Here is a 56,693-nt window from a genome sequence, read left to right as displayed (position 1 = left end):
CTGGAGCGACGAGCCGGCCGGCTGACCTGCGAAGGGGGCCGGCGGGCGGTAGCGCTCTGCCCCGCCGGGGTGGGCAGAGGGCGAGCGTGCGGGGACCGGGTGGTGGACCGGCCGACCCGCAGGACGACCGGGCCGAAAAAAGTGGTTCCCCGATCGCCGCGGCGGGGGCAGGGTGTTCCCCGCGGGGGCGGTCGGCCCGGCGCGCGGGCCCGGCCGGCACGGGCTCCCTCGTCCCCGGCCGGGGATGCGGGGGAGGCCGCCACCCAGCGGAAGGACCCCCGCCATGACCTCCACCGAATCGGCCACCCAGCCGCCCGCGCCGAGGATCCCCCCGGAACCCGGCGGGGGCACCGCGGACCTCGTCGAGCGGCTGTTCGCGGCGGTGCTGGCCACCCTCGACGTCCAGACCGCGTACCTCGGCGACCGGCTCGGCTACTACCGGGCGCTGGCCGACGGCGGGCCGCAGACCTCGGCCGAGCTGGCCGCCCGGTGCGGGACGGCCGAGCGGTACACCCGCGAGTGGCTCGAGCAGCAGGCCGTGACCGGCTTCCTCACCGCGACCGATCCCGCATCCGATCCTGGCGACCCACGGGCGCGCCGCTTCGCCCTGCCCGCCGCCGCGGTGGAGCCGTTCACCGACGAGCTCAGCCCGAACCACGTCCTCCCGCTGGCCCGGCTCCTGGTGGGCCTCGGCAAGCACGTGGACGCGCTGGCCGAGGCGCACCGCACCGGGGGCGGGGTGAGCTGGGCGGAACTGGGCGACGACGTCCGCGAGGCCCAGGCGGCGGCGAACCGGCCCCTGTTCCTGGGGGCGCTCGGGCGCGAGCACCTGCCCTCGGTGCCCGAGGTGGACCGCGCGCTGCGCGCCGGAGGCCGGGTCGCCGACGTCGGGTGCGGCGAGGGCTGGTCGGCCATCGGCATCGCCCTGGCGTACCCGACGGCGACCGTGGACGGCTACGACGTGGACGCCCCATCCATCGAGGCCGCGCGCCGGCACGCCGCCGAGTCCGGGGTGGGCGACCGGGTCCACTTCGAGGTGGCGGACGCCGCCACGGTCGGCCGGGACGGCACCTACGACCTCGTCACCGCCTTCGAGTGCATCCACGACCTGCCGCGGCCGGTCGACGTCCTCGCCGCCATGCGCCGGCTCGCCGGCGAGGACGGCTACGTGCTGGTCATGGACGAACGGGTGGCGGAGACCTTCGGCGCCCCGGGGGACGACGTCGAACGGCTCATGTACGGCTACAGCGTGCTGTGCTGCCTCGCCGACGGGCTCTCCTCCCAGCCCTCGGTCGGCACCGGCACCGTGATGCGCCCCGACGTGCTGCGCGGGTACGCCCGCCAGGCGGGCTTCGCCGACCTGGAGGTGCTCCCGATCGCCGACGACTTCTTCCGCTTCTACCGCCTCGTCGGCTGAGCGGACGACCGGGGAGGTCAGCCGTCGACGTGGCGGGGCACCGGCCGGCCGGCGCCGGTGGGTGCCCCCCGCCGGGCGGCCTCGTCCTCGGGCACGAGGCGCACGACGGCACCCTCGGTGATCACCGCCCGGCCGAAGACGGCCGCGTTGATGCCGCCGCGGTGCACCATCGCCTTGACCAGCTTGAGCCCGGTGAGCCGCTCCAGGTGCGTGCACGGCGGGCAGCGCTTCATCCCGAACAGCAGCGCGTCGCCCACGGCGAACCAGCGCCCCACCAGCGCGGGGAGGTCGATCCCGGTGGTGACGAGGTTGCGCCGGGTGTCCGCAGTGGTGAACGTGCCGCCCACCTGCTCCGCCACCGCCGCGACGTCGTCCCGGTCGATCAGCGTCAGCTGCTTCTCCAGCTCCGGGTACTGCGCCCAGGTCCCACCGCCCAGGGCGTAGCGGTCCCCCTCCAGCCCGGTCCCGGGCAGCAGCCGTGCCGAGGGGAGCCGGCGCAGCGGGGCCGCGGCCTCGGGCGTCGACCAGATCTCCAGCAGGGAACCAGCGTCCATCGCGGACCTCCGGGCTCAGGCGGCGGCGGGGGTGCGGCGCCCCCGGGCCGGGGGGACGTCGTCGGCGCCGCGGGCGTCGAGGGCCTCGCTCACCGTGTGCGCCATCTGCAGCAGCTGCACCAGCAGCGGGGTCACCGTGGTCCGGATGCCGCGGATCCCGCGCGCCGAGCCGCCCCGCGCGGCCTGGGCCTCCCGGATCCGCTCGGCCCGCTCGGCCAGCACGGGGATGAACCGCAGCGCCATCGAGACGACCAGCCCGATCCGCGCGGGCCGCACCCCGAGCACGCGCAGGGGCGCGCACAACCGCTCGATGACGGCCACCATCTCCGTCACCCGCGTCGTCGCCGTCACCACCGCGGCGGCCAGCACGAGGGCGAGCAGGCGCAGCACGGTCAGGGCCGCTGTCGGCAGGTCGCTGAACAGGGTGTGGAAGACGAGGAGGCCCGCCAGCCACCACCGCACCGTGCGGGCCTGCCGGCCCAGCACGGCTGCGGGCAGCCGGGCGACGCCGAGGCCGACCGCGACCACCCCGAGCAGGGCGGCGCCGACCACGGGCAGCGTGGGCACCGCGAACAGCAGCACGGCCAGCGCCGCGAGCGCCAGCAGCTTGCCCCCGGCGGGCACGCGGTGGACCGGGCTGCGCCGCGGCACGTAGAGGGCGAGGGTCATCGCCCCTCCATCAACGTGCGGTAGGCGGCGATCGCCGTGCGGGGCGCGGCGTCCTCGACGATCCGGCCGCCGTCGACGACGAGCACCCGGTCGAAGCCGTCGAGCAGGTCGAGCTGGTGGGTGACCACGACGACCTGCTGCTCCAACCCCTCGATGACCCGGGCGACCCGCCGCGCGTTGACCAGGTCCAGCAGTGTCGTCGGCTCGTCGAAGACGACGCGGGCGGGGCGCATCACCAGCACGCCGGCGATCGCCAGCAGCTGCTTCTGGCCGCCGGAGAGCAGGTGCGCGGGGTGGTCGGCGTGCCCGGCGAGCCCGTACCGCGCCAGCACCTCGGCCACCCGTTCGGCCCGCTCGGCCGCCGGGACCCGCTGGTTCTCCAGCCCGTACGCCGCGTCCTCGGCGACGGTGGGGTGCACGATCTGGGCGTCGGGGTCCTGGAACACGAAGCCGACGCGGCGGCGGACCTCGCGCACGGAGGTTCGGGTGTCGAGGCCGTCGACCAGCACCTCCCCGGACGTCGGGACGACCAACCCGTTGAGCAGCCGGGCGAAGGTGCTCTTCCCCGAGCCGTTCGCGCCGACGACGCCGACGCGGGCCTCGGTCAGTTGCAGGTCGACGTCGGTGAGAACCGGGCGGTCGCCGTAGCGGTGGGAGACCCCGCGCAGCTCGATCCCGCGGGCGGGATCGGCGACGGCGTCGGGCCGCGGCTCCGGCCGGCGGAACCTCACCGGGCGGCGACCTCCCGCTGCGGTCGCTCGATGACCGGGTAGCTGCGGCGCACCTGAGCGGCGATCGCCGCGGCGATGAAGGCCTTGACGGCGTCGCCGGGGAGGAACGGGAGGGCGCCGGACACGATCGCCTCGCCCAGCGACAGGTTGGCCACGGCGGCGAGCACGGGCACACCGATCAGGTAGACGACGACCATCCCGCCGACGACGTTGAACAGCACGCCCCAGGCGACGTTGTATCGGGCCCAGAAGCGCTCGGTGAGCCAGCCGGTGACGAACGCGGCCAGCGGCCAGCTGAACAGGTAGCCGGCGGTCGGGCCGGCGAACACGGCGAGGCCCCCCGTGCCGCTGGCCAGCAGCGGCAGGCCGATCGCCACCAGGACCAGGAACAGCAGGACGGCGAGGAAGCCGCGACGGGCGCCCAGCACGCTCCCGGCCAGCATCACGCCCAGGGTCTGCGCGGTGATGGGCACCGGTCCGATGGTGACCGCCGGCAAGGTCCCCAGCACGGCGATAACGGCCGCGAAGAGGGCGGTGTAGGCCAGGTCCCGGGTCTTCATGTCAGCTCCTGCGGTGCGCCGGTGGGGAGGCGTCGCCGGCCCGGCGTCACCTGCGGCAAGGTACCCGAGCGCCCGTGGGCGCCCGGAGGCCCGTCCGTCAGGCCTGCAGCCAGACCGCGGCGTCGTCGGGCACCTTCCCGTCGTCGACCGGGGTGCTGCTGAGCAGCACGCGGCCCTCGGGCAGCGGCACGGGCGCCCCGGACATGTTGACGAAGCAGGTCAGCCCGCCGGAGCGGCGGAAGGCGACGCAACGGTCGGGTGACTGCACCCATTCCAGGTCCTCGCCCCGGAACAGCGGGGACGAGGCGCGCAGGGCCAGCGCAGCTCGGTACAGCGACAGCATCGAACCGTCGTCCGCGCCCTGCGCCTCCGCGGTGAGTGCGCCCCACCCCTCGGGCATGGGCAGCCACGTCTCGGCCGCCGACGAGAAGCCGTAGGACGGTTCGTCGCCCGACCAGGGGACGGGGATGCGGCAGGCGTCCCTCCCGCGCTCGGCGCCGCCCGAGCGGAACCAGATGGGGTCCTGCAGCACCTCGTCGGGCAGGTCGACGTCCGGCATGCCCAGCTCGTCGCCGTTGTAGAGGTACGCCGCACCGGGCAGCGCCAGCTGCAGCAGCGCGGCTGCGCGGGCCCGCTGCGTGCCGAGCTCGCCGTCGCCGTAGCGGGTCACGTGCCGCGGTCGGTCGTGGTTGGACAGCACCCAGCAGGCCGGCGCCGGGGTGCCCTCCACCGCGGCGAGGGAGTGGGTGATCGCGTCGCGCAGGCCCTCGGGGGTCCAGTCGGCGGTGAGGAGCTTGAAGTTGAAGGCCAGCTGGAGCTCGTCCTCCCGCAGGTACTGGGCGAGCCGGTCGTCGTCGGAGACCCACACCTCCCCGACCGCCATCGTGCCGGGGTACTGGTCCAGCACCGCCCGGATCCGGCGGTGGACGACGTGCACGCCGTCCTGGTCGAACCGGTGGTCACCGGGACCGTGGTCGTCCAGCAGCCCGGTGTCGTCCATCGGCACCATGTCGGGCAGCCCGTCCGGCTTGGCCATGCCGTGCGCGACGTCGATGCGGAAGCCGTCCACCCCGCGGTCGAGCCAGAACCGGATCGTCTCCTCGAGGTCGGCGACGACCTCGGGGTTGGCGAAGTCCAGGTCCGGCTGCTCGGGGGCGAAGATGTGCAGGTACCACTGCCCGTCGGGCACGCGGGTCCACGCCGGGCCGCCGAACACCGACGGCCAGTTGTTCGGCGGCTCGCTGCCGTCCGGTCCGCGCCCGTCGCGGAACAGGTAGCGCGCCCGCTCCGCGGAGCCGGGGCCGGCGGCCAGCGCCGCCTGGAACCACTCGTGGTCGTGCGAGCTGTGGTTGGGCACCAGGTCCACGGTGACCCGGAGGCCGAGCGCGTGCGCCTCGGCCAGCATCGCGTCGAACTCCGCCAGGTCGCCGAAGACGGGCTCCACGTCCCGCGGATCGGCGACGTCGTAGCCGTGATCCGCCATGGGGGAGGGGTAGAACGGCGTGATCCAGAGGGCGTCGACGCCGAGGTCGCGCAGGTACGGCAGCCGCGACCGGATGCCGGCCAGGTCGCCGACGCCGTCACCGTTCCCGTCGGCGAAGCTGCGGATGTAGACCTGGTAGAAGACCGCCTCGCGCCACCAGTCGGCGCCGGACGTGCGGAAGGGGGACGGCTCGGTGCTCACCGGGCTCCTCTGGACGGGTACGTGCGGGGGTGAGGTGCGCGCCCGGGTCCCGGCGAGGGGACCGGCGCGGCGGGGGGCCGGCTCGTGCGTCGTCGCTCCGAGCGGCGCTGCAAGCCTACGGTGACGTGCTCACCGGTTCTGCATGCTCCGGGCCGCCATCTCCAGGTAACCCCACAGCGTCGCGTCCTGCTCGGGCGGCAGCCCGAGGGAGTCCACGGCGTCGCGCATGTGGGTGAGCCAGGCGTCGCGCTCGACCGGGCCGATGGCGAACGGCGCATGGCGCATCCGCAGGCGGGGGTGGCCGCGCTGCTCGGAGTAGGTGGTCGGCCCGCCCCAGTACTGCTCGAGGAAGCCGCGCAGGCGCGCCTCGGCGCCCTCCCAGTCGTCCTGGGGGTACATCGGCTGCAGCACGGGGTCGGTGCGGACGGCGGCGTAGAACCGCTCCACCAACCGGCGGAAGGTCTCCGCGCCCCCGACCTCGTCGTAGAAGGTCCGCGCCGACGGCAGGGACCGCCTCGACTCGCTCATGCCCCGGATGCCCCCTCGGCCTCGATCGCGGCGTCCGCCCGGTTACGCGTCCGCCGATAGGCCCTCAGCGCCGGGGCGACCGCGATCATTCCGAGCGCGCCCGACAGCGCGACCACGACGGCGGGCCGGAGCCCCTCGGCGGCCAGGCCCGCGGCGAGGGCACCGATGCCCTGCACGCCGGCCAGCCCGCTGGCGGCGACGCCGAACGCGCGCCCGCGGTAGGCGCTGGGCACCGCCTGCACGAAGGCCACGTTGAGCGGGATCGACCAGGCCGCGCCGAGCCCGGAGAGGAACAGCATCCCGACCAGGACCCAGAACGGCACTGCGCCCGGCCCCATCGCCGCGGCGACCACGCCGCCGACGAGCACCGGCCCGAGGGAGAAGGCCACCAGCGGGACGACGAGCCGCTCGCGCCGCGCCGGCGGGACGAGGCGGGCGATCACCAGCCCGCCGATCGTGACGCCCAGCGGGTTGGCCGCCAGCAACACGCCGACCGCCGTCGCACCCTGGCCGAGGGAGTCCACCAGCGGCGCGGCGATGCCCTCGGAGGCGTAGACGAAGCCGGTCGTCACCCACAGCACGCCGACGATCGCGAGCAGGCGGGGGCTGCGCCGGATGAAGCGCAGGCCCTCCGCGGTGTCCCGCCACAGCGATCCGGGGCTGCTACCTCCCTCGGACACCGGGGCGGGCCGCGGCTGGAGCCGGGCCCAGAGCCAGATCGCGGAGACGATGAAGGTGGCGGAGTCGATGAGCAGGGCGGCGGACGGGTTGAGGACGGCGACCAGCGCACCACCTGCCAGGAAGCCGCCCACCTGGGCCAGCTGCAGCGTGATGCCGGTGAGCGAGGTCGCGACGGCGTACCGGTCGCCGTCGAGGACGTCGGCCATGAGCGCCGAGCGCGCCGATTCGAACGGTGGCGCGCACAACCCCACGACGAAGAGCAGGGCCAGCAGGACCGGCAGCGGCATGCCCGGGATCGCCATCAGGGCTACCAGCACCGCTCGTGCGACGTCGGTGGCGATGAGCACCCGGTGGCGGGGCAGCCGGTCGGCGAACGCGGAGAGCAGCGGGCCGCCGAGCAGCCAGGGCAGGTGGCTGATCGCGAAGGTGAGCGCGGCGAGCAGGGGCGAGGAGGTGCGGTCGTAGACCAGCACCGTCAACGCCACCCGGGCGAGCTCGTCGCCGGCGGCGGAGAGCAGGTAGGTGCCGAACAGCGGCCGGAACTCCCCGACGGCGAAGACCTCGCGGAAGGTGGCCTGGCGGACGGTGCCGCCCTCGTCGCGGCCGTCCGGTGCGGCGGCGGTCACCGTGCTCCCGGCCCGGCGCGGTCGGCGGCGCGCGACGCGCCGTCGGCGGCCAGCACGGTCGGTGATCCGGTCATTACCGGAATCATTTCAGGCGGGAGCGGCGGAGTCTGCACCGCCGACCGCGCGTGTCCTCCCCGTGACACGGTGACCGGTCAACCGGTGAGCCCCGTGTGCGCGGCGAGGAAGGCCAGCTGGTCGGCGGCGAGCCCCACGGTGCGGCTGACCGCGCGGGCGCCGTGCCCGACCGAGGTCTCACGGCGCAGCACCACCGGGGCCTCCGCCGTCGTCGCGTGCTGCAGCGCGGCGGCCAGCTTCCGGCCGTGCAGGGGGTCGACCCGGGTGTCGGACTCGAACGTCGTGAACAGCACCGCCGGGTAGGCGGTCCCCTCCCGCACCGCGTGGTACGGCGAGTAGCCCAGCAGCCAGCCCAGCTCCTCCGGGTCGTCGGCGGTGCCGTACTCGTCGTTCCAGGTGCGCCCCAGGCCGAAGCGCTCGTAGCGGACCATGTCCAGCAGCGGGGCGCTGCAGACGACGGCGGCCGCGAGGTCGGGGCGCTGGGTCAGCGTGGCGCCGACCAGCAGACCGCCGTTCGACCCGCCCATCACGGCGAGCTGCGCGTGCGTCGTCCACCCCTCGGCCACGAGGTGTTCCCCGGCGGCGGCGAAGTCGTCGAACACGTTCTGCTTGCGCCCCCGCATGCCGGCGCGATGCCACTCCTCACCGTGCTCCGAGCCGCCGCGCAGGTTGGCCACCGCCCAGACCCCGCCCGCGGCGACCCAGGCCAGCGCCTGCGCCGTGTAGGCCGGGGTGAGCGAGACGTTGAACCCGCCGTAGCCGTACAGCACGGCCGGGCGGGGCCGGTCGGGCGCGCCGGTGCCGGAGAGGACGAAGAGGTGCACCGGCGTGCCGTCCTGCGACCGCGCGTGCGTCTCGACGACGGTCAGCTGCGGCACGTCCCCGGCGACGTCGGCGGACTCCCACGGCGCCAGGCGCTCCGGCACCGCCGCGTCCCAGCGCAGCACCGACGGCGGTGTCGCGTAGTCGGTGTAACCGACCCAGGCCGCGGTGCCGCCCTCGGGCGGGGCGCTCACCCCGGAGATGCTGCCCGGGCCGGGGGGCGCCACGTCGGAGATCCGGCCACCCCCGTCGCCCGCCCACAGGGAGAGCCGGTCGGTGGCGTCCACGGCGTGCACGGCCAGCACCTGCAGGGCGCCGTCCGGTGCGTCGACGAGCGCCGCGTCGGAGAGCACGGCGCCCTCCTGCTGCGGGACGACGTCGGTCCACGCCTCCGCTGCCCAGGTAGCCGGGTCCTCCGGGTCGGCGACCGCCAGCCGCCAGCGCGGGGCGCCGCGGTCGCTGAGCAGCCAGAGCCGCCCGTCCCGGGCCACCCAGGCCGCGGTCTGGGCGTCGACGCCGCGCTGCAGCTCCTGCAGGGCGCCGTCGCCGGACAGGTCGGCGAGCCAGACGTCGTCGCGGGGGGCGGTGCCGGCCGACGCCGAGACGACCAGCCACCGGCCGTCGGCGCTGGTGCGGACGCCGTAGTAGTTCGTCGGGTCCAGGGCGGGTGGGTCGAAGGTGCCGCCGTGGACCAGCACGTCGTCCTCCACCGGGGCACCGACGCGGTGGCGCCAGACCCGGCGGTGGAACTGCTCCTCGCCCGCGGGCACCTGGTCGGGCGCGAGCCGGCGGACGTAGAACAGCTCCTCGCCGCCCGGCAGCCAGCCGACGGGGGAGTAGCGGCAGCGGTCGACCGGTCCGTCCAGCACCTTCCCCGTGGCGACGTCGAGGACGTACAGCCTCGACTCCTCGTCGCCCCCGGTGCTCACCTGGTAGGCGAGGCGGTCGCCCTCCCACGAGGGCGACCACGCGTCGAGCGTCGTCGTCCCCTCCGGGTCCAGCTCCATCGGGTCGACGAGCACCCGCACGGTCCCGTCTGCCTCGCGCACCCGCAGGACGGCGTGCTCCTGACCGGGGTCGCGCCGGGTGGAGAAGGCCCGCCCGCCGCGCCACACCGGCACCCCGACGGCGCCCGCCCGCACGAGCTCCCCGAGCCGCGCGGCGAACCGGTCGCGGGCGGGAAGGGCGGTGAGCACCTCGCCGGCCAGGCGGTCCTGCTCCTCCGACCACTCCCGCGTGCGGGGGTCGGCCGGGTCCTCCAGCCAGCGGTAGGGATCGGCGACGCGGTGGCCGTGGAGCTCCTCGACCAAGTCCAGGCGCGGGGCGTCCGGGTAGCGCATGCCGGGCACGCTAGTCGCCGCCAGGGACACGACCGGGGCGCCGCGGGAATTCCCAGTGCGCCGCACGGCGGTTCTCGGGTCAGAATGGGGCTGCCCGCGGGTCGTGCAGCACCCGGCGGTCCGGGGCGTCCGGAGGTGATCCGTGCCGCGTTCCGCGCCCGGGTCGACGTCGGCGGGTCACCCAGGCCCGCGGCGCGACCCCGTCCCGCCGCTCGTCCCCGTGCCCGCGCGCGCCACCACGGGCGCCACCCTGCTGCTGAACGCGACGTACGAGCCGCTCTGCGTGGTCTCCAGCCGGCGGGCGATCGTGCTCGTGCTGACGGAGAAGGCGGAGTCGGTCGACGTCGCCGCCGACGTCGTGCACGCCGAGACGCTGAGCCTGTCCGTCCCCGTCGTCGTGCGGCTCACCCGCTACGTCCGCGTGCCGTACCCGGCGTCGGTGCCGCTGTCGCGCCGGGCGGTCTTCACCCGCGACGGGCAGACCTGCGTGTACTGCGGCGGCTCGGCCACGAGCATCGACCACGTGGTGCCGCGCAGCCGCGGCGGCACGCACACCTGGGACAACGTCGTCGCCGCCTGCCGCCGGTGCAACCACACCAAGGCGGACCGGTCGCTCGCCGAGCTCGGCTGGAAGCTGCCCCGCCCGCCGAGCACGCCCAGCGGCGCGGCCTGGCGACTCCTGGGCCACCGCACCGTCGACCCCCGCTGGCGCGAGTGGCTGGGAGTGCCGGAGAGCGTCAGCGCCTGAGAGGACCCCCGTGCCCCCCACCGCTCGCACGCTCGCGGCGGGCCCCTGCACGGGGGCCGCCCCGTGAACCCCGCCGTGGCGCGGCGGCTCTGGGCGCTCGCCGAGCCGTTCCACGCGCTCACCTACTTCGCAGACGAGGCGCGGACCGCCTTCACGGAGGCGGGGCTGCGCGGCTTCTGGTCCGGCTACTTCGCCGGCCGCGCCGCCCCGCTGGGCGCCGTCGGCCCGGAGGTGGTGACGGCGGTCTTCGTCAACTTCGCGCCGGCGTTCGTGGCCCGGCGGGTGCCCGCGGTGTGGGCCGACGCCACCCCGGCGGCGGCGCTCGCGGCCCGCCTGGCCGGGGTGGACGCCGCCGTGCGCCGGGTGCTGGGGGAGGCCTGGATCGGCTCGGCGGTGTCGCTCGAGGCGGCGCACCTGGCGGCGGCGGCCGCGGCCGCCGTCGACCTGCCGGGGCGCCCGCTGGCGGCCGCGAACACGGCGGTGGAGGTGCCCGGCGAGCCCCACCTGGTGCTGTGGCAGGCCCTCACCACGCTGCGCGAGCACCGGGGCGACGGGCACGCGGTCGCGCTGGTGCAGCGCGAGGTCGACGGCGTGCAGGCGCACGTGCTCGCCGCCGCGGCCGGGCGCTCGGACCGCGGGTGGCTGCAGAAGGCGCGCGGCTGGGACGACGCGGCGTGGGACGGCGCCGCCGCGGCGCTGACCGATCGCGGCTGGCTGGCAGGGGGTGAGCTCACCGCGGAGGGGTGGGCCGCGGTCGCGGCCGTCGAGGCCGACACCGACCGGCTGGCGGCCGGGCCGTGGCGGGAGCTCGGGGACGACGGCTGCACCCGGCTGGCCGAGCTGCTGGAGCCGCTCCGCCGCGCTGTCGTCGCCGCCGGGGACTGGCCGGCCGGCAACCCGATCGGCGTCCCCGAGCCCTCCTAGGTGACGCGAGCGCGCTCGGCGGGGAAGGCCTCGTACGAGCGGTCCTCGAGCACGTCCCGGAAGCGGGCCATCGCGTCCCACGCGTCGACGAAGCGCGTGTAGAGCGGCGCCGGTCCCAGGCGCACCCGGTCGGGGGTGCGGAAGTCCGGCACCACGCCCCGGTCCACCAGCGCCTGGGTGAGCTGCCACGCCCGCGGATGCGTGAAGGTGACGTGCGCGCCGCGGCGGGCCGCCTGCCGCGGGGAGGCCAGCGCCACCCCGTGCGGTGCGAGCCAGGCGTCGCCGAGGGCCACGACGAGGTCGGTCATGGCCCGGCCCTTCGCGGCCAGGCGGTCGATCCCGGCCTCGGCGACCAGCGCCGCGCCCACCTCGACGGCGGCCATGCCGAGCACCGGCGGCGTCCCGGTGCCGAAGCGCTCGATGCCGTCGGCCGGCACGTACTCCGGCCCCATCGCGAACTGGTCCCGCTGGCCGAACCAGCCCTGGATCGGCGACCGGAGCCGCTCCTGCAGATCGCGGCGGACGTAGAGGAAGGCCGGCGCCCCCGGACCGCCGTTGAGGTACTTGTAGGTGCAGCCGACGGCGAGGTCCGCGCCCGAGGCGTCCAGGCCGGTGGGGACGGCGCCGGCGGCGTGCGAGAGGTCCCAGAGCACCAGCGCCCCGGCGTCGTGGACCGCGCGGGTGACGGCCGCGACGTCGGCGAGCGCGCCGGAGCGGTAGGCGACCAGCGACAGGACGACGACGGCGACCCGCTCGTCCAGGGCGGCTGCGAGCACCGCCGGGTCCAGCCCCTCGTCGATGTCGGCCGCGACCTCCCGCACCGCCATGCCGCGCGCCGCCGCGACCCCGGCGACGACGTAGCGGTCGGTGGGGAAGTCGTCGGCGGTGCACACGAGCACGTCGCGGCCCGGCCGCGCCTCGGCGCCGGCGACCAGCAGCTCGTAGAGGTTCACCGTGGTGGAGTCGCCGACCAGCACCTGACCGGGGCCGGCCCCGAGGACGCCCGCCCCGAGCTCGTCGCCCAGCCGCGTCGCGGCCCCGATCCACTGCGCCCACGAGCCGACCAGCCCGCGCGCCCACTCCTGCTCCACGACGCGGGCCACCGCCGCCGGCGTCGCCAGCGGCATCCGGCCGAGTGAGTTGCCGTCGAGGTAGAGCAGCCGGTCAGGGCCCTCCTCGTCGGCGCCGGCGAACCGGCCGCGGAAGGAGGCCAGCGGGTCGGCGGCGTCGAGCTGCTCGGCGTGCGCCCGGGTCGGTTCCACCCCGCCACTGTGCACCGCGCCCACCCGGCCGCCGCGGCCCCGTGCCGGATGCGCGGGGGCTAGCGTCGCCCCGTGACCGCGCTGCACGACCTCACCGCCCTCGAGCAGGCCGCCGCCGTCCGCGCGAAGGAGGTCAGCCCGACCGAGCTCGTGCAGCACGCGCTGGCCCGCATCGACGCGCACGACAGCGGGCTCGGTGCCTTCATCACCGTGACCCCCGAGCGGGCGCTGGCCGGTGCGGCGGCCGCGGAGGCCCGGCTGCGGGAGGGCGGGGAGCTGCCGCCCCTGCTCGGCGTCCCCACCGCGATCAAGGACCTGCACAACACCGCCGGGGTGCGGACGACGTTCGGCTCGGCCGCGCTGGCCGACTTCGTGCCCGCCGTCGACGACGCGGTGGTCACCCGGCTCGCGGCCGCGGGCACGATCAGCGTCGGCAAGACGAACACCCCCGAGTTCGGCTTCCCCTGCTACACCGACAACGCTCTCGTCGGGCCGGCGCGCTCCCCGTGGGACACCTCGCGGCTCGCCGGCGGCTCCAGCGGGGGAGCGGGCGTCGCCGTCGCCGCCGGGTTCGTGCCCTTCGCCCAGGGCAGCGACGGCGGGGGCTCCATCCGCATCCCGGCCAGCATCAACGGCCTGTACGGCATCAAGCCGACCCGTGGCCGCATCAGCAACGCGCCCTACGGCAGCGAGGTGACCGGGTTGGGCACCAGCGGCCCGCTGGCCCGCACCGTGCGGGACGCGGCGGTGATGCTCGACGCGATGGCCGGCCCCGAGATCGGCGACCCGTTCTGGGCCCCGCCGCTGCCGCCGGGCGAGACCTTCCTCGGCTGGGCCGACCGGGAGCCCGGCCGACTGCGCATCGGGCGCTACACCGAGTCGGCGATGCCCGGGGTGGAGCTCGAGCCGGAGGTGGCCGAGGCGTTCGAGGACGCCGCCCGGCTGCTGGAGAGCCTCGGGCACGTCGTCGAGGACGTCCCGACCGGGCTGCTGGACCCCGCGGTGCTGCCCTCCTTCGAGCGGGTCTGGGCGCTCAGCGCCACCACGCTGCCGGTCCCGGCCGGGCGGGAGGAGCTGCTCACGCCGCTGACCCGCTGGATGCAGGAGCGGGGACTCGCCCTGTCGGCGCGGGACGCGATGCAGGCGATGTTCGCCCTGCGCGTCTTCTCCCGGCAGTTCCTCCGCGCGACCGCGGGCTACGACGTGCTGCTCGCCCCGGTGCTGACCATGACGCCCCGGCCGATCGGCTGGTTCGGGGAGGACGGCGAGGGCGGACCGGACTTCGAGCGGCAGAAGCGGTACGCCGCCTTCACCGCGCTGTTCAACGTCACCGGGCAGCCGGCGGTCAGCATCCCGCTGCACTGGCCGGCCGACGACCTGCCGGTCGGGACCATGCTCGTGGGCCGTCCTGCCGACGAGGCCACGCTGGTCTCGCTCTCGGCGCAGCTGGAGGAGGCGCGGCCGTGGGCGCACCGGCGCCCCGCCGTCTGGACCGACAGCCGATGAGGACGGCGACGTCCCGGTAGGTTGTCGGGTGTGACCGTCGCCGAGACCCTCCTCGTCTACGCCGGAATTCCGCTCGCCGTCGTGCTGGTGCTGGCGTTGCTGACCCTCAGGCCCGGCGCCGACCGGCGTCCCCGGTACAAGCCCGGCCAGCCGTGGAACCACGCCCCGGTCTGGTACGAGCCGCACCCGGCGCACGTCGGTGGCGGCCACGGCCCGGCGCCCGCGCACGGCCCGGCTGCCGTCCCGGGCAGCGGCACCTCCGCGCTGGGGTCGTCGATGTACCCGGAGCAGCCGGGCGAGCGGGCGCTGGACTCCGAGTCGGGGGCCGGCCTCGCGCTCGGCGACGGTGCCGGCGGCTCGCACAGCCGCGGTGCCACCGCTGCCCGCATCGCGCCGCCGGCGGGCCCGCTGGGCGGCGCCCGCGGGACCTGGTGACGGTGCCCTGATGACTCTCCCCGACGTCCCGACGACCATCCCCGGAGGCCGGCGATGACCCGCGCGCCCGAACTCAACGCCCCCCGCACCGGCACCGATGTCGGCGACACCCTCCACCCGCGCACGGCCGAGGGCCGGCTCGACGAGGTGTTCAGCTTCCGCGAGCTGGCCCGCCTGGACGAGGCGCTGACCATGTCCTCCCGCGAGACCGGGCTGCGCTTCACCCTCTACGTCGGGGAGCTGCGCACGCCGACCCGCGCTCACGCCGAGGAGCTGCACGCCCGCTCGGGCGACCACCCCTCCGACGCGGTGCTCATCGCCGTCTCACCGGGCCAGGGCGTGGTGGAGGTCGTGACCGGCGCCGGCGCCGCGCGCCGGCTGCCCGACCGCGCCTGCGCCCTCGCGGTGCTCTCCATGACCAGCGCGTTCGCCAACGGCGACCTGGTCGGCGGCATCGTCAACGGGCTGCGCCAGCTGTCCGACCAGGCCGGGCACCCCGCCGGGCTCCGCACGCACTGAAGAAGGACCCCCTGCCCCCCAGGGCTCGCCGGCCCGCCGCGGGCGCCTGCAGGGGGCCGGACGGAGGCGCCGCACCTTCGGGGTGTGGCGCCTCCGTCGTCTCTCAGCTGCCGGCGGCGGCGTCCCGCTCCCGGGCGCGCAGGGCGCGGGCGATGCCGTCCCGGCCCTCGAACACCAGCCGGCGCAGCGCGGGCGGCTGCTCGGCGTCGGCGAGCCAGGCGTCGGCCGCCGCGATGGTGCGCGGCTCCACGATCGGCGGGAACAGGTACTGCACGGCGTTCTTGGCGATCTCGCCCGGCCGGCGGTCCCAGAGCGGGCGGATGTCGGCGAAGTAGCGGTCGACGTACCCGGCGGTGAGCTCCCGCTGGGCCGGGTGCCAGAACCCCTGCAGCACCGCCTCGTGGACGGCGTTCGGGATGGACTCGTCGGTGAAGGCCCGCTGCCAGGTCTCCTCCTTCGACTCCGCCGTCGGCCGCAGGGCCCGCGCCGTGGCCGCCCGACGGATGCCGGTGGCGGTGGCGTCGCGCTCGGCCTCGGCGTCGATCTCCGCGTCACCGGCCGCGCCGATGGCGACGAGCCCGTGCAGGAACGCCCAGCGGGCGTCGGCGTCGACGACCAGGCCCTCGGGGACGCGCGAGCCGTCGAGCAGCCCGCGCAGCGCCGCCGCGTGCTGCTCCGTGCGGGCAGCGCTGGCCAGCGTGCGGGACCACAGCAGCTGCTCGTCGCTGCCGGCCGGGGCGGCCTCGAGCGCGGCCAGCGCGTGGTCGGCGAGCTGCGCCCAGCCGGTCGGCGCCCAGGCCGGATCGGCGAACGAGGAGAGCGCGCTCTGCACCCGGGCCAGCAGCGACTGGATGACGCTGCTCTCCGTCTCGGCGCCGATGCCGGCCAGCACGAGCTGGACCCACTCACGGGCCGGCAGCTCGGCGTCGCGGGTCATGTCCCAGGCCGCGGACCAGCACAGCGCGCGGGGCAGCGAATCCGGCAGCGCACCGATCCGGGAACGGAGCGTGGCGAGCGACTTCTCGTCGAGCCGGATCTTGGCGTAGGTGAGGTCGTCGTCGTTGACCAGCACCAGGTCCGCCGCCGGGTGGCCGACCAGCTCGGGCACGTCGGTGCGGGCGCCGGCGACGTCGAGCTCCACGCGGTGGCTGCGGGTCAGCCCGTCGGGGCCCTCGCTGTAGAGCCCCACGGCCAGCCGGTGGTTGCGCAGCACCGGGTGCTCGACGACCGCCGACTGCTCGATGGCGAAGCTCGTGTAGCGGCCGTCGTCGCTGAGCTCGAAGACCGGCCGGAGCGTGTTGACCTGGCTGGTGCGCAGCCACTGGTCGGCCCACTCGGACAGGTCGCGGCCCGAGCTCTCCGACAGCGGGCCCAGGAGGTCGGCCAGCGTGGTGTTGCCGTACTCGTGCCGTCGGAAGTAGCGCTGCACGCCGGCGAGGAACTCGTCGCGGCCGACGTAGGCCACCAGTTGCTTGAGCACCGAGGCGCCCTTGGCGTAGGTGATGCCGTCGAAGTTGACCTCGACCGCGGCGACGTCGGGGATGTCTGCAGCGATCGGGTGGGTCGAGGGCAGCTGGTCCTGCGCGTAGGCCCAGGCCTTCTCGGTGTTCGCGAACGTCGTCCACGCCGTCGTGTACTCGGTCGCCTCGGCCTGGCACAGCGTGCTGATGTAGGTGGCGAAGGACTCGTTGAGCCACAGGTCGTCCCACCACCGCATGGTCACCAGGTCGCCGAACCACATGTGGCCGAGCTCGTGCAGGATCGTCTCCGCGCGGCGCTCGTAGCGGGCCCGGCTCACCTTCGAGCGGAAGACGTAGTCCTCGAGGAACGTCACCGCGCCGGCGTTCTCCATGGCCCCGGCGTTGAACTCGGGCACGAAGAGCTGGTCGTACTTGTCGAACGGGTACGGGTAGTCGAACACCCGGTGGTAGAAGTCGAAGCCCTGCTTGGTCACCCGGAAGATCTCCTCCGGGTCCAGGTACCGGGCCAGCGACGCCCGGCAGTAGAGCCCGAGCGGGATGCCCTCGTGCAGGTCGGTGACCTTGGCGTACGGGCCGGCGATGAGCGCCACCAGGTAGGTGGAGATGCGCTTGGTGGGCGCGAAGTGGGCCAGCTGCGAGCCGGCCTCGCCCGCCTCGATGGTGCGGCCGCCGGTGTTGGAGATGACCTGCCAGTCGAACGGCGCGGTCACGTGCACGGTGAACGTCGCCTTGAGGTCGGGCTGGTCGAAGCAGGTGAACATCCGCTTGGCGTCGGCCGGCTCGAACTGGGTGTAGAGGTAGACCTGCCCGTCCTCGGGGTCGAGGAAGCGGTGCAGGCCCTCGCCGGTGTTCGAGTAGCGGCAGTCCGCCGTCACCACCAGCGTGTTGGTCTCGGCGAGGCCGGGCAGCGGCAGGCCGCCCTCCTCGGTGTAGGTGCTCACGTCGAGCTCGGTGCCGTTCAGGGTCGCCGAGTGCACCGTCTCGGCGACCAGGTCGATGAAGGTCTCCGCGCCCGGGCGGCGGCAGGTGAACTCGACGGTCGTCGTCGACCGGAACGTGTGCTCGCCGGGGTGCCCGGCCCCGTCGGTGACGTCGAGGGAGATGTCGTAGCTCCGGACGTCCAGGAGCTCGGCGCGGGCGGCGGCGTCGGTGCGGGTCAGGTTGGGTACGGCCACGCCGGGAAGCTTGTCATGCGGGGACGACGCCGGCGCCCGCCGTCCACCGGCCGGGAACAACCGGACCGCGCCGGGACTTGCCTGACCGCAGACGGTCCGGGCACTCGGCGACCCGGGCCACCGCAGCGAGGAGCAGAGATGACCGAGGCAGTGCAGAGCGCGCCGGTGAAGGCCCGCGTCGACTTCTGGTTCGACCCGCTGTGCCCGTGGGCCTGGCTGACCAGCCGCTGGGTGCTGGAAGCCGCCAAGGTTCGCGACATCGACCTGCACTGGCACGTCATGTCCCTGGCGGTGCTCAACCGCGGGCGCGACCTGCCCGAGGACTACCAGCAGATGATGGAGCAGGCCTGGGGCCCGGTGCGGGTGGCGATCGCCGCCGCGCAGGAGCACGGCGACGAGGTGCTCGGCGACCTCTACACGGCCATGGGCACGCTCCGCCACCACGAGGGCCGCGAGCTGGGCGAGATCATCGCGCCGGCCCTGGAGCGGGTCGGGCTGCCGGCGTCGCTGGCCGAGGCCGCCACCTCCACCGAGTACGACGAGGCCCTGGAGAAGAGCCACCACGCGGGCATGGACCCGGTCGGCGAGGACGTCGGGACGCCGGTCATGCACATCGACGGCGTGGCGTTCTTCGGCCCGGTCATCAGCAAGGTGCCCACCGGTGAGGACGCCGGCAAGGCCTTCGACGGCGCCGTCCTGCTCGCCAACCTGCCCGACTTCTGGGAGCTCAAGCGCACGCGGCTGAGCGGCCCCGACATGGACTCCGTCCCGGCCGACGCCCTGGAGCTCACCCGGTAAGGACCCCCGACCCCCTCGTCCCTCGCACGCTCGGGACGAGCCCCTGGTTCGGTGGCCGTCCCAGTACGTCACGGGTGGGGTGCGGCATCCTGTCGGGATGCCGCACCCCACCCGCCAGCGCATCTTCATCTCCGGCGCCAGCTCCGGCCTCGGCGAGGGCATGGCCCGCCGGTTCGCCGCCATGGGCCGTGACCTCGCCCTCTGCGCCCGCCGGGTCGACCGGCTGGAGGCGCTGCAGGCCCAGCTCCGCGCAGCGCACCCCGGCATCCGGGTCGAGGTGGCCGCGATGGACGTGGACGACGCGACCTCGGTGCCCACCGTCTTCACCGACCTCGCCGACCGCCTCGGCGGCTTCGACCGCGTGATCGTGAATGCCGGCATCGGCGCCGGGAAGTCCGTCGGGACCGGGGGCGCGGCGGGCAACCGTGCCGTCCTGCACACCAACGTGCTCGGCTCGCACGCGCAGTGCGAGGCGGCGATGGAGCTCTTCCGCCGCCAGGGGATGGGGCACCTGGTGCTGATCTCCTCGGTGGCCTCCGTCCGGGGGATGCCCGGCAGCCGGACCGCCTACGGCGCGAGCAAGGCCGCGCTGAACTCCCTGGCCGAGGGCATCCGCTCCGACGTCTACGGCTCGCGGATCGTCGTCTCCACGATCCTGCCGGGCTACATCGCGACCGACATCAACGTCGGCCGCCGCGGCCCGCTCACCGTCGGCCTCGACAAGGGCGTCAAGGCGCTCGTCGAGGTGATCGAGCGGGAGCCGGTGCGCGGGTACGTGCCGGAGTTCCCGTGGCGCCCGGTCGCCGCGCTGCTGCGCGTCCTGCCGCTGTCGGTCGTCCGCCGCCTCACCGGCTCGTGAGCGGCCGCCCGGCGGCGACCGCCATCGTCGCCGCCGGGTAGGGCCCCGGCCCGCCCTGGCGCAGGGCGGTCAGGACGGCGAGCAGTTCCTCCCGCTGGGCACCGACGAAGCCCGCGTCCACCACCGCGCCGTGCCCGGGCACCACCGGGCCGCGGGCCAGCGCGTGCAGCCGGCCGAGGGTGGCCGGCCAGTCCGCCGGCCAGGAGTCCTCGAAATCCGGCGGCGCCCCCTGCTCGACCAGGTCCCCGGCGAAGAGCACGGTCGCGTCGTCGGCGGTCTCCACCTCGACCACCAGGTCGTGGTCGGTGTGCCCCCGGCCGAGGTGCCGCAGGACCACCTCGCGACCGCCGACGTCCAGCACGGCGACGTCGTCGACGAGGCGGTCCGGCGGGTCGATCGGGGCCGCCCGGAGCAGGGCGGCCTCCTCGGCGCCCAGCGTGGCGACGACGGCGGCCCGCTGTGCCTCGCCGTCGGCACGGAGGGCGGCCGCGCAGCCCCGCGAGCCCCACACCTGCGCCGGGCGGAAGGCCGCGTTGCCGAAGCAGTGGTCGTAGTGGGCGTGGGTGTTCACCACGGTCCACGGGTGCGGCGTGACCGCGCGGACGGCCGCCACCAGGTCCGCCGCCTCGCCGAGGTGCGACCGGGTGTCGACGACGAGGCAGGCGCCCTCGCCCAGCACGAGGCCGCAGTTGAGGTCCAGGGAGCGGTGCCGGCGCACCAGGACGCCCTCGGCCACCTCCTGCCAGCCGGTGCTCACCAGGTGATCCGCATCGGCCGGCCGCGGGCGTCGAGACGGCCGTCGCCGACGTACTCGGCGCGCCCCTCGGCCAGCCGCTGCGCGAGCCCGCGGGCGGTGATCTTCGGGTCGCGCACCCGGTCGTCCAGCGCCCGGAAGGCCAGTTCCGGGTGGACCTCGTGCACCCGCGGGTCCGGCGGCTCGCCGAGGGCGTCGTCGAGCGTGCGGATCGACGGCACGAGGAACCACGCCTGCTTCGACAACGCCTTGCCGGACGCCTCCACCGAGAGCCGGCACGCCTCGGCGTAGTCGGCGGCGTCCAGCACCGGTCGCAGCGGCGCCGGGAAGACCGAGCTGCCGGCCCGGCCCAGCAGCCGCCGCGCCGCGACGTCGCAGCCGCGCGACCCGTCGGCGGAGAGCCCGATCGGCATGTCGACGGCGACGACCTCCACCCCGGGTACCGCGAGCGCCGCCGCCGCGTCGGGGAGGGCGAGGAGGGTCACCCCACCGTCGTCCAGCAGCGCTCCGGCCCAGGCCCCGCGCCAGCCGTCCAGCCCCAGCACCGCCACATCGGGCAGCCTGTCAGACTCCCCGGCATGCGCGTCTTCATCGGCACCGACCACGCGGGCCTGGAGTTCAAGGAGCACCTCAAGCAGGCGCTCTCCGAGGCCGGTCACGAGCCGGTCGACTGCGGCGCGTTCGAGTACGACGCCCAGGACGACTACCCGCCGTTCTGCTTCGAGGTGGGGGAGCGGACGGTCGCCGAGCCCGGCACCCTCGGCGTCGTCATCGGGGGCTCGGGCAACGGCGAGCAGATGGCGGCGAACAAGGTCCCCGGTGTCCGGGCCGCGCTGGTCTGGAACACCGCGACCGCGCGGCTGGCCCGCGAGCACAACGACGCGAACGTGGTCTCCATCGGCGCCCGCCAGCACAGCGACGAGGAGGCCACGGCCCTGGTCCTGGAGTTCCTCGGGACGCCGTTCAGCGGCGACGAGCGGCACGTCCGCCGCATCGGGCTGATCACCGACTACGAGCGCGACCGGCACCGCCCGGCGGGCGGCCTGCCCACCCGCACGCAGCACCCCTGACCCGTCCCGACGGCGGGGCGGCCCGCGCCGCCGTCGGGAAGCTGGACGGCCGGTTGTGAATGACCATGCACGGTCATGCATACTTGTGCCGTGTCCAAGGTGCTCACCTCCCTGCCCGTCGGCGAACGCGTCGGCATCGCCTTCTCCGGTGGTCTCGACACCTCCGTAGCGGTCGCGTGGATGCGCGACCGGGGGGCGGTGCCCTGCACCTACACCGCCGACATCGGGCAGTACGACGAGCCGGACATCGCCTCGGTCCCGGGCCGGGCCACCGCCTACGGTGCGGAGCTCGCCCGCCTGGTCGACGGCAAGGCCGCCCTGGTCGAGGAGGGGCTCGCCGCGCTCACCTGCGGCGCCTTCCACATCCGCTCCGGTGGCCGCAGCTACTTCAACACCACCCCGCTGGGGCGCGCGGTCACGGGCACGCTGCTGGTCCGCGCGATGCTCGAGGACGACGTCCAGATCTGGGGCGACGGCTCGACCTTCAAGGGCAACGACATCGAGCGGTTCTACCGGTACGGCCTGCTGGCCAACCCGGCGCTGCGCATCTACAAGCCGTGGCTGGACGCCGACTTCGTCACCGAGCTCGGCGGGCGCACGGAGATGTCCCAGTGGCTGGTCGCCCACGGCCTGCCCTACCGGGACAGCGCCGAGAAGGCCTACTCCACCGACGCGAACATCTGGGGCGCCACGCACGAGGCGAAGACCCTCGAGCACCTCGACACCGGCATCGAGACCGTCGAGCCGATCATGGGCGTGCGGTTCTGGGACCCCGCGGTCGAGATCGCGCCCGAGGACGTGACGATCGGCTTCGCCCAGGGGCGGCCGGTGACGATCAACGGGGAGGAGTTCGGCTCCGCCGTCGACCTGGTGCTGGCGGCCAACGCCATCGGCGGACGGCACGGTCTGGGCATGTCCGACCAGATCGAGAACCGGATCATCGAGGCCAAGAGCCGCGGCATCTACGAGGCGCCGGGCATGGCGCTGCTGCACATCGCCTACGAGCGGCTGGTCAACGCCATCCACAACGAGGACACCCTCGCCACCTACCACTCCGAGGGTCGGCGGCTGGGCCGGCTCATGTACGAGGGCCGCTGGCTGGACCCCCAGGCGCTCATGCTGCGGGAGTCCCTGCAGCGCTGGGTCGGGATGGCGGTCACCGGCGAGGTGACCCTGCGGCTGCGCCGGGGCGAGGACTACTCGATCCTCGACACCGCCGGCCCGGCGTTCAGCTACCACCCGGACAAGCTGTCGATGGAGCGCACGCAGGACTCGGCCTTCGGGCCGGTCGACCGCATCGGGCAGCTGACCATGCGCAACCTCGACATCGCCGACTCCCGGGCGAAGCTCGAGCAGTACGCGCGGCTGGGCATGGTCGGGGGCGCGCCGTCGCACGTGGCCATCGGCGCGGCCCAGGCCGCGGCGACCGGGCTGATCGACGTCACCGAGGAGGGCGGCGCCGAGACGATCGCCTCCCGCGGTCAGGTGCCGGCCGACGAGGAGCTGCTGGACCGGGCGGCGATGGAGGCCGGGACCGACTGAGGAAGGACCTCCCTACCCCCACACCTCGCAGGCCCGGCGCGGGTCCCTGCAGGGAGGCCGTTCCAGCACGTCACCGGGCTCGGCGCGGGCTCGCTTCAGAAGCTGTCGGGGCACCAGGGCGTGACCGGCCAGCCGAACGCCGTCGACGCGAGCGTCACCGCCCCGGGGCTCACCTCGGTCACCCGCCCCGCCGCCTGCAGCCCGGCCAGCGAGACGCCGCCCAGGTAGGCCGCCGAGAGCTCCTCGATGCCCAGCACGATGTCGGGGTCGCGGTCGGTGCGGCCGCAGTAACCGCCGGCCGGGTGCCCGGAGAGCCGCCAGCGCCCCTCGTTCCAGGGGCAGAACGGGTCCCGCACCTCCAGCACGAGGTCGATGGGCGCGGGGTAGCGGCGGGCGGCGAGGGCGCGGTCGACGTCGACCAGCCGCACCCAGAGCCCGTCGACCGGGGTGCTGTGCAGCGCGCGGGCGTCGGTGACCAGCCAGCGCAGCGGGTCGTCGGGCGAGGCGGCCTGGTACTTCACGGTGCGGACCAGGTCGATCGAGAGCAGCACCTGCCACAGCGCGGCGTAGGCCGGGGTGCTGGTCGCCCGCACCTCCTGGACGATCACCGTGCCCTCGGGCTCGCCGGCGTCGCTCCAGGCGCCCTTCACCCGGTAGGCGGCGTACCCGGTCACCGTGCCGTCGGCCTCCCGGTGCAGCAGGTACCGCCGCGCGGACGCGCCCTCCCGGCCTGAGGGCTCGTCGCGCAGCTGCCGGTCCCACCACCGGTCGTCGCGCACCATGTTGCCGGGCACCCAGCGGTGCACCGCGCCGTGCACGGCGACCGCGGCCGGGCGGTACTCCTCGACCGGCACCTGCTCCACGCGGCCGGTGCCCAGGTCGACGTCCGGGCGCAGCCGCAGCCGCTCCGTGCGGCCGGAGAAGCGGGCCTCCCGGGTCGCCGGCGCGTACCCGAAGCGGCCGTAGATCGGGTACTCGGCCGCCCACAGCGCGGCCACCGGCTCGCGCTCCTGCTCGTGCAGCTCCGTCAGCTGCCGGCGCATGATCGCGGTGAGCACGCCCCGCCGGCGCCGGGTCGGGGTCACGGTCACCCAGGTGACGCCGGCGCAGGGCACCAGCGCCCCGGGGACGGCGAGGGTCCGGCTGTAGATGCCGGCGGTGGCGACCACCCGATCGCCGTCCCACATCGACAGCGACCGCTCCAGCTCGGCGACCGAGGAGGGCCTCTCGGCGAAGGACGGCGGCGCCTCCTCCGCGAAGACGTCGTGCATGGCGTGGGCGAAGGCCGGCCACTCGTCGGGGGTCACCGGGCGCAGCCGGGCGTCGACATCGGTCACGTCGACGTGTCTACCGGGCCGGTCCGACGGACCGCCAACGAGTTCGGCGCCGCCCGCGCAGGCAGCCGGGCAGCCGGCGCCCGCCGCCGCCGGGCCCGTCCCGTCGGGCGGCCGGTCCGTGGCCGGGTCGTCCCGGACGGAGTGCCGTGGTCACCCCGGCGCGGAACGCTCCTCGGCCCGCCGCCAGCGTGTCCGGCGACCCGGCCGCGGCGCGACCCCGTCTAGGGTCGGTGCCGTCACGCCGACGTCGACGTGCCCGTCCGGTCGTCGGCGCCCCGACCGACGGAGGCCCCACGTGCGCTCTCGCACAATCCCGCTCGCGCTCAGCGCCGCCCTGCTCGCCGGCTGCACGTCGTCCGGCGACGAGGAGCAGCCGGAAGAGGCCCCGGTCGCCGAGGCGGTCACGGCGGCACCCGGCGAGTTCCTGACGGTGGTCGCGGACGAGGACCCGGTGGCGACGGCGGTGAGCACCAGCCGCGCCTTGTACGGCTCCTCCGACGTCACCGTTCTCGCGGACGAGGACGACCGCGCCGGTCTGCTGCTGGGGGCGTCGGCCGCGGTCGCGATGGGCGTCCCGCTGCTGGTCACCGGTGGTGCGGAGACCCCGGAGCCGGTGATCGGCGAGCTGGAGCGGCTGGGCACGGGCACGGTGCTCGCCGTCGGCGACGCCACGCTGTCCGGCTCGGGCGTGGACGTGGTGGCGGTGGCGGCCGACGCCGAGGCGGTGGCGGCGGCGACCGGCGTCGACCTCGCGGACGGCGAGCCGGTCCCGGCCGACGGCGACGCCCCGGCCGTGGCCGCGCTCGACCCCGAGCAGCCCACCGCGCTGCAGCCGGAGAGCGGCGGAGGCGCTGCGAGCGAGCCCGCGGAGGAGACAGCGGAGGACGGGTCGCCCGGGGAGCTCCCCGCGACCAGTCGCCCCGAGCCGCTCGAGGACACCGTGGTGCTGGCCTCCGGCGAGCCCGGGTCGCTGGCCGCCATCGCGACGGCCCGCGCGGCCGGCGCACGGGTGCTGCTGACCGGAGGGACCACCGACCCGCGGGCGTCCGCCGACGTGGTCAGCGCGCTCGGCGAGGCGGACCCCGGCTCGGTCGTGGCGATCGGCCCGGGCTTCGCCGCCGAGGAGGGCCTGGACTGGAAGGTGGAGACCGCCGCCACCGGGGTGGAGCTGCCCGGCGGTGGGCAGACGCTCTTCCCGGGGAAGCTGCTCGTCGCCCTCTACGGCCACCCCGGCACCGCCGCGCTCGGCCTCATGGGGGAGCAGCCGGTCGACGCGGCCGTCGAGCGGGCGCGGGCCCACGCGGCGCCCTACGAGCCGCTGGTCGAGGAGACGGTGGTGCCGGCCTTCGAGATCATCTCGACCATCGCCTCCGCGTCGGCGGGGGCGGACGGCGACTACTCCGCCGAGGCCGACATCGAGCTGCTGCGGCCGTGGGTCGAGGCGGCGGGCGAGGCCGGCATGTACGTCGTCCTGGACCTGCAGCCCGGGCGCACCGACTTCGTCACCCAGGCGGAGCTGTACCGGCCGCTGCTCGAGATGCCGCACGTCGGCCTGGCTCTCGACCCCGAGTGGCGGCTGGGCCCGAACGAGGTCCACCTGCGCCAGATCGGCTCGGTGGACGTCGAGGAGGTCAACCGCGTGGTGACCTGGCTCGCCGACCTGACCCGCGAGAACCAGTTGCCGCAGAAGCTGCTGGTGCTCCACCAGTTCCGGCTGGACATGATCCCGGGCCGCGAGCGGGTGGACCTCAGCCGCGACGAGCTCGCCGTGATGGTGCACGCCGACGGTCAGGGCGGGCAGGGCGCCAAGCAGAGCACGTGGGCGGCGCTGCGGCGGGACGCGCCCGAGGGCCTGTGGTGGGGTTGGAAGAACTTCTACGACGAGGACATCCCGATGCTCACGCCGGAGGAGACGATCAGCCAGGTCGAGCCCGACCCCCAGTTGATCAGCTACCAGTAGCGCGGCGGTCACCGGCCGGCCGCCGGGCTGTCGGTCCCCGTCCCTACTCTCCATCGCGGATCCCCTGCACACCGTCACGGGGACCGTTCGATCGAGAGGAACCACCGGATGAGACGGCGGACCACGCTCTCCGTGGCGGCCACGGCCGCGGTGCTGACCATGGCGCCCCTGAGCCCGGCCGCGGCCGCGCCGCCCGCGGCGGACGACCTGACGCTGACCATGCTCGCCACCACCGACCTGCACGGCCGCGTGCAGAACTGGGACTACTTCGCCGACCGGACCTACTCGGAGAAGGCCGGTTTCGAGACCGGGCTGGCGAAGGTGGCCACGGTCGTGGACTCGGTCCGCGCGGAGCGGGGTGAGGAGAGCGTCCTCGTCGTGGACAACGGCGACTTCCTGCAGGGCACGCCGCTGAGCTACTACTACGCCAAGCAGGAGCCGGTCACCGAGACCCGCGTCGAGCACCCGATGGCGGCCGCGTTCGACGCCATCGGCTACGACGCGCAGGTCGTCGGCAACCACGAGTTCAACTACGGCCTGGACCTGCTCCGGGCCTACGAGAAGGACGTCGACCACCCGGTGCTCGGGGCCAACGTGCTCCGTGACGGCACCCCGCGTCCCTACCTGAAGCCGTACACCATCGAGACGATGCGGGTACCCGGCCACGAGCCGGTCCGGGTCGGCATCATCGGCCTGACCACCCCTGGCTCGGCCATCTGGGACAAGGGGAACGTCGAGGGCCGTGTGACGTTCCAGGACATGGTCGAGGCGGCGGAGAAGTGGGTGCCGGTCGTCGACCGCAAGGCCGACGTCGTCGTCGTCCTCTCCCACGCGGGCGTCGGCGGGACGTCGTCCTACGGCCCCGAGATGCCGACCGAGAACCCGTCGGACGTCATCGCCCGCACCGTGCCGGGGATCGACGCGATGGTGGTCGGCCACACCCACCGGAACGCCCTCTCCCAGGTCGTCGTGAACGAGGTCACCGGCGAGGAGGTGCTGCTCACCCAGCCCTACCGCTGGGGCGCCACCGTTTCCCAGGTGGACATCGAGCTCGAGCAGGTGCGTGGCGGGAAGTGGGAGGTCGTCGGCACCTCCGCGCAGGCGCTGAGCACCGCGGGGGTCGAGGAGTCGCCCGAGGTGCTGGCCGCCACGGCGGAGGCGCACGGGAAGACCGTGGCGTACGTCAACCAGGTGGTGGCGACCTCGGCGGAGGAGCTCTCCGCGCGCACCAGCCGGTACGAGGACACCGCGATCCTGGACTTCATCCAGGACGTGCAGGCCGACACCGTGGCCGCCGCCCTGGAGGGCACGGACCGGGCCGACCTGCCGGTGCTGTCGATCGCGGCGCCGTTCAGCCGGGACGCCGTCTTCCCGGCCGGTGACGTCACCATCCGCGACATCGCCGGCCTCTACATCTACGACAACACCCTGGAGGCCGTGGAGCTCACCGGGGCGCAGCTGAAGGAGTACCTGGAGTTCTCCGCCCGGTACTTCCAGCCGGTGCCGGCCACCGGGGACGTCGACCCGGAGACCATCACGAACGCCGGCGGTCAGCCCGACTACAACTACGACATCCTGTCGGGCGTTGAGTACGGCATCGACGTGTCGCAGCCGGCGGGCTCGCGGATCGTCGACCTCACGTACGAGGGGCAGCCGGTCGCGGACGACGCCCGGTTCGTCGTGGCGGTGAACAACTACCGTCGCAGCGGCGGCGGCGGCTTCCCGCACATCGCCACCGCTCCGGTGGTCTACAACGAGCAGCTGGAGATCCGGCAGCTGCTCATCGAGCGGGCGCAGGCGGTCGGCGTGATCGACCCGGCGGAGTTCTTCGTCGAGAACTGGCAGCTCGTGCGCGACGGCGAGCCGCTGCTGCCGTGACGCGCTGACACCGACCCGCCCCACCGGGTGGGAAGGACCGGGGCCCCCGGAGCCACGGCGCTCCGGGGGCTCCCGTCCTGTCGGTGGCCTGTGGTGTGCTGACCGGCACATCGATCCCGAGGGGTGGACTCCTGTGACCAGTGCCGTCATCGGTCCCGCGGAACAGCTCGACCCGCGGCTGCTCGAGCACCGCCGCGAGCTCACCGGGTACTGCTACCGCATGCTCGGCTCGGTCTTCGACGCCGAGGACGCGGTGCAGGAGACCCTGGTCCGGGCCTGGCGCGGCCTCTCCGACTTCGAGGGCCGGTCGGCGCTCCGGTCGTGGCTCTACCGCATCGCCACCAACGTCTGCCTCGACCAGCTCGCCGGCCGGCAGCGCCGCGCGCTGCCCATGGACCTCGCCGGCTCCCCGTACCCGCCGGTCCCCGCGTCGCTGAGCGGGCGCCGGCCGGCGACGGCCTGGATCGAGCCGGTGCTCGACCGCCAGGTCCTCCCCGAGGACGGCGACCCGGCCGACCAAGCGGTGGCCAAGGAGTCGGTGCGCCTGGCGTTCGTCGCCGCGCTGCAGCACCTGCCGCCCAAGCAGCGCGCCGTGCTGATCCTGCGCGAGGTGCTGCGCTGGAAGGCCGACGAGGTCGCCGAGCTGCTCGACACCACCGTCGCCTCGGTCAACAGCGCCCTGCAGCGGGCCCGGGCGACGCTCGCCGACGTGGGCGGCCGCCCGGCGCCGCGCACCCTGGACGACGACGCACGCGCGTTGCTGGCCCGCTACCTGGACGCCTTCGAGCGCTACGACATCGATGCCTTCGTGCAGCTGCTGCACGAGGACGCGACCCAGCACATGCCGCCGTTCGAGATGTGGCTGCGGGGCCGGGAGGACATCGGCGCCTGGATGGTGACGGAGCCGGCCAGCGCGTGCCGGGGGTCCCGGCTGATCCAGACCTCGGCCAACGGGACCCCGGCCTTCGCCCAGTACCGGCCGGCGGAGGGCGGTGGTCACGTGCCCTGGGGCCTGCACGTGCTGGAGATCGAGGACGGCCGCATCGCCCACATCTCCAGCTTCCTGAACCTCGACTGCGAGCTGTTCGCCGCTCTGGGGCTCCCCACGACGCTGTGAGCCCACGGCTCCGCAGCGGACGGGGGCTGACCCGGCCCGCGCCGCGTTGACCGGGTCGGCGGGGGAGTCCTGCGTCGGTACGGCCCGGCTGGAACACCAGCGGCATCCGCTGTGGCGCCGGGCCGCGGACGCCGCAGGTGGCTGGGCCGTGCGGAAGGCGGCGCGCCCGCTTCAGTAGTCAGCGCGTTCCCGCGGGAACGCCGGTGGTCACCTCGCGCCCGGTCCGGCGGCGGGACCCGAGCAGCACCCGCGCGACCAGGTGCGGGCGCATCAGCTCCTGCGGACGGGCGAGCATCCCGATGACCCGGATGAAGGCCGCGGCCACGACGGGATCGCGGTGCGCCGCCGGCACGAGGCGCTGCAAGTAGGCGGTGGTGAGCCGCCACGACGCCGGCCGCGGGCCGTCCACCTCCGGGTGCGCGAGGTCGGAACCCGTGGCGAGGTCCCACGCGTCCTGCACGGCCGGGCGCGCCGCCGAGAGCGTCCGGAGGCCGACGCCGTCCAGGCCGCGCGCGTCGAGGGCACGGCCGAGCTGGACGGCCTCGATGATCGCCACGGTCATGCCCTGCCCGAAGCGGGGATCGAAGGAGCAGACCGCGTCACCCGCGACGAGGAAGCCCTCGGGGAGCCCCCGGAGGCGGTCGTACCGGTGCCGCGAGAACGAGGGGAAGGCGACCCGGGCGGCGTCCCCGACCGGCTCGGCGCCTTCGACGATGCGTGCGAGGTCCCGGTTCCAGAGGCCGGCGGCGTAGTCGGTGAAGCCGGGCAGGTCGGCCGGCGGGCGCTCGCCGAGCATGCCGATGAGGGTGACGATCCACTTCCCGCCCTCGACGGCCAGCGCGGCCCCGCCCCGGCGCCCGTCGGGCGGCACGTCCACGAGCACGTTGCGGTCCCCGTCCAGCACCGCCGGATCGCGGCGGAACACCCGGGTGGTGTAGTGCACGTCGACCTTGAGGCGTTCTTCCGCCGGTGGCGGGTAGCCGAGCTCGGCCAGCCAGCGGGGCGAGGCGGAGCCGCGGCCGGTCGTGTCCACCACCAGGTCGGCGTCCAAGGTCCGCTCCTCCGCGGGATCGGCCTGGGACCGCAGCCGCACACCCGTGACGCGGGTCCGCTCCGCGTCCGCCGCCAGGCCGCGGGCGGCCCATCCGTCGAGCACCTCCACGCCGGCCAGCGCGCGGACCCGGTCGCGGACGACGCCCTCGATCAGCGGCCGGGTCGCCCCGGTGATGCGGAAGTCCGTGCCGGTCAGGTCCAGCCGGCCGCCGCCCATGTGGAAGCGCCACTCCGGCGCCTCGATGACGTGCGCACCGGCGGCGGTCAGGTCGTCCACGATCCCCGGCAGCAGCTCCTCCAGCCGGCTCAGGCCGCCCGGCACCAGCAGGTGGATGTGCTGGCCCTGCGGCACCCCCCGGCGGTCCTCCCGGCCGTCGGGCAGCCGGTCCCGTTCGACCAGCGTGACGCGCCGGAAACGCCGGGCCAGCGGTACGGCGTGCACGAGCCCGGCCATTCCGGCACCCAGCACGATGGCGTGTTCTCCGAGGTGGGGCACGGCTTCCTCCTGGCGGCAGCGGCTGCGGGTCTCCCACGCTAGGAACGGTGGGACCCCACCGGCATCGGCCAGACGGTGCACATCAGCGGGAGCTGACATGCACCGTCCTGTCCAGGACGGCTACACCAGGTGGTGCTCGTAGGCGTACGCCGTCGCGGCCGACCGGTTGGGCAGCGCGAGCTTCGTGAAGATGTTGTGCAGGTGCCGCGCCACGGTCTTGTCGCTGATCACCAGCTGCGCGGCGATCTCGCGGTTGGTGCGGCCGGCCGCCACGAGGCGGACGACGTCGAGCTCGCGGGGCGTCAGCCCGCTCGCGGGCGGAGGGGCGGAGAGGCGCTCCAGCTCCGGCGTCGCGCCGATCGACTCGAAGACGCTCCTCGCCGTGGTCACCTCCATCGCGGCCGTGTCCTCGTCACCCAGTCCGCGCAGCGCACGGGCGACCAGGACGCGGGTCCGCGCGGCCTCGTAGGGGGCCGCCAGCGCCGACCAGCGCGCCAGCGCGTCCGACAGATGCTCCAGCGCCGGTGCGTACCTGCCCTCGGCCAACGACACCCTGCCCCGGGCGCACGCGGCCGTGGCCCGCATGGCGCTGGTGCCGACGACGTCGGCGATACCGTCCAGCTGGTCGCAGGCGCCCCCGGCCGCCCCGACGTCCCCCGCAGTCAGCAGGATCTCCACGGCGGCGGCCAGCAGCTCCGCCCGCGGGCGAGGAGCGCGCACCTCGCCGACCACCCCGGGCCCGCCGAGGGCGGGCCGGTCGACGGCGCAGCGGACGGCGGCCACCGCGGCCTGCGTCCGGCCCTGGGCCAGCCGCAGCAGCGCGAGCCCGGGCTGCGGGTCGTGGCCGAGGGAGACCGCCTGCTGGAAGGCGGCCTCGGCAGCGGCGGGCTCGCCGCGCACGCGGTGCAGCTCGGCCAGCCGGTAGTACGCGGCTCCGGCCGCGAGGTCGGGTGGGTCCGACAGCCAGCGGCAGGCGCGCTGGGCCTCCGCGACCGCCTCCGCCCAGTCGCCGCGCCACTGGGCCAGCTCGGCGCGGTGCACCAGGCACTGCCCCCGGAACGGGACGAGGCCGGGCTGCGCCTCGCACCACCCGGTCAGCGCCGCCGTCCACTCCTGGGCCCGGCGCAGGTCGAGGACCTCTTGGCAGGCGAGGACCACGGCGCAGTAGACGATCCCGGAAGCGATCGGCGAGACCCGGCCGGCCTGGACGGCGATCATCGCCTCGTCGAGCTCCGCCAGCCCGCGGGCCGTCGCGCCGCTCCGCAGCAGCGCCTGGCCCTGCCCGAGGCAGCCGAGCGTCGCCAGGTCGACGTCCCTGAAGTGCCGGCCGGTCCTGGCCGCCTCCTCGAAGGCACGGCGCGCGGCCGCCGGATCACCGCGGTCCATCTCGCGCAGCCCGACCGGGAGCAGCAGGTACCCCCGTTCGGCGCACGCTCGCGGCGCCGTCTCCTCCACCACGCGCTGTGCACGGGCGATCCAGCCACCGCCCCGCTCCTCGGCGCCTCGCGCCATGACCAGCACCAGGCCGAGCCAGAAGGCGCACCGGACGGCGGCCAGGGCGTCGCCGCGGTCGGCGAACGCCTCGTACGCACGCTCCCACGCGCGCTCGGCGACCTCGTCCCGGCGGGTGAGGTGGGCGCTGAGCCCCAGCCGCAGCAGGTCCTCCGCATCCCGCAGCCCGCCCTGGTCGTCGGCGGCGGCCAGGTGCTCGTACGCCTGCTCCCACGCGCGGCGGTCGACCGCGGCGCGACCCACCTGGAGAGGGTCCATGGGTCCTGGCTACACCTCGGCCGGTGCTGCGGACAGGGTCTGCCGCGCGCGGGCAGACGTCGGGCCGCTGGGCGTCAGGACGAGGCGGAGCGGGGCTCGGGGGCCGGCGCCTCGTCCCGAGGGTGCACGGCCGGGCCGGCCACCGGGCAGTGCAGGCACTCCTCGATCCGCATGCGCTCGGCGCCGGACGGCCGCGCCGGGGTCTCCGTTCCGGCGTCGCCGAGCGGGCGGCGCACGTACGCGGCGGCGACCAGCGCGCCGGCCAGCAGCAGCCCGGCGAGGATGAACACCGCGGTCCGGAAGCCGTCGGCGAAGATCTCCGGGTCGGAGTAGTCGGCGCCGCCGAGCCCGGCCGCGACCGGGACGACCGCGACCGCGAGCAGCCCTGCCGCCCGGGCGACGGCGTTGTTGACGCCCGAGGCGACGCCGGCGTAGCGGTCGGCGGCGGAGTCGAGCACGGTCGCCGTCAACGGGGCGACCAGCAGCGTGAGCCCGGCGCCGAAGAGCACCGCGGCGGGCAGCACGTCGACGAGGTAGGAGGCGTCCGGGCCGATGCGGAGCATGAGCAGGACGCCGGCCGCCGACACCAGCGGCCCGCCGGTGAGCAGGGCGCGGGGCCCGATCCGCTGGGCGAGCGCCCCGACGCGGGCGGAGAACAGCAGCATGAGGACGGTGACGGGCAGCAGCGCGGTGCCCGCCAGCAGCGGGCTGAACCCGGACACCACCTGCAGGTGCAGCACCAGCAGCACGAACAACGCGCCCAGCGCGGCGTAGACGAACAGGGTCACGGCGTTGGTGGCGGAGAACTGGCGGTCGGCGAAGAGCGTCGGCGGGACGAGGGGATGCCGCGACCGCAGCTCGACGGCGACGAACACCGCCAGGGCGACCAGCCCCGCGGCGCCCCACAGCCAGGGGCCCGGGCCGGCACCCGCCTCGCCGGCGGCGGTGAGCGCGTAGGTCAGCGCGCCGAGCCCGGCGACGACGAGCACGGTCCCGGTCCAGTCCAGCCGCGGCGCGGCCGCCGGGTCGCGCGACTCAGGCACGTGCCGCACGGCGACGAGGACGACCAGCGCCGCCAGCGGCAGGTTGATCAGGAAGACCGCCCGCCAGCTCCACTCCACCAGCCAACCGCCGACGAACGGCCCGATCGCGGCGGCGACCCCGGACAGCCCGGACCAGGCCCCGACCGCGGCCGCCCGGTCGGGGCCGGAGAAGGACGCCGAGATGATCGCCAGGCTGCCCGGGGTGAGAAGGGCCCCGCCGATGCCCTGCAGGGCGCGCGCGGCCACGAGGGTCTCGATGTCCGGCGCCAGCCCGCACAGCAGCGAGGCGGCGGCGAACCAGCAGACGCCGACGACGAAGATCCGCCGCCGCCCGTAGCGGTCGCTCAGCGAGCCGCCGAGCAGGATGAGCGCGGCCAGCGTCAGCGTGTAGGCGTTGACCGTCCACTGCAGGCCGGCGAAGTCCGCGTTCAGGTCGGAGCCGATCCGCTCCAGAGCCACGTTGACGACGGTGGCGTCCAGCATCGCCACGCCCGAGCCCAGCACGGTCGCGAGGAGGACCCAGCGTCCCCGGGCAGTGCCCATGCGGAGGCCCGTGCCGGCCGGGGATGGCGCAGTCATGGGTCGTCCTCCTCCACCGCCTGCTGGCAGCATCGTCGTCCTGCAACACCCGCGGCGCCCAGTGATTCCCCTCGACCCCGCCGCGCCGGTACGGCCTTGGGGACTGCGGCCGGCGGCGCGCATCATGTCGGCATGTCGCCCCAGGCAGACCTCGTCATCGCCGCCGGCGAGGTGCCCGGCTACCTGGCGCCCACCGCCGCGCTCGTCGTCGCGGCAGCGGTCATCGGCTACCTCACCGCCCGGGCCCGGGTGGTGCCGATCGTCGGGTTCCTGGTGGCGGGCGTCCTCATCGGCCCGGCCCAGTTCGGTGTCGTCGACAGCAGCGAGGCCGTGGAGGCCGCGGCGGACATCGGCGTGATCCTGCTGCTGTTCACCATCGGCATCGAGTTCTCGCTGGAGCGCCTGGCCCGCGTCTGGACGTGGATCGCCGTCGCCGGCGGGCTGCAGCTGGCGCTCGCCACCGGCGCCGGGCTGGGGGTGACCCTCGCCCTCGGCGGCGACTGGCGCGACGGGCTGTTCACCGGTTTCCTGCTCGCCCTGTCGTCGACGGCGATCGTGCTCAAGCTGCTGGGGGAGCGGCGGGAGAGCTCCACCGTCCGTGGCCGGCTGGCGCTTGCCGTGCTGATCGCCCAGGACCTCGCGGTAGTGGCGATGGTGCTGGTCGTGCCGCTGCTCGGCCCGACCGCCGAGGGCGGCGGCTCGGCCGGGGGCGCGCTGCTGTGGGCCGTCCTCACTGCGGTGGGCGTCATCGTCGCCGTCCTGGTGCTGGCCCGCCGGGTCATGCCCGCCCTGCTGGACGTGGTCGCCCGAACCTGCTCGCCCGAGGTGTTCCTGCTCGCGATCGTCGCGGTCTGCTTCGGCACCGCCTACCTGACCGCCCTCGCCGGGGTGAGCGTGTCGCTCGGGGCCTTCCTGGCCGGCCTGGTGGTGAGCGAGAGCCGGGCCAGCACCCAGGCGCTCGCCGAGGTGCTCCCGCTGCAGATCGTGTTCAGCGCGGTCTTCTTCGTCTCCGTCGGCATGCTCCTCGACGTCGGCTTCATGCTCGCCAACCTTCCGCTCGTGCTGGGCGCCGCCGCCGGTGCCCTGGTGCTCAAGACGCTCACCACCGCCGTCGCCGCCACCGCCGTCGGCATCCGCTGGCGCACCGCCGCCGCGACCGGGCTGCTCCTGGCCCAGGTCGGCGAGTTCTCCTTCGTGCTGCTCACCGTGGGCACCGCGGCCGGGCTGGCGCCGCTCGGGCTCGCGGACGACGGCGCGCAGGTCGTCGTCGCCGCCACGGTGCTGCTCATGCTGGGCACCCCGCAGCTGGCCGCGGCGGCCGCGCGGCTCGACCGCGCACCCGTCGCGACCGCGGGAGGGCCCGGGGCGACCGACGAGGACGGCGCGCACCGGGACCACGTGGCGATCATCGGGTGGGGGCCCACCGCGCTGGGCCTGGCGGCCACCCTGCGCGACCGCGGGGTGGCCGTGGTGATGACGACGCTCAACCCCGACGGGGCGGCGCAGGCCGAGGCGGACGGGCACGCGGTGGTGCGCGGGGATCCGACGAAGGCGGAGATCCTGCGGCTGGCCGGGGTGCCCGCCGCCCGCCTCGCCGTCGTCGCCGAGGACGACCCGGAGCAGGCCGTGCGGGTGGTCACGGCGGCGCGGGCGGTCACGACCGCCCCCATCGTCGCGCGCCCGCTGGGTGCCGTCGACGTCGTCGAGCTGGCGGAGGCCGGCGCCGACCACGTCCTCGACCGGGACCGGATCTCCGGCCACGCGCTGGAGCGCGCCGTCCTCTCCGAGCTCGGGCACCAGGTGGCGCACCCGGACGCGCGGCGGACCGCCGTCGACACCACGCGGGTGGTCCGCTACGCCTGGCCGCAGGGCAGCGGCTGCGACCACGGGGACACCTCCCGGCCCGTGGTGCCGTGGGCGCACGGGTGCGTGGGCTGCCTGCGGGAGGGCACCGAGTGGGTGCACCTGCGCGTCTGCCTGGGGTGCGGGTACGTGGGCTGCTGCGACTCCTCGCCGCGCCGGCACGCGCGCGCCCACGCCGCCGCGGACGACCACCCGCTCGTCGCCTCGGCCGAACCGGGGGAGAGCTGGGCCTACTGCTTCGTCGACGACGTGACCGTGCCGGCGCCCGGTGGTGCCGCGCCGGAGGCGGAGGCCCCGGCCGCGCAGCAGTGACGTCGTGTTCTCGTCCCACTCGAACGTATAGCGCACCCCAGGGCTTGCGGCAAGACCCCGGTCGGGCCGCACACTCGCCCGCCGGGGACGGCTGACCGCGCGCGGACGGGCGCGGCGGCGTCCCCGGATCGGAGCCGTTCGTGACCGTGTCCACCCGTGCCTTCGACCTCCCCGGCCACCTCGCCGCCAAGGCCGACCCCGCGCTGATCGCCGCCGACGAGCGGCACTTCGCCCTGATCGCCGCGAGCCTCGCGCGGTCGATCGCCGAGCTCACCGAGCGGCTGGCCTTCGAGCGGGCGGCGCCCGGCGGCGCCGGTCAGGCGGCGCTGGACCGCGACCTGGAGGTGCACCGGCTCGCCACCCGCCTGCGCACCCTGCGCCGGTTCGGCCTGGACCTCTGCCTCGGGCGGGTGGTGCCCGCGGACGGCGGGGAGCCGGTCTACGTCGGGCGGTTGGGCCTCACCGACGGCGTCGGCCGCCGGCTGCTCGTCGACTGGCGTTCGCCGGCGGCCGAGCCGTTCTTCGCCGCCACCCACGCCGACCCGATGGGGCTGGCCAGCCGCCGCCGCTACCGCTGGACCCGCGGCCGGATCACCGACTACTGGGACGAGGTCTTCGCACCGGACGGGCTCGAGGGCCACGCCGCCCTCGACGACCAGTCCGCCTTCCTCGCCAGCCTCGGCGGGAACCGGTCGGCCCGGATGCGTGACGTGCTCGGCACCATCCAGGCCGACCAGGACGCGATCATCCGCGCCGGCTCCCGCGGCGCGCTGGTCGTCGACGGCGGGCCGGGCACCGGGAAGACCGTCGTCGCCCTGCACCGCGCGGCCTACCTGCTCTACTCCGATCCGCGTCTCGGGCACCGCGGCGGTGGCGTGCTGTTCGTCGGCCCGCACCAGCCGTACCTGGCCTACGTCGCCGACGTCCTTCCCGGCCTGGGGGAGGAGGGGGTGCGCACCTGCACGCTGCGCGACCTGGTGCCCGAGGGGGCCGGCGCCGCGCCCGAGGCCGACCCCGAGGTGGCCCGGCTCAAGGCATCGGCGCGGATGGGCGCGGTGATCGAGGCGGCCGTCCGCTTCTACGAGGATCCGCCGGCCCGGGCGACGACGGTGACGACGCCGTGGGACGACCTCCGGCTGACCGCCGCGGACTGGGCGGAGGCGTTCGGGGCGGTCGAGCCGGGCACGCCGCACAACGAGGCACGCGAGCAGGTGCGGGGCGCGCTGCTGGAGATCCTGGTGGATGCGCACGACGCCGACCTCGACCCCGACCAGGTGCGCGCCGCGCTGGAGCAGGACCGCGAGCTGCGGGCGACCTTCGACCGGGCGTGGCCGATGCTGGACGCCGGCGAGGTCGTGGGTGACCTGTGGTCGGTGCCCGCCTACCTGCGCCGGTGCGCGCCCGAGCTGAGCACCGAGGAGATGCGCCTTCTGCAGCGGACCGAGCCGCAGGCGTGGACGGTCGCCGACCTGCCGCTGCTGGACGCGGCGCGGATGCGGCTGGGTGACGCGGGGGCCGTGCGGCGCCGGCAGCGGGAGGCGGCCGTCGCGGCGCGGGAGCGCGAGCGCATGTCGGCGGTCATCGACGAGCTCATCGCGGCCGACGACTCCGATCTCCTGCTGATGACCAGCCTGCGGCACGGCGACCTGCGCGATGCCCTGGTCGACCAGGACGAGCTCCCCGCGGTGGACGCCGATCCGCTGGCCGGCACGTTCGCGCACGTCGTCGTCGACGAGGCCCAGGAGCTGACCGACGCGGAGTGGCAGATGCTGGTGCGGCGCTGCCCGTCGCGGAGCTTCACCGTGGTGGGGGACCGGGCGCAGGCCCGGCACGGGTTCCCCGAGCCGTGGGAGGAGCGGCTGCGCCGGGTCGGGCTCGCCGAGGTGCGCCGGATGTCGCTGACGGTGAACTACCGGACACCGGTGGAGGTCATGGCGGAGGCGGAGCCGGTGATCCGGGCGGTGCTGCCGGACGCCAACGTGCCGACGTCGGTCCGCAGCACCGGGGTGCCGGTCGCGCACGGATCGGTCGCGGAGCTGGGGTCGGTGCTGGACGGGTGGCTGGCCGCCCACGCCGAGGGGGTCGCCTGCGTGATCGGGGCTCCGGCGCTTCCGGAGCGTCCCCGGGTGCGGTCGCTGACGCCGTCGCTGGCGAAGGGGCTGGAGTTCGACCTCGTCGTCCTCGTGGACCCGGATGACTTCGGGACGGGAGTCGGGGGAGCGGTGGACCGCTACGTGGCGATGACCCGGGCGACGCAGCAGCTCGTCGTGCTCACGAGCCGGTGAGGTGGCTCACCCCTCGGTCGCCGCTGCCGGAGGCGGGGGTGCCGCCCGCCGGCGCGACCGGCGCAGCGGCACCAGGACGGCGGCGGCGACCAGGGCGACGACCACCAGCCAGGGCAGGACGACGCCGATCGCGACGACGGCCGCTCCGGTGACCGCCACGAGCGACCGCCACCCGGTGGCCAGCCCGTCGAGGAAGCCGTCCGGCCCGCCGGCGGGCGCGACGCCGAAGGGCTCCAGGTGCACGCGCAGGGTCGACAGCTCGACCTGGTCGGCCAGCGCTGCCCGCCGGGACTGCAGCGACTCCAGCTCCTGCTGCCGTTGGGAGAGCGCCTGCTCCGCCTCCAGCAGCGCCTCGGTGGTGGCGGCGTCGTCCATCAGGGCGAGCAGCCGCGCCACGGAGGACTGCAGCGCCGTGATCCGGGCGTCCAGGTCCATCGCCGCGGCGGTGACGTCGGAGCGGGACACCGAGACGCTGCCGACGTCGCCGAGCTCCTCCAGGTCGGCCAGGACGCCGGTCAGCGCCGCGGCCGGCACGCGCACCACGAGTGCGGCGACCGTGCCCTCGACCCCCTCCTGGACGGAGGTGGCATGCACGGCGCGCTCGTCGACGCGCCCGCCGGCGGACTCCACCAGCTCGCTCACCCGCTGCGCAGCCTCCGCCGGGTCGTCGACGGCGAGCGAGGCGTCCGCGGTGGTGACCACCTCCCGGTCGGGAGCGGCCTCGTCGCTGCCCGGGACGGCCGTCACGGGGGCGACCGCGCCCCCGGCGCCGTCCGCGCTGTCCGATTCCCCGCCGGAGGGACCGGTGCAGCCGACGAGCAGCACCAGGATCAGCGCGGCGGAGGCGAGGAGGCGCGTGGCAGGAACGGTGTCCATGCCCGGTGGACGGGGTGGCGGCGAGGATCGGTTCCCGCCGGTCAGCGGGGGGCGAACTGCGCCCGGCGCTCCGCGGGCACGAGGTCGGCGTAGTCGGGGTGGCGGTGGATCCAGCCGCGGATGAACGGGCAGAACGGGAGGACCGACGCGCCGTCGGCCCGCACGGCGTCGAGCGCTCCCCGGGCGAGCGCCGATCCCACACCGCGGCCCTCGAACGCCGGGTCGACGACGGTGTGGGTGAAGGCGACGGAAGACCCCCGTCGCCGGTACTCGGCGAACCCGGCCACCGTGCCGTCGACCAGCGCCTCGAAGCGGCCGGCCCCCCGGTTGTCCACGACGACGGGTGCACTGGTGGTCACGCCTCTCCCTCCGCCCGGGGCCGGGCACGACGAGCGGCTCCCGCCGGCCGGTCATCAACGGCACAATGCCGACGTCCCCACCTCTCCTGGAAGGGGCCGCCATGTCGGAGCAGCCTGCCGCCGCACGTCCACCGGAGGTCGCACCCCCCGGACGGCTCACCGTGGGCCAGGTGATGCGCCCCCCGGTCACGACCGTGGAGAGCGCCGCCCACCTCGCCGGCGCCGCCTATCTGATGAAACGGGCGCGGGACAGCGCCCTCGTGGTGCTCAGCGACCCCGAGAGCCGCCATCCTGTGGCGCTGCTCTGCGACGCCGACATCGCGCAGGCGGTCGCCGACGGCCGGAACCCGGAGGAGACCCGGATCACCGACCTGCACCGTCCCGTGCCCGCCACCGTCGGCCCGGACGTGACCGTGGTGGACGCCGCGGAGCTGATGCTGTCCGGCGGGCTGCAGCACCTGCCCGTGGTGGAGGAGGGGCGGCTGGTCGGGCTGGTCGACCTCACCCTCGTGTGCCGCGCCCTGCTCGGGCGGCCGGCGGCGTAGCCCGGGGGCGGTCACCGGCCGGTCACCGCCGGCCGTTCTCGACGAGCGCGAGCAGCACGCCGGCGGTCAGCCCGAAGGTGGCGTGCCCGACGACCCCGCGCGCGTGGCTCACCGGCGGGTAGGCCGTGAGCGTGGGCAGCGACGTCCCCTCGTCGACCAGCAGGAACGCCCCCGCACCGACGGCGAGCCCGGCGGCGAGCGGGCTCACCCCCCGCCGGACCAGGGCCGCGGCGGTGATCCCGTAGACCACCCCGAACGTCCGGTGCACGGCCACCCCGATGCGGCCCGCCGCCTCGTCGTCGAGGTCGCGGCCCGCGGCCGCGCCCAGCCGCTTGCCCAGTTGCACCAGCGCCCCGCCCGGGGCGATCTCCTCCTCCCGGGCCCGGGAGGCGTCGTCCTGCCGGCGGTGGAACCACGCCGTCGCGGCGTCCATGGTGCGGCTCGCGGCATAGCCCGCCAGCGCACCGCGCCACAGGTGGGCCCGGCTCACGCCGACCCCGCCGCGACCGGGTACGCCGCATGCAGGCGGCGCAGCGCGTACCCCGCGCTGAGCAGGGTGGAGACCATGAGGGCGACGAACACCCACGTCGCGGGGGAACCCCACCGCACGGCGTCGGGGTAGCGGGCCAGGACGACCAGCTCGAGCGCGCCGAACACCGCGTACGCCACCGCGGCCAGCCGGAGGCGGTCGAGGTCGCGGTCGCGCAGCGCCAGTGCGATGCCGACGCCGAACGCGAGGAGCCACGACCCGACCGCCCGGGCCGTCAGCGGGGTGAGCGCCCACGGCCAGAGCGCGGACCCCGTGCCCGGCGCGGCGAACAGGGCCGCGCCGACGACCAGGAACACCACGCCCTGCACCGCGAGCACCGCGGCCAGACCCGAGGGCAACGCCAGCCGGAGCGGCGGATCGGGGTACGGGAGCCGCTGTTGCCCGACGAGCATCGCGAGCATCCCCAACGGCACCACCAGGTAGACGGCGAGCCAGAACCAGGCGGCCGCGTTCGCCACCAGGCCCGGTGCCCCGAAGTGGAAGCGGTCCAGGTGCAGCAGGGTGGCCGCCAGGGTGAGGACGGTGAAGACCAGCACCGTGGCGAACGGGATGCGGACGTGCGCCCATACCGGGGTGCGCAGCGACAGCACGACGAGCACGCACCCGGCGGCGTACGCGGCGCCGAGGAACGCTGCGGTCGCCGGTGGGTCGATCGTCCAGGCGAAGTAGTCGGTGGTGCGCGACGAGCCGAGGAACAGCGCGACGAACGCCAGCAGGGTGAGAACGGTGAAGGCTTGCAGCATCAGGCGGGTGCCGGGGAGCACGGCGCGGGAGCCGAGCGGATCGGTCATGACCAGGCCTCGGTGCGGTGGAGTACCGGACGGGCGTCGAGCCCTACGTCCCTTGACCCCCGTGCGGTGACGCCCTAGGCATGCTATGTGGCTGCCGACGAGCCCGACAGCGGTTTCGCCCCGCGAGCGGCACTGGTCCTGGTCAGCCGGGACCCGCCGGTGCGCGACCAGGTCGGGACGGAGCTGGACAGACGCTACGGGGCCGATTACGCCGTGGCGGTCTGCGACGCGGAGGACCACGTCGGGCCCCGGGTCGCGCAGTTGCAGGAGGAGGGCATCCCGGTTGCGGCGGTTCTGGCGGGCCTGGGCCCGGCCGACCCCGACGGCCTCGACGTCCTGGCGCGGGCGGGTGGCCTGGCGCCGGGTGCGGTGCGTGCCTGCATCGTGCGGTGGGGCGATCTGGCGACGGCAGCGCCGATCTTCGAGGCGATCACGCTGGGCCGGCTGGACGGGTGGCTCTACCGCCCGGAGCGCCCCGGCGACGAGGACTTCCACCTCTCGGTGACCGAGCTGCTCGCCGAGTGGGACAGCCGGCAGGGCACCGGCTACGAGGCGGTGCAGGTGATCGGCGAGCGGTGGTCGGCCCGCTCGCAGGAGCTCCGCGACATGTTCACCCGCAACCGGGTGCCGGTCGGCTTCTACGACGCCGCCGCGCCGGACGGGCAGGAACTGCTGGCGGGTCTGGGGCTGGAGGAGCCCGCGCTGCCGGTCGTCGTCCTCCGGTTCCGGCCGGAGCTGCCGGCGCTGACCGACCCCAGCGCTATGGACATCGCCGCCGCGTTCGGGGTCCTGGAGGCGGTGGACGAGAGCACGCTCGCCGACGTCGTGGTGGTCGGTGCCGGGCCCGCGGGGCTCAGTGCCGCCGTGTACGCCGCCTCCGAGGGCCTGCGCACGGTGGTCGTGGAGCCGCTGGCGATGGGCGGGCAGGCGGGCACCAGCTCGCTGATCCGCAACTACCTCGGCTTCCCGCGGGGGATCAGCGGCAACCGGCTGGCGGCCAGCGCGTACCAGCAGGCGTGGTCGTTCGGCGCCACCTTCGTCTGGTCGCGCAGCGTGGTCGGGCTGTCGAGCACGGACGGGGAGCACCGGGTGCACCTCTCCGACGGCGCGAGGCTGCGGGCACGCACGGTGGTGGTCGCCACCGGCGCGGAGTGGCGGCGCCTGGAGGTGCCGAGCCTCGAGGCGATGCAGGGCCGCGGCCTCTTCTACGGCGCGGCCGTCAGCGAGTCACGGGCCATGGCGGGCAAGCACGTCCTGGTGGTCGGCGGGGGCAACTCCGCGGGGCAGGCGGCGGTGCACCTGGCCCGGTACGCCGCCCGGGTGACGGTCCTGGTCCGCCGCGGGCTCGCCACGACGATGTCGGAGTACCTGGTGCACGAGATCGACGAGGCACCGAACATCGACGTCCGCTCCCGGGTGCAGTTGGTGGACGGGTCCGGGGAGCAGGTGCTGGAGGAGGTCGTCGTCGAGGACCTCGACACGGGCGAGCGGGAGACGCTCCGGACCGACGCGGTCTTCGTGCTCATCGGGTCGAAGCCGGCGTCGGGGTGCCTGGGGCCGGAGGTGGCGAAGGACCGGGCGGGGTTCGTGCTCACCGGGCCGGACCTCGACGGCGCCTCCCCCGCGTGGCCGCTGGAGCGGCCACCGATGCTGCTGGAGACCAGCGTCCCGGGCGTCTTCGCCGCTGGTGACGTGCGGGCGGGCTCGGTCAAGCGGGTGGCCTCCGGGGTGGGGGCGGGGGCGATCGCCGTCGCGCTGGTGCACCAGTACCTCGCCTGGGCCGCCGCGGCCGCCGTCGGCGGGTGACCCCGGTGCCCGAGTTCGTGTTCCGGGACGAGTGGCGGGTCGCCGCGCCGCCTGCCGCGGTGCGGGAGGTCGTGCGCGCCGTCGAGTCGTGGCCGGAGTGGTGGCCGTCGGTGGAGAGTGTCACGCGGGTGCCGTCCGGCGACGGCGAGGTCTGGCGGTTCGTGTTCCGGACCCGGCTGCCGTACCGGATGGAGTTCGAGGCCCGGGTGCTGCGGGACGACCCGCTGCGCGGCGTGCGGACGACGGTCACCGGCCGGGTCGGGGGCGAGGGCCGGTGGGAGGTCGGGGAGGTCGACGGCGGCTCGGTCGTGGCCTTCGACTGGCAGGTGCGCCCGCAGCTGCTCTGGATGCGGGTGCTCTCGCCACTCGGGCGCCCGGTGTTCGTCTGGAACCACCGTGAGCTGATGGAGGAGGGCGGGGAGGCGCTGGCGCAGCGGCTGGGCACCCGGTTGCTGGCGCCCACGGTCTGCGAGCCCGAGGTGGCGCCGGCGGTGGTCGCGGCCGCCCTCTGGCCGGCCGCCCTGATCGGCATGTACCTGCTGGCCCGGCGGCGCGGTCAGGCCACGCCCGAGCCTGTCGGTCCTGGTTGTACATCCACGTAGGGACTCCCGCCTGGTCACATCGGTTCCCGCCTCACGTCGTGCGGTCCGACGCAGCGTGGCAGGGAAGGCCGCGCCGGTCAGCGACCGCGCTGGGGCCCGACGTTCGGGAACTTGTCGTTCGCCTCGCCCTCGGTCAGCCGGCGCGGGTCGTCTCCGTCGCGCTCGACGATCCACGCGGTGTCCGGGGAGGTGCCTTCGAGGGAGAGCGACCAGTACACGACCTGCCGGCCGTCGGGCGTCCACGCCGGGAACCACTCGTCGACGGCAGGGATCCCCGCGAGTCGGCGAACGTCGCGGCCGTCGGCCCGCATGGTGTAGAGGTCGCGGTCGCCTCCGCGGTTGCTGCTGAACACGATCGTCCGCCCGTCCGGCGAGTACTCCGCCCCGTCGTCGTCGACGCCGTCCGGGGTGTCGGTGAGCCGCCGCACATGCGTGCCGTCCGCCCGCATCCGGTACACCTCGGCGTTGAAGAAGCCGGCCCGGGTCGAGCCGAACAGGATGTGCCGGCCGTCCGGTGACCAGGCAGGGCTGTAGTCGCTGACGGTCGGGTCGGTCTCGGTCAACCGGGTCTGCCGCGTGCCGTCGGCGCGCATCCGGTAGATCTCGGTCTCCCCGCCGTCCCGGTCGGAGGCGAACACGATGTGCCGCCCGTCCGGCGACCACGCGGGGGAGAAGTCGCCGGCGGGGGTGCCCGGGGTCGCGCTGTTCCTCGTCAGCTGGCGGACCTTCCGGCCCTCGGCGTCCATGACGAAGACTTCCAGGTCCCCGTCCCGGTCGCTGACGAACGCCAAGCGCCGGCCGTCGGGCGACCAGACCGCGTCGTCGTCGTGGACGTCGTTGTGGGTCAGCTGCACGGTCCGGCCGTCCGGGAGGAGCCGGTAGATCTCGTTGTCGCCGTCGCGGTCGCTGGTGTAGACGACGTCGGGGAAGTCGTCCCCGGCATGGGCCGGTGCGGTCAGGAAGGGGACGGCGACGAAGGCAGCGGCGATGGCTGCGCGGATGCTCGGCATGCTGGGATCCCTCCTGATCTGCCGTGACCTCCCCGCTGGCCCGGCCCGGGAAGGCGGCCCCGCTGATGTCACCGGGGCGAGGCCCGAGGGTGGCCTTGCCGTGGGCTCAGCGGCAGCACTTCGTCGCGCGTCCAGGTCCTTGTCGGCGCTCCGTGGCGGGACGTCGCCATGTGAGCACTGCGGCGTGGTCGCCACACCTCGACGCGGTCTGGCTGTGTTCCCGCTCGCTGGGGCGGCTCTCGTCGTCGCCGGTCGTGCTGCTGGCCAGCTGGGGCGTGGCGGGCTAGCGTCCGGGGCACCAGGCCGCTGCGACTGCAGACCGGGAGCCCCGCCGTGCCCGCACACCGCATCTTCACCACCCCGTTCGCCAGCGTGTACCCGCACTACGTGGCCAAGGTCGAACGCAAGGGGCGTACCCGGGAGGAGGTCGACGAGGCGATCTGCTGGCTCACCGGCTACGACGCCGCGGGCCTCGCCGCAGCGCTGGAGGACGAGGTCGACTTCGCGACCTTCTTCGACCACGCACCGGCGATGACGGCCCACGCGGCGCTCATCACCGGCAGCGTCTGCGGAGTCCGCGTGGAAGACGTCGAGGACCCCCTCATGCGCAAGATCCGCATCCTCGACAAGCTCGTCGACGAGATCGCCAAGGGGCGGCCGATGACCAAGGTGCTGCGGAGTGGCCACGACAGCCGCCCCACGGTGGAGGCCCGCGCTACCGGGTGAGGCCGACCTCCGGGGACGCGCCCACGCTGTGAGCGGTGTCCGGTGAGCTCTCCAGCAGACCGGCGGCCCGCCACGCCGCGACGGTGTCGTGGACGTAGGTGTCGAAGGACCGCGGCTCCCGGCCGAGCAGCTGCCGGGTCGTCCGGAGCCCCCGGCGCGAGGTGGGCATGGAGATGCGGCGCAGCACGCGGAAGGACGCCGTCCAGTCGGCGAGACGCGGCCCGTCGAGGTAGCGGGCGAAGGTCCGCACCATGACCCCGTCGTCGTCCCCGAGGTAGACCACCGGTCGCCCGAGGGCCTCCGCCCACACCGCTGCGGACTCCCTGCCGCCGACGGAGCGCGGTCCGGCGACGTCGTAGGAACCGGGGGCCACGTCGCCGTCGACCAGCGCCCGGGCGGCGGCCTCACCGACGTCACGCAGATCGACCCGGTTGACGCCCTTGTCGCTGAGCGGCGTCACGAACCGGCCGGCGCGGATCTCCTCGGCGAACACCTCGTCGTTCTGCATGAAGTTGGACGGGGCCAGCATGATCGGGCGCAGCGGCGAGCGGGCGACGTCGCGGGCGAGGGCGATCTTCCCGCGGTAGTGCGGCAGGATCCGACCGAAGACGACGCGCAGCAGAGCCTCCTGCCAGCGCCTGCGGGCGTGGACGTGGACGCCGACGAAGACGATCCGGACGCGCTCGGCCTGGCACGCGGCCACGAAGCCGGCGGCGAGGGCACGCTCGTCGGTCTCGTGCGGCGAGACGTAGAGCGCCGCCCCGGCACCGCGCAGCGCCGCCCGCAGGGACGCGGGGTCGCGGAGGTCGCCGCGGACGCGTTCGACGCCGGCGGGCACGTCGGCGCCCTCGGGATCGCGGAGGAGAGCACGGACCGTGGCGCCGCGCGCGAGCAGGGCGGCGACGACCTGACGGCCGACCTGGCCGGTCGCGCCGACGACGAGGACGGGCGTGCCGGCCGGGAGCGGGCCGGTCAGGGGGGTACGGGACGGTGCCACGGCGGATGCCTCTCGGGTGCAGGGCCGGGTCCGTCCCGGCTGTGTGGACGAGCGTCGGTGGTGCCCCTTGTGGCGGACTTGTCCCTGGCTTGCCCCGGGTGCCGTGACGCGAGCCGACGAGGGCCCGGCCGCCCGATGCGCCGCGGTGCAGCGATGGAGTGCCGAGGGCTCCAGAGGTCGAAGTCCGCGTCCTGCGGTGTCGGCGCGGGCGTACACCCTGTGAACGGCGTGGCTGCCGTCGATGGGGGTAGAAGGCCCGGCATGTCCGACTTCGAGATCACCGCCCTGGTCCTGGCCGAGCACGAGGTCTTCCGGCGGGAGTTCACCGCGCTCGACGACCTGCCCGCCGACGAGCTCGCCGCCGCCTGGGAGGCGTTGCACGCCAAGCTCGAGGTGCACGCGGTGGCCGAGGAGAGGCTCTTCTACCCGCTGCTCGCCCAGGAGGCGGACGACGAGCAGGGGACGGCGGAGGGCGTGCACGACCACAACGAGATCCGGCACGCCGCGGCCGCCGTCGGGGAGCACGTGGTCGGCAGCGAGGGGTGGTGGGCGGCGGTACGGAACGCGCGACAGGTCAACGCCGACCACATGGCCGAGGAGGAGACGGAGTACTTCCCTCCCTTCCGAGAAGCCGTCGACGACGAGCAGCGGGAAGCCCTCGGCATGCAGTGGCTGGCGTTCCACGACGAGCACGAGCAGGCCGAGGGGTTGTCCGGCGAGGACGCGGAGGTGGCCGAGGTGATCGACACCGAGGTGCCCGAAGGGGACCCGTCGCTCTAGGCTGCCCCGCCCCCCGGACGCGGTCCTGGTACGTCGACGCGGCGAGCAGTTCGGCCTCGGACGCGAGAAGCTCCCGACGATCGACACGTGGTGCATCACAGCGGCGGCGGGGACCAGCGGTGGCGCGCCACTCATCCACCCTGCCCTCGCGTGAGGATGGAGCTTCCGGGCGTCAGGAGGCCGTCGTCGCGAGGTAGACGGAGTTCGTCGCCCTGCGGTCCTGCAGGGGGTTGGGGAAGCTGACGACCTCGGCGGAGACGTCCACGAAGACCCGCCGGAGCACGGCCAGGTAGTCGTCGTCGGGCGGGTCGTTCGACCAGAGCGCGAAGACGCCGCCCGGCCGGATGCGCGCGGCCAGGCGGCGGCTCCCGTCCACGTCGTAGAAGCCGGCGTCGCCCTGGGCCAGCCGGTGCCGGGGAGAGTGGTCGATGTCGACGACCACGGCGTCGAACACCCGGTCCGGCGCGTCCGGGTCGAATCCGGTGCCGTCGGTCATCGCGAAGAAGTCGCCGTGCACGAACCGGCAGCGATCGTCGCCGGTGAGCTCCGGGCCCACCGGCACCAGCCCGCGCTCGTGCCAGCGGATCACCGGCTCGAGCGCGTCGACCACCAGCAGCTCTCTCACGCGCTCGTCGGCGAGCACGGCCCGGGCCGTGAAGCCGAGCCCCAGACCTCCCACGACGACGTCGAGGTCGGAGCCGGGCAGGCGGGCGAGGGCCAGCCGCGCGAGCTCGATCTCGGCCACGGTGAAGAGCGAGGACATGAGGAACTCGTCGTCGAGCTTCACCTCGTAGATGTCGACGTCGCTGCCGGGTGCCCGGCGGCGGCGGAGGCTCACCTCACCGATGGGGCTGGGGCTCCAGTCCAGCTCTTCGAACCGCAGGCTCATGGCGGCCCGGTCCGGGAGCGGAGTTGCTGGGCCAGCTCACCGGCGAAGCTCTCCGCCACCTCGAGCTGCTTCCGCAGCGTCGTCACCCGCGCGGTGGCGGCCTCGTGGAAGCTCCGCAACCGGTCGAGCAGCTCGGGGCGGCCGGCGCCGTCGTCCTCGAGGTCGTGCAGCAGCTCGAGCAGTTCCTGCATCTCCTCCAGCGTGAAGCCCAGCGGCTTCATCCGCTTGACCAGGTCGAGCCGGGCGACGTCGGCCGCGCTGTAGAGCCGGAACCCGCCGTCGGAGCGCGCGGTGGGGACGACCAGACCGTTCTCCTCGTAGAAGCGGATCGTCCGCAGGCTCAGGCCGGTGCGCTCGGCGACCTGCCCGATCTGCATCAGGTCGCCTCGAGGAGTTGCTGTCACGTCCCCTTCATAGAGCATGCAACCGGTGCCGGCCCCGCCGGAGGGAGTGCGCGACGCCGATCCGGTGAGGCGGCGGCAGCAGTCGCGCGGTGAGCCGGCCGTGCGGTGGCGTCACCCGACGCGACGGCGGGCACCACGACCGCACCACCCACGTCGTCCTGAGGAGCAGGAGCCAGCATGGACATCACCGCGACAGCCGAGTGGCGTGCGCTCACCGAGCACCACCGGGAGCTCGCCGCCACCCACCTCCGCGACCTCTTCGCCGACGATCCCGGCCGCGGCCGGCGGCTGACCGGCCGCGTCGGCGACCTGCACGTCGACTGGTCCAAGCACCGCGTCACCGACGAGACGCTGCGGCTGCTGATCGCTCTCGGCGAGCGCGCCGGGCTGCCCGAGCGGATCGCGGCCATGTTCCGTGGCGAGCACGTCAACACCACCGAGGACCGCGCCGTGCTGCACGTCGCGCTCCGCATGCCGGCGGACGAGGACCTGGTGGTCGACGGCCAGCACGTCGTGCGGGACGTGCACGAGGTGCTGGCCCGGATGCGCGGGTTCGCCGAGCGCGTGCGCTCGGGGGAGTGGCGCGGGCACACCGGGCGGCCGATCCGGGCGGTGGTCAACATCGGGATCGGCGGCTCCGACCTCGGCCCGGCGATGGCGTACACCGCGCTGCGGGCCTACGCCGACCGGGATCTTGCCGTCCGCTTCGTCTCCAACATCGACCCCACCGACTTCGCCGAGGCCACTCGGGACCTGGACCCCGCGGAGACCCTGGTCGTCGTCAGCTCCAAGACCTTCACGACGCTGGAGACGCTGACCAACGCCACGGTCGCCCGTGACTGGCTGCTCCGCGGGCTGGGCGCAGACGACGCCGCGGTCGCCAAGCACTTCGTGGCCGTGTCGACGAACACCGAGGCCGTGCGGGAGTTCGGCATCGACCCGGCGAACATGTTCGAGTTCTGGGACTGGGTCGGCGGGCGGTACTCCTTCACCTCCGCCATCGGCCTGTCCCTGATGGTGGCGATCGGCCCGCAGGCGTACGACGAGATGCTCGCCGGCTTCCACGCCGTCGACGAGCACTTCCGCACCGCTCCGCTGGAGGCCAACGTCCCGGTGCTGCTGGGCCTGCTCAACGTCTGGTACCGCGACTTCTTCGACGCCCAGAGCCACGCCGTCCTGCCCTACAGCCAGTACCTGTCCCGGCTGCCGGCCTACCTGCAGCAGCTGACGATGGAGAGCAACGGCAAGTCCGTGCGCGCGGACGGGCAGCCGGTCGACACCGCGACCGGTGAGGTCTACTGGGGCGAGCCGGGGACGAACGGCCAGCACGCCTTCCACCAGCTGCTGCACCAGGGGACGACGCTGGTCCCCGCCGACTTCATCGGCTTCGGCGAGCCGAGCCACGACATCGGCGAGATGCACGACCTGCTGATGGCGAACATGTTCGCCCAGTCGGCGGCGCTCGCCTTCGGCCGCACCGCCGAGGAGGTGGCCGCCGACGGCACCCCGTCGGCGCTGGTGCCCCACAAGGTGATGCCCGGCAACCGGCCGAGCACGGTGATCCTCGCCCCGCGGCTGACTCCCTCAGCGCTGGGGCAGCTGGTGGCCCTGTACGAGCACGTCGTCTTCACCCAGGGCGTGGTCTGGCAGATCGACTCCTTCGACCAGTGGGGGGTCGAGCTGGGCAAGGTGATGGCCCGCGAGTTGGCACCCGCGCTGACCAGCCGGGAGCCGGTCGCGGTGGAGCAGGACGCGTCCACGGCTGCGCTGGTGGCGGAGTACCGGCGGATGCGGGGCCGGCCGGCCTGACTCCCTAGTTCGGTGGTGACCCGGGGCGGCCGCGCGCGCAGCAGCGACCGCCCCGGGGCGGGCGATCCTCCGGGTCCCGACCACGGGTGACCGGGCCGACGGACCGCCACCGCCTGCCCGGGTGGGTCCTCCTACGCGTCGATGACGATCGGGATGACCAGCGGGCTGCGCCGGAAGGCCCTGTCCGCCCAGCGGCCCACGGCCCGGGCGATCAGCTGCTCGAGCTGGACGGCTCCTCCGACGCCCTCCTCGGCGGCCTTGGCCAGCGCCTTCTCGATCAGCGGGACGACGCCGTCGAACGTCGTCTCGTCGTGGACGAAGCCGCGGGCCAGGAAGTCGGGCTCCTCGGCGAGGCGGCCCGTGTCGGCGTCGACGATCGCCACGACCGTGATGACGCCTTCCTGGGCCAGGGTGCGCCGGTCGCGGAGGTGCGCCTCGGTGGCGCCACCGACGTCCGTGCCGTCGACGTAGACGTAGCCGGCGGGGACCTTGCCGGCGATCCGCACCCTGCCCTCGTGGAGGTCGACGGCGACGCCGTCCTCGGCGATGACCACACCACGCGGGTGCACGCCGGTGCGGACGGCGATCTCGGCGTTGGCCTTCAGGTGCCGCCACTCGCCGTGCACGGGCATGACGTTGCGCGGCTTGACCAGGTTGTAGACGTAGGAGAGCTCGCCGGCGCTGGCGTGCCCGGAGACGTGCACCTTGGCGTTGCCCTTGTGCACCACGTTGGCGCCCCACCGGGTCAGCTCGTTGATGATCCGGTAGACGGCGTTCTCGTTGCCGGGGATGAGCGAGCTGGCCAGCAGCACGGTGTCACCGTCGGCGATGCGGATGACGTGGTCGCGGTTGGCCATGCGCGACAGGGCCGCCATGGGCTCGCCCTGCGACCCGGTGCAGATCAGGCAGACCTTCTCGGGCGGCAGCTTCTCGAGCTCCTTCATGTCCACCAGCAGGCCGGGCGGCACGGTGAGGTAGCCGAGGTCCTTGGCGATGCCCATGTTGCGGACCATGGAGCGGCCGACGAAGGCGACCTTGCGGCCGTGGGCGTGCGCGGCGTCGAGGACCTGCTGGATGCGGTGCACGTGGCTGGCGAAGCTGGACACGATGACCCGGCGGGGCGCGGTCCGGAACACCGTCTCGATGGCCGGGGTGAGCTCGGCCTCGGACGTGGTGAAGCCGGGGACGTCGGCGTTGGTGGAGTCGGTGAGGAAGAGGTCCACGCCCTCCTCGCCCAGCCGGGCGAACGCGCGCAGGTCGGTGATCCGCCGGTCCAGCGGGAACTGGTCCATCTTGAAGTCGCCGGTGTGCACGACCAGGCCGGCGCCGGTGCGGATCGCGACGGCGAGCCCGTCGGGGATGGAGTGGTTGACGGCGACGAACTCGCAGTCGAAGGGGCCGAACGCGGCCCGGTCGCCCTCGCTCACCTGCCGGGTGACCGGCCGGATCCGGTGCTCCTTGAGCTTGGCCTCGATGAACGCGAGGGTGAGCCGCGAGCCCACCACGGGGATGTCGGGACGCTCCCGCAGGAGGTACGGCACGCCCCCGATGTGGTCCTCGTGCCCGTGGGTCAGCACGAGCGCCTCGACGTCGTCCAGGCGGTCCCGGATGGCGGTGAAGTCCGGGAGGATCACGTCGACCCCGGGCTGGTGCTCCTCGGGGAAGAGCACGCCGCAGTCGACGATCAGCAGGCGATCGGCGTGCTCCAGCACGGTCATGTTCCGGCCGATCTCACCGAGACCACCCAGGGCCACCACCCGCAGCCCTCCGTCGGGTAGCGGCCGAGGCGGGCGCAGCTCAGGGTGTGCGTGGCTCATACCTTCACGCTACGGGAGACCCGTCGGCGGGCGTGCACGGTCGGGCACGAGGTCCCGCGACGGCGCCCCACAACTCTCGCGCCCGCCGCTCGGCTCCCGTCACGCCCTCCAGGCACCGGGCGAGGTGACCTTCCGGCCGACGCCTCCGACGGCGTTCCGGGCTCGCCGGAACATCCGCTGTCACCGCGTCGGTCGGCGCGGGGCGGCGCACCCGGCGTGACCTCCCGTCCCCGCCGGCGCCCCGCCGGGGGACGGCAGCGGTGGGGCACGAGCGTGGTGGTGTCCGTCCCGCCGTCCTCTTCGCGGTGGGCTTTCCTGCCTCCGGCGCATCGGCGATCCTTGTCGGTGCATCCGTAGAGGCGCAGGCGCGGAGCGGCGTTGCTCCCCACCGGTCCGCCGTGACGTCGGAGCGGAGGGTGGCACCCCCGTTCGCCGACGCTGCGGCGGCGGGCCCTCCGGCGCGCCGGCAGGCGAGGAGGTGCGAGGACATGGCGAGGCGGAGCCGGCGGGGTCCCTGCCTCCTGGTGGTGGCGGCGGTCGTCGGCGCCGGCTGCACCGGACCGACCGGCACGCCCGCCGAGGTCGCGGGCGGCGGCGCCACCCCCGTGGCACCCGCCGGTCAGGCCGGCACGCTCGCGGTCGTGCCCGAGGTGGCGGCGCGGGTGCAGCCCAGCGTGGTCACCATCCTGACCGCCACCGGCAACGGGAGCGGGGTCGTGTACGACGAGGACGGGCTGATCGTCACGAACGAGCACGTGGTGCGCGGAGCGACGACGGTGGAGGTCGCGTTCGCCGACGGTCAGCGCGCACCCGGCACGGTGGTGGCCACGGACGTCGTCACCGACCTCGCGCTCGTCCGCTCCGACCGCGGTGACCTCCCCGCGGCCCGGTTCCAGTCAGAGCTGCCCCGGATCGGGGAGCTCGTGATCGCGATCGGCAGCCCGCTCGGCTTCGAGAGCACGGTGACCGCGGGGGTGGTCTCCGGGCTGCAACGGGAGATCCCCGGCAGTGCGGGCCGGACCCAGGCGCTGGTGGACCTCATCCAGACCGACGCCGCGATCAGCCCCGGCAACAGCGGCGGCGCGCTGGTGGACGGCGACGGCGAGGTCATCGGGATCAACGAGGCGTACATCCCTCCGCAAGCCGGGGCGGTGTCCCTCGGGTTCGCGATCCCGTCAGCCACCGTTACCGATGTGGTGGAGCAGTTGAGGGAGGACGGGCAGGCGGAGCACGCCTTCCTGGGGATCGCTCCGGCCCCGCTCACCCCGCAGATCGCCGAGCAGTTCGGTGTCCCGGGAACGGACGCCGTGATCGTCGCGGCCGTGGTGCCGGGCAGTCCCGCAGCGCAGGCGGGGATCGCGCCCGGGGACCTGGTCGTCGCCGTCGACGGATCGCCCACCACCGCCCCCGAGGACGTGCTGGCGGCGCTGCGCGCCCGCGATCCCGGAGACAGGGTCACGGTGACGGTCCGCTCGCCGGACGGACAGGAGCGTGACGTCGACGTGGTCCTCACCGCGCGGCCCGGCCCCGGCGCATAGGGGCGTGCCGCAGTTCCCCGAGAGCTGGTCGCTGCCGCAAAGTGCCCGCAGCCCCCATGGGCGCCGTCGGGGGCGACCGACAGGACCCTGGCCCACGGTCGCCACCTGACCGTGCCCGGCCAGGGCACATGTCTCCTCCGGACGCGCTCGCGCCGGTGCTCCGGAGTTCCCCACCTGACCGGCCCGGTGTTCCACCGCGCGGTCTGCCTTCTGCAGTAGGCCTGCGGGCCGGTTGACCTGCGAGAAGGTGTGGAGCGGGTGACCGGGATCGAACCGGCATGGCCAGCTTGGAAGGCTGGGGCTCTACCATTGAGCTACACCCGCGTGGCGGCGCGAGGGAGTTGCTCCCTCGACATCGGAGCCGCGGGGATCGAGATATACCGGGCTGCCGAGCCGCGACGAGCGTAGCGCGCCCGCTGCCGCTGCCGTCGTAGCGGCCCGATGTGCGCCGCCCCCGCCGCCTCGCTCCGCCGTCGATGAGCGGGCCCGCTGAGCCGTCGGTTGCGATCCGCAACCCTGGATGGCCTCTTGCGAGGAGTTTGCAATAACCTCGGCTGCGGCAGGACGCGCACCCGGCGCGGCTCGCCGTCGGAGCGGGAGGACGTCGCGTGCGCGCACGGCGGGGAGCGGTCCGGAAGGCGGTTGCCGTCGGCGCGTCGGCGGTGCTGCTCGCCGGCTGCGCCGGGGCCGCCGGCGGTACGGGGGCTGCCGGCTTCGCCGCGCCCACCGAGCTGCGGCTGGCGATCGGCGGGGAGCCCGACGACGGCTACGACCCCACGCTCGGCTGGGGCCGGTACGGCTCGCCGCTGTTCCAGTCCACGCTGCTGACCCGCGACGCGGACCTCGACGTCGTCCCCGACCTGGCCACCGGCTGGTCGGTCAGCGACGACGGCCTGGTGTGGACCGTCGACCTCCGCACCGATGCCCGCTTCACCGACGGCGAACCCGTCACCGCCGACGACGTCGCCTACACCTTCACCACCGCGAGCGAGAGCGGCGGCCTGACCGACGTCACCGCGCTGGCCGAGGCCGTCGCCGTGGACGAGGACACCGTCGAGCTCCGCCTGGAGCGGCCGCAGAGCACCTTCGTCAACCGGCTGGTCTCGCTGGGCATCGTGCCCGAGCACGCGCACGGCCCGGACTACGCGCGCAACCCGGTCGGCTCGGGCCCCTACACCCTCGTGCAGTGGGACGAGGGCCAGCAGCTCATCGTCGAGCGCAACGACGACTACTACGGGGAGCAGCCGGCCTTCGAGCGCCTCGTCTTCCAGTTCACCGGCGAGGACACCTCGCTGGCCGCCGCGACCGCGGGGCAGGTCGACATGGCCGCCGTCCCCGCGCAGCTGGCCACCACCCAGGTCCCCGGCATGGAGCTGGTCGCCGTCCAGTCGGTCGACAACCGCGGCATCATGTTCCCGTTTCCGCCCGACGAGGGCCGGACCACCGACGACGGCCGGCCGATCGGCGACGACGTCACCTCCGACCGGGCCGTGCGCCAGGCCGTCAACCACGCGGTCGACCGGGCGGCCCTCGTCGACGGCGTGCTGGAGGGCTACGGCTCGCCGGCGACCGGACCGGTGGACGGGCTGCCCTGGGACGAGCCCGCGGCGGCGATCACCGACGCCGACCCGGCGCGCGCCGCGCAGCTGCTCGAGGAGGCCGGCTGGGTGGACGGCGACGGCGACGGCGTCCGCGAGCGCGACGGCGTCCCGGCCGCGTTCACCCTGCTCTACCCGGCCGGCGACACGCTGCGGCAGGCGCTCGCCCTCGCCGTCGTCGACATGCTCGCCCCGGTCGGTGTCGACGTCACCGCCGACGGTGCCAGCTGGGACGTCATCGACCAGCGGCTGCACGCCGACGCCGTCCTCTTCGGGTGGGGCAGCCTCGACCCGACCGAGATGTACAACCTCTACTCGTCGACGCAGGCCGGCGTCGAGTACTGGAACCCGGGCTACTACGCCAACCCCGAGGTCGACGCAGACCTGGAAGCGGCGATGACCGCGCCCGACCAGGACGCCGCGATCCCGCACTGGAAGGCCGCCCAGTACGACGGCGAGGGCACCGGCTTCGGGCCGACCGGGGACGCCGCCTGGGCGTGGCTGGTCAACCTCGACCACACCTACTTCGTCGACGAGTGCCTCGACCTGGGCACCCCGCGGATCGAGCCGCACGGGCACGGCTGGCCGATCACCGCGGGCATCGCGGACTGGCAGTGGAGCTGCTGAGCCGGGCCGTGCGCGGGGTGGCCGGCCGGCTGGTGCGGCTGGCCCTGCTGCTCGCCGCGGTCGCCACCGCCTCCTTCGCGCTCATGGTCAACTCGCCGGTCGACCCGGTGGACGCCTACGTCGGCGGGGACATCGCTGCCGTCGGGCCCGAGCAGCGGGCGCTGATCGCCGAGCGCTGGGGGCTGGACGAGCCGCCCCTGGAGCGGTTCGGCGCGTGGCTGGGCAACCTCGTCCAGGGCGACCTGGGCCGCTCGCTCACCTTCAACCAGCCGGTCGCGGAGGTCATCGGAGAGCGCTTCCTCGCCAGCCTGGCGCTGATGGCGACCGCGTGGCTGCTCTCCGGGCTGTTCGGGTTCGCGCTCGGCGTGCTCGCCGGCGTCCGCCAGGGGCGGGTCACCGACCGGGCGATCTGCTGGTGGGCCTACACGCTGGCCTCCGCGCCCACGTTCTGGGTGGGGCTGCTGCTGCTCTACGTCTTCTCCGTGCAGCTGGGCTGGACACCGGTGTGCTGCGCGG

Annotated in this window: 50 protein-coding genes and 1 tRNA gene (2 of these 51 running past the window's edge); 25 read left to right on the top strand and 26 right to left on the bottom strand. The window is 74.9% G+C overall.

From position 1 onward, the window contains the following. Together ACI792_RS02985 and ACI792_RS02980 are read left to right on the top strand one after the other, a co-directional pair. On the top strand, positions 1 to 25 hold the end of the coding sequence (locus tag ACI792_RS02985) for an acyl-CoA thioesterase (RefSeq protein WP_456601259.1). Its footprint begins 389 nt before the window's first position; 25 of the gene's 414 nt are visible here — the last part of the coding sequence; its start codon lies off the left edge, out of view; its stop codon occupies positions 23 to 25. Positions 26 to 283: 258 nt separating this feature from the next. Further along, positions 284 to 1,417 (top strand): class I SAM-dependent methyltransferase, encoded by a 1,134-nt coding sequence (locus ACI792_RS02980; RefSeq protein ID WP_456601258.1) that lies wholly within the window; start codon positions 284 to 286, stop codon positions 1,415 to 1,417. Between the two features lie 17 nt (positions 1,418 to 1,434). Here ACI792_RS02980 and ACI792_RS02975 read toward each other — a convergent pair whose 3' ends face one another. From ACI792_RS02975 to ACI792_RS02940, 8 genes are all read right to left on the bottom strand, one after another. After that, positions 1,435 to 1,971 (bottom strand): MOSC domain-containing protein, encoded by a 537-nt coding sequence (locus ACI792_RS02975; RefSeq protein WP_456601257.1) that lies wholly within the window; start codon positions 1,969 to 1,971, stop codon positions 1,435 to 1,437. A gap of 15 nt (positions 1,972 to 1,986) precedes the next feature. Continuing rightward, complete coding sequence (locus ACI792_RS02970) at positions 1,987 to 2,640, bottom strand: energy-coupling factor transporter transmembrane component T family protein (RefSeq protein WP_456601256.1); 654 nt, start codon at positions 2,638 to 2,640, stop codon at positions 1,987 to 1,989. Beyond that, a complete protein-coding gene (locus ACI792_RS02965) occupies positions 2,637 to 3,371 on the bottom strand; it encodes an energy-coupling factor ABC transporter ATP-binding protein (RefSeq protein WP_456601255.1) in 735 nt (244 codons plus the stop codon). Before ACI792_RS02965 ends, ACI792_RS02970 begins: the two co-directional genes overlap by 4 nt. Next, positions 3,368 to 3,931 (bottom strand): biotin transporter BioY, encoded by a 564-nt coding sequence (locus tag ACI792_RS02960; protein WP_456601254.1) that lies wholly within the window; start codon positions 3,929 to 3,931, stop codon positions 3,368 to 3,370. Before ACI792_RS02960 ends, ACI792_RS02965 begins: the two co-directional genes overlap by 4 nt. Before the next feature lie 97 nt (positions 3,932 to 4,028). Then, complete coding sequence (locus tag ACI792_RS02955) at positions 4,029 to 5,615, bottom strand: glycoside hydrolase family 13 protein (protein WP_456601253.1); 1,587 nt, start codon at positions 5,613 to 5,615, stop codon at positions 4,029 to 4,031. Between the two features lie 129 nt (positions 5,616 to 5,744). Next, positions 5,745 to 6,143, bottom strand: coding sequence for a globin (locus tag ACI792_RS02950; protein ID WP_456601252.1), 399 nt, complete (start codon positions 6,141 to 6,143; stop codon positions 5,745 to 5,747). Next, positions 6,140 to 7,450: an MFS transporter gene (locus ACI792_RS02945; protein ID WP_456601251.1), complete on the bottom strand. Its 1,311-nt coding sequence runs from the start codon at positions 7,448 to 7,450 to the stop codon at positions 6,140 to 6,142. The genes ACI792_RS02950 and ACI792_RS02945 overlap by 4 nt, the downstream gene beginning before the upstream one ends. A 152-nt stretch (positions 7,451 to 7,602) precedes the next feature. Continuing rightward, positions 7,603 to 9,687, bottom strand: a complete 2,085-nt coding sequence (locus tag ACI792_RS02940; RefSeq protein WP_456601250.1) for a prolyl oligopeptidase family serine peptidase — start codon at positions 9,685 to 9,687, stop codon at positions 7,603 to 7,605. A 220-nt stretch (positions 9,688 to 9,907) separates the two neighbouring features. Between ACI792_RS02940 and ACI792_RS02935 the strand changes: the two genes are divergently transcribed. Together ACI792_RS02935 and ACI792_RS02930 are read left to right on the top strand one after the other, a co-directional pair. After that, positions 9,908 to 10,435 (top strand): HNH endonuclease, encoded by a 528-nt coding sequence (locus ACI792_RS02935; RefSeq protein ID WP_456581448.1) that lies wholly within the window; start codon positions 9,908 to 9,910, stop codon positions 10,433 to 10,435. 63 nt (positions 10,436 to 10,498) lie between these two features. Beyond that, positions 10,499 to 11,359 carry an SCO6745 family protein gene (locus tag ACI792_RS02930; protein ID WP_456601249.1) on the top strand — a complete coding sequence of 287 codons (861 nt, stop codon included), beginning with the start codon at positions 10,499 to 10,501 and terminating at the stop codon, positions 11,357 to 11,359. On the opposite strand, the gene ACI792_RS02925 is transcribed toward ACI792_RS02930, so the two are convergent. Continuing rightward, positions 11,356 to 12,621, bottom strand: a complete 1,266-nt coding sequence (locus tag ACI792_RS02925) for a kynureninase (protein ID WP_456601248.1) — start codon at positions 12,619 to 12,621, stop codon at positions 11,356 to 11,358. The two genes, ACI792_RS02930 and ACI792_RS02925, sit on opposite strands and share 4 nt — an antisense overlap. A 72-nt stretch (positions 12,622 to 12,693) precedes the next feature. Between ACI792_RS02925 and ACI792_RS02920 the strand changes: the two genes are divergently transcribed. Genes ACI792_RS02920 through ACI792_RS02910 form a run of 3 tightly spaced genes read left to right on the top strand, consistent with a single transcriptional unit; the run spans position 12,694 to position 15,081 of the window. After that, positions 12,694 to 14,127: an amidase gene (locus tag ACI792_RS02920; RefSeq protein WP_456601247.1), complete on the top strand. Its 1,434-nt coding sequence runs from the start codon at positions 12,694 to 12,696 to the stop codon at positions 14,125 to 14,127. A gap of 30 nt (positions 14,128 to 14,157) precedes the next feature. Beyond that, a complete protein-coding gene (gene ctaJ, locus ACI792_RS02915) occupies positions 14,158 to 14,562 on the top strand; it encodes an aa3-type cytochrome oxidase subunit CtaJ (RefSeq protein WP_456581444.1) in 405 nt (134 codons plus the stop codon). Between the two features lie 54 nt (positions 14,563 to 14,616). After that, positions 14,617 to 15,081: a DUF5130 family protein gene (locus ACI792_RS02910; RefSeq protein ID WP_456601246.1), complete on the top strand. Its 465-nt coding sequence runs from the start codon at positions 14,617 to 14,619 to the stop codon at positions 15,079 to 15,081. Positions 15,082 to 15,184: 103 nt separating this feature from the next. Here the strand turns inward: ACI792_RS02910 and pepN are convergent, their stop codons facing one another. Next, entirely contained in the window at positions 15,185 to 17,737 is a 2,553-nt protein-coding gene (gene pepN / locus ACI792_RS02905) for an aminopeptidase N (protein ID WP_456601245.1), read from the bottom strand. A gap of 138 nt (positions 17,738 to 17,875) precedes the next feature. Between pepN and ACI792_RS02900 the strand changes: the two genes are divergently transcribed. Further along, positions 17,876 to 18,535, top strand: a complete 660-nt coding sequence (locus tag ACI792_RS02900; protein WP_456601244.1) for a DsbA family oxidoreductase — start codon at positions 17,876 to 17,878, stop codon at positions 18,533 to 18,535. 97 nt (positions 18,536 to 18,632) lie between these two features. Then, positions 18,633 to 19,394, top strand: coding sequence for an SDR family oxidoreductase (locus ACI792_RS02895; protein WP_456601243.1), 762 nt, complete (start codon positions 18,633 to 18,635; stop codon positions 19,392 to 19,394). On the opposite strand, the gene ACI792_RS02890 is transcribed toward ACI792_RS02895, so the two are convergent. Then, positions 19,381 to 20,151: an MBL fold metallo-hydrolase gene (locus ACI792_RS02890; protein ID WP_456601242.1), complete on the bottom strand. Its 771-nt coding sequence runs from the start codon at positions 20,149 to 20,151 to the stop codon at positions 19,381 to 19,383. The two genes, ACI792_RS02895 and ACI792_RS02890, sit on opposite strands and share 14 nt — an antisense overlap. Next, positions 20,148 to 20,699, bottom strand: a complete 552-nt coding sequence (locus ACI792_RS02885) for a DUF429 domain-containing protein (protein WP_456601241.1) — start codon at positions 20,697 to 20,699, stop codon at positions 20,148 to 20,150. The genes ACI792_RS02890 and ACI792_RS02885 overlap by 4 nt, the downstream gene beginning before the upstream one ends. Positions 20,700 to 20,726: 27 nt before the next feature. Between ACI792_RS02885 and ACI792_RS02880 the strand changes: the two genes are divergently transcribed. Beyond that, complete coding sequence (locus ACI792_RS02880) at positions 20,727 to 21,218, top strand: ribose-5-phosphate isomerase (RefSeq protein ID WP_456601240.1); 492 nt, start codon at positions 20,727 to 20,729, stop codon at positions 21,216 to 21,218. Between the two features lie 90 nt (positions 21,219 to 21,308). Next, the gene (argG, locus tag ACI792_RS02875; protein ID WP_456581826.1) at positions 21,309 to 22,760 is read left to right on the top strand and encodes an argininosuccinate synthase; all 1,452 of its coding nucleotides are present in this window, start codon (positions 21,309 to 21,311) and stop codon (positions 22,758 to 22,760) included. 95 nt (positions 22,761 to 22,855) lie between these two features. Here the strand turns inward: argG and ACI792_RS02870 are convergent, their stop codons facing one another. Beyond that, positions 22,856 to 24,097 carry a GNAT family N-acetyltransferase gene (locus tag ACI792_RS02870; RefSeq protein ID WP_456601239.1) on the bottom strand — a complete coding sequence of 414 codons (1,242 nt, stop codon included), beginning with the start codon at positions 24,095 to 24,097 and terminating at the stop codon, positions 22,856 to 22,858. A 295-nt stretch (positions 24,098 to 24,392) separates the two neighbouring features. Between ACI792_RS02870 and ACI792_RS02865 the strand changes: the two genes are divergently transcribed. The 3 genes from ACI792_RS02865 (at position 24,393) to ACI792_RS02855 (ending at position 29,052) form a co-directional block, all read left to right on the top strand. Beyond that, the gene (locus ACI792_RS02865; protein WP_456601238.1) at positions 24,393 to 26,057 is read left to right on the top strand and encodes a hypothetical protein; all 1,665 of its coding nucleotides are present in this window, start codon (positions 24,393 to 24,395) and stop codon (positions 26,055 to 26,057) included. A gap of 108 nt (positions 26,058 to 26,165) precedes the next feature. Continuing rightward, entirely contained in the window at positions 26,166 to 27,935 is a 1,770-nt protein-coding gene (locus ACI792_RS02860) for a bifunctional metallophosphatase/5'-nucleotidase (RefSeq protein WP_456601237.1), read from the top strand. Between the two features lie 133 nt (positions 27,936 to 28,068). Further along, positions 28,069 to 29,052, top strand: a complete 984-nt coding sequence (locus ACI792_RS02855) for a sigma-70 family RNA polymerase sigma factor (protein ID WP_456601236.1) — start codon at positions 28,069 to 28,071, stop codon at positions 29,050 to 29,052. 178 nt (positions 29,053 to 29,230) lie between these two features. Here ACI792_RS02855 and ACI792_RS02850 read toward each other — a convergent pair whose 3' ends face one another. The 3 genes from ACI792_RS02850 to ACI792_RS02840 form a co-directional block, all read right to left on the bottom strand. Next, positions 29,231 to 30,601, bottom strand: a complete 1,371-nt coding sequence (locus ACI792_RS02850) for an FAD-dependent oxidoreductase (protein ID WP_456601235.1) — start codon at positions 30,599 to 30,601, stop codon at positions 29,231 to 29,233. Between the two features lie 120 nt (positions 30,602 to 30,721). Beyond that, a complete protein-coding gene (locus ACI792_RS02845; RefSeq protein ID WP_456601234.1) occupies positions 30,722 to 32,371 on the bottom strand; it encodes a LuxR C-terminal-related transcriptional regulator in 1,650 nt (549 codons plus the stop codon). 74 nt (positions 32,372 to 32,445) lie between these two features. After that, the gene (locus ACI792_RS02840; protein ID WP_456601233.1) at positions 32,446 to 33,993 is read right to left on the bottom strand and encodes an MFS transporter; all 1,548 of its coding nucleotides are present in this window, start codon (positions 33,991 to 33,993) and stop codon (positions 32,446 to 32,448) included. Between the two features lie 132 nt (positions 33,994 to 34,125). Here ACI792_RS02840 and ACI792_RS02835 point away from each other — a divergent pair, with 132 nt between their 5' ends. After that, on the top strand, positions 34,126 to 36,168 hold the full coding sequence (locus ACI792_RS02835) for a cation:proton antiporter domain-containing protein (protein ID WP_456601232.1): 2,043 nt from the start codon (positions 34,126 to 34,128) through the stop codon (positions 36,166 to 36,168). 140 nt (positions 36,169 to 36,308) lie between these two features. Further along, a complete protein-coding gene (gene helR, locus ACI792_RS02830; RefSeq protein WP_456601231.1) occupies positions 36,309 to 38,453 on the top strand; it encodes an RNA polymerase recycling motor ATPase HelR in 2,145 nt (714 codons plus the stop codon). A 6-nt stretch (positions 38,454 to 38,459) separates the two neighbouring features. Here the strand turns inward: helR and ACI792_RS02825 are convergent, their stop codons facing one another. After that, the gene (locus ACI792_RS02825) at positions 38,460 to 39,329 is read right to left on the bottom strand and encodes a DUF4349 domain-containing protein (protein WP_456601230.1); all 870 of its coding nucleotides are present in this window, start codon (positions 39,327 to 39,329) and stop codon (positions 38,460 to 38,462) included. A 41-nt stretch (positions 39,330 to 39,370) separates the two neighbouring features. Then, the gene (locus tag ACI792_RS02820) at positions 39,371 to 39,688 is read right to left on the bottom strand and encodes a GNAT family N-acetyltransferase (protein WP_456601229.1); all 318 of its coding nucleotides are present in this window, start codon (positions 39,686 to 39,688) and stop codon (positions 39,371 to 39,373) included. Between the two features lie 173 nt (positions 39,689 to 39,861). On the opposite strand from ACI792_RS02820, the gene ACI792_RS02815 reads away from it, so the two are divergent. Continuing rightward, entirely contained in the window at positions 39,862 to 40,233 is a 372-nt protein-coding gene (locus tag ACI792_RS02815) for a CBS domain-containing protein (protein ID WP_456601549.1), read from the top strand. Positions 40,234 to 40,255: 22 nt separating this feature from the next. Here the strand turns inward: ACI792_RS02815 and ACI792_RS02810 are convergent, their stop codons facing one another. Further along, positions 40,256 to 40,723 carry a hypothetical protein gene (locus ACI792_RS02810; protein ID WP_456601228.1) on the bottom strand — a complete coding sequence of 156 codons (468 nt, stop codon included), beginning with the start codon at positions 40,721 to 40,723 and terminating at the stop codon, positions 40,256 to 40,258. After that, positions 40,720 to 41,574, bottom strand: coding sequence for a hypothetical protein (locus ACI792_RS02805; RefSeq protein WP_456601227.1), 855 nt, complete (start codon positions 41,572 to 41,574; stop codon positions 40,720 to 40,722). Before ACI792_RS02805 ends, ACI792_RS02810 begins: the two co-directional genes overlap by 4 nt. An 87-nt stretch (positions 41,575 to 41,661) precedes the next feature. Here ACI792_RS02805 and ACI792_RS02800 point away from each other — a divergent pair, with 87 nt between their 5' ends. Beyond that, positions 41,662 to 43,380, top strand: a complete 1,719-nt coding sequence (locus tag ACI792_RS02800) for an FAD-dependent oxidoreductase (protein ID WP_456601226.1) — start codon at positions 41,662 to 41,664, stop codon at positions 43,378 to 43,380. A 5-nt stretch (positions 43,381 to 43,385) separates the two neighbouring features. Next, entirely contained in the window at positions 43,386 to 43,982 is a 597-nt protein-coding gene (locus tag ACI792_RS02795; RefSeq protein WP_456601225.1) for an SRPBCC family protein, read from the top strand. A 77-nt stretch (positions 43,983 to 44,059) separates the two neighbouring features. Here the strand turns inward: ACI792_RS02795 and ACI792_RS02790 are convergent, their stop codons facing one another. Beyond that, on the bottom strand, positions 44,060 to 44,992 hold the full coding sequence (locus tag ACI792_RS02790) for a hypothetical protein (protein ID WP_456601224.1): 933 nt from the start codon (positions 44,990 to 44,992) through the stop codon (positions 44,060 to 44,062). Between the two features lie 333 nt (positions 44,993 to 45,325). Here ACI792_RS02790 and ACI792_RS02785 point away from each other — a divergent pair, with 333 nt between their 5' ends. Then, positions 45,326 to 45,718 (top strand): DUF2200 domain-containing protein, encoded by a 393-nt coding sequence (locus ACI792_RS02785; protein WP_456601223.1) that lies wholly within the window; start codon positions 45,326 to 45,328, stop codon positions 45,716 to 45,718. Here ACI792_RS02785 and ACI792_RS02780 read toward each other — a convergent pair. Next, the gene (locus tag ACI792_RS02780; RefSeq protein WP_456601222.1) at positions 45,708 to 46,715 is read right to left on the bottom strand and encodes an SDR family oxidoreductase; all 1,008 of its coding nucleotides are present in this window, start codon (positions 46,713 to 46,715) and stop codon (positions 45,708 to 45,710) included. The two genes, ACI792_RS02785 and ACI792_RS02780, sit on opposite strands and share 11 nt — an antisense overlap. Before the next feature lie 261 nt (positions 46,716 to 46,976). Between ACI792_RS02780 and ACI792_RS02775 the strand changes: the two genes are divergently transcribed. Next, positions 46,977 to 47,495 (top strand): hemerythrin domain-containing protein, encoded by a 519-nt coding sequence (locus ACI792_RS02775; protein WP_456601221.1) that lies wholly within the window; start codon positions 46,977 to 46,979, stop codon positions 47,493 to 47,495. A 172-nt stretch (positions 47,496 to 47,667) separates the two neighbouring features. Here the strand turns inward: ACI792_RS02775 and ACI792_RS02770 are convergent, their stop codons facing one another. Together ACI792_RS02770 and ACI792_RS02765 are read right to left on the bottom strand one after the other, a co-directional pair. Next, positions 47,668 to 48,384, bottom strand: a complete 717-nt coding sequence (locus ACI792_RS02770; RefSeq protein WP_456601220.1) for a spermidine synthase — start codon at positions 48,382 to 48,384, stop codon at positions 47,668 to 47,670. After that, on the bottom strand, positions 48,381 to 48,788 hold the full coding sequence (locus tag ACI792_RS02765) for a MerR family transcriptional regulator (RefSeq protein WP_456601219.1): 408 nt from the start codon (positions 48,786 to 48,788) through the stop codon (positions 48,381 to 48,383). The genes ACI792_RS02770 and ACI792_RS02765 overlap by 4 nt, the downstream gene beginning before the upstream one ends. Positions 48,789 to 48,965: 177 nt before the next feature. On the opposite strand from ACI792_RS02765, the gene pgi reads away from it, so the two are divergent. Then, positions 48,966 to 50,597, top strand: coding sequence for a glucose-6-phosphate isomerase (gene pgi, locus ACI792_RS02760; RefSeq protein ID WP_456601218.1), 1,632 nt, complete (start codon positions 48,966 to 48,968; stop codon positions 50,595 to 50,597). A gap of 131 nt (positions 50,598 to 50,728) precedes the next feature. On the opposite strand, the gene ACI792_RS02755 is transcribed toward pgi, so the two are convergent. Further along, entirely contained in the window at positions 50,729 to 52,414 is a 1,686-nt protein-coding gene (locus tag ACI792_RS02755) for a ribonuclease J (protein ID WP_456601217.1), read from the bottom strand. Between the two features lie 488 nt (positions 52,415 to 52,902). Here ACI792_RS02755 and ACI792_RS02750 point away from each other — a divergent pair, with 488 nt between their 5' ends. Continuing rightward, positions 52,903 to 53,952: a S1C family serine protease gene (locus ACI792_RS02750; RefSeq protein WP_456601216.1), complete on the top strand. Its 1,050-nt coding sequence runs from the start codon at positions 52,903 to 52,905 to the stop codon at positions 53,950 to 53,952. Positions 53,953 to 54,202: 250 nt separating this feature from the next. Here ACI792_RS02750 and ACI792_RS02745 read toward each other — a convergent pair. Continuing rightward, positions 54,203 to 54,276: transfer RNA gene (locus tag ACI792_RS02745), tRNA-Gly, on the bottom strand. A gap of 284 nt (positions 54,277 to 54,560) precedes the next feature. Here ACI792_RS02745 and ACI792_RS02740 point away from each other — a divergent pair. Continuing rightward, positions 54,561 to 56,177, top strand: a complete 1,617-nt coding sequence (locus ACI792_RS02740) for an ABC transporter substrate-binding protein (RefSeq protein ID WP_456601215.1) — start codon at positions 54,561 to 54,563, stop codon at positions 56,175 to 56,177. Next, positions 56,165 to 56,693, top strand: the beginning of a protein-coding gene (locus ACI792_RS02735; RefSeq protein WP_456601214.1) for an ABC transporter permease. The gene runs 575 nt beyond the window's last position; the window shows 529 of its 1,104 coding nt (coding positions 1–529); its start codon is at positions 56,165 to 56,167; the stop codon falls past the right edge of the window. The genes ACI792_RS02740 and ACI792_RS02735 overlap by 13 nt, the downstream gene beginning before the upstream one ends.

The organism is Blastococcus sp. SYSU DS0669, from assembly GCF_054050895.1.
The sequence above is the reverse complement of the archived record's forward strand: the minus strand, read 5'-3'. Positions and strand labels throughout refer to the sequence as shown.

Bases quoted from the DNA above. Each gene is read 5' to 3' on its own strand.
- ACI792_RS02980 (WP_456601258.1), top strand. From the start codon at position 284: ATGACCTCCACCGAATCGGCCACCCAGCCGCCCGCGCCGAGGATCCCC.
- ACI792_RS02975 (WP_456601257.1), bottom strand. From the start codon at position 1,971: ATGGACGCTGGTTCCCTGCTGGAGATCTGGTCGACGCCCGAGGCCGCG.
- ACI792_RS02970 (WP_456601256.1), bottom strand. From the start codon at position 2,640: ATGACCCTCGCCCTCTACGTGCCGCGGCGCAGCCCGGTCCACCGCGTG.
- ACI792_RS02960 (WP_456601254.1), bottom strand. From the start codon at position 3,931: ATGAAGACCCGGGACCTGGCCTACACCGCCCTCTTCGCGGCCGTTATC.
- ACI792_RS02950 (WP_456601252.1), bottom strand. From the start codon at position 6,143: ATGAGCGAGTCGAGGCGGTCCCTGCCGTCGGCGCGGACCTTCTACGAC.
- ACI792_RS02940 (WP_456601250.1), bottom strand. From the start codon at position 9,687: ATGCGCTACCCGGACGCCCCGCGCCTGGACTTGGTCGAGGAGCTCCAC.
- ACI792_RS02910 (WP_456601246.1), top strand. From the start codon at position 14,617: ATGACCCGCGCGCCCGAACTCAACGCCCCCCGCACCGGCACCGATGTC.
- ACI792_RS02900 (WP_456601244.1), top strand. From the start codon at position 17,876: ATGACCGAGGCAGTGCAGAGCGCGCCGGTGAAGGCCCGCGTCGACTTC.
- ACI792_RS02895 (WP_456601243.1), top strand. From the start codon at position 18,633: ATGCCGCACCCCACCCGCCAGCGCATCTTCATCTCCGGCGCCAGCTCC.
- ACI792_RS02880 (WP_456601240.1), top strand. From the start codon at position 20,727: ATGCGCGTCTTCATCGGCACCGACCACGCGGGCCTGGAGTTCAAGGAG.
- ACI792_RS02860 (WP_456601237.1), top strand. From the start codon at position 26,166: ATGAGACGGCGGACCACGCTCTCCGTGGCGGCCACGGCCGCGGTGCTG.
- ACI792_RS02845 (WP_456601234.1), bottom strand. From the start codon at position 32,371: ATGGACCCTCTCCAGGTGGGTCGCGCCGCGGTCGACCGCCGCGCGTGG.
- ACI792_RS02840 (WP_456601233.1), bottom strand. From the start codon at position 33,993: ATGACTGCGCCATCCCCGGCCGGCACGGGCCTCCGCATGGGCACTGCC.
- ACI792_RS02835 (WP_456601232.1), top strand. From the start codon at position 34,126: ATGTCGCCCCAGGCAGACCTCGTCATCGCCGCCGGCGAGGTGCCCGGC.
- ACI792_RS02825 (WP_456601230.1), bottom strand. From the start codon at position 39,329: ATGGACACCGTTCCTGCCACGCGCCTCCTCGCCTCCGCCGCGCTGATC.
- ACI792_RS02815 (WP_456601549.1), top strand. From the start codon at position 39,862: ATGCGCCCCCCGGTCACGACCGTGGAGAGCGCCGCCCACCTCGCCGGC.
- ACI792_RS02805 (WP_456601227.1), bottom strand. From the start codon at position 41,574: ATGACCGATCCGCTCGGCTCCCGCGCCGTGCTCCCCGGCACCCGCCTG.
- ACI792_RS02790 (WP_456601224.1), bottom strand. From the start codon at position 44,992: ATGCCGAGCATCCGCGCAGCCATCGCCGCTGCCTTCGTCGCCGTCCCC.
- ACI792_RS02775 (WP_456601221.1), top strand. From the start codon at position 46,977: ATGTCCGACTTCGAGATCACCGCCCTGGTCCTGGCCGAGCACGAGGTC.
- ACI792_RS02770 (WP_456601220.1), bottom strand. From the start codon at position 48,384: ATGAGCCTGCGGTTCGAAGAGCTGGACTGGAGCCCCAGCCCCATCGGT.
- pgi (WP_456601218.1), top strand. From the start codon at position 48,966: ATGGACATCACCGCGACAGCCGAGTGGCGTGCGCTCACCGAGCACCAC.
- ACI792_RS02755 (WP_456601217.1), bottom strand. From the start codon at position 52,414: ATGAGCCACGCACACCCTGAGCTGCGCCCGCCTCGGCCGCTACCCGAC.
- ACI792_RS02750 (WP_456601216.1), top strand. From the start codon at position 52,903: ATGGCGAGGCGGAGCCGGCGGGGTCCCTGCCTCCTGGTGGTGGCGGCG.